The organism is Pseudorhodoferax sp. Leaf265 (assembly GCF_001422365.1).
Classification (GTDB): Bacteria; Pseudomonadota; Gammaproteobacteria; order Burkholderiales; family Burkholderiaceae_C; genus Pseudorhodoferax.
In genome coordinates this window covers 337384-391585 of sequence record NZ_LMMT01000023.1, presented here as the reverse complement: position 1 = coordinate 391585, position 54202 = coordinate 337384, and the positions used below count along the sequence as shown (strand labels likewise).

At 70.7% G+C, this 54202-nt stretch carries 58 protein-coding genes (2 of these 58 running past the window's edge); 37 read left to right on the top strand and 21 right to left on the bottom strand.

Annotated features, from left to right (window positions below; genetic code table 11):
• Positions 1-227: the 3' portion of an ATP-dependent RNA helicase HrpA gene (gene hrpA, locus ASF45_RS20375; protein ID WP_056666866.1), read on the top strand. It extends 3631 nt beyond the left edge of the window; the window shows 227 of its 3858 coding nt (coding positions 3632-3858); the start codon falls outside the window, past its left edge; its stop codon occupies positions 225-227.
• Between the two features lie 18 nt (positions 228-245).
• Positions 246-1358: an SLC13 family permease gene (locus tag ASF45_RS20370; RefSeq protein WP_056666863.1), complete on the top strand. Its 1113-nt coding sequence runs from the start codon at positions 246-248 to the stop codon at positions 1356-1358.
• Positions 1359-1660: 302 nt separating this feature from the next.
• On the opposite strand, the gene msrB is transcribed toward ASF45_RS20370, so the two are convergent.
• From msrB to ASF45_RS20345, 5 genes are all read right to left on the bottom strand, one after another.
• Positions 1661-2164 carry a peptide-methionine (R)-S-oxide reductase MsrB gene (msrB, locus tag ASF45_RS20365; protein ID WP_056666859.1) on the bottom strand — a complete coding sequence of 168 codons (504 nt, stop codon included), beginning with the start codon at positions 2162-2164 and terminating at the stop codon, positions 1661-1663.
• A gap of 14 nt (positions 2165-2178) precedes the next feature.
• Positions 2179-2916: a peptide-methionine (S)-S-oxide reductase MsrA gene (msrA, locus tag ASF45_RS20360; RefSeq protein ID WP_056667063.1), complete on the bottom strand. Its 738-nt coding sequence runs from the start codon at positions 2914-2916 to the stop codon at positions 2179-2181.
• A gap of 76 nt (positions 2917-2992) precedes the next feature.
• Complete coding sequence (locus tag ASF45_RS20355; protein ID WP_056666856.1) at positions 2993-3229, bottom strand: pentapeptide MXKDX repeat protein; 237 nt, start codon at positions 3227-3229, stop codon at positions 2993-2995.
• A gap of 87 nt (positions 3230-3316) precedes the next feature.
• Positions 3317-4108 carry a molybdopterin-dependent oxidoreductase gene (locus tag ASF45_RS20350; RefSeq protein ID WP_056666853.1) on the bottom strand — a complete coding sequence of 264 codons (792 nt, stop codon included), beginning with the start codon at positions 4106-4108 and terminating at the stop codon, positions 3317-3319.
• On the bottom strand, positions 4105-4734 hold the full coding sequence (locus tag ASF45_RS20345) for a cytochrome b/b6 domain-containing protein (RefSeq protein WP_056666850.1): 630 nt from the start codon (positions 4732-4734) through the stop codon (positions 4105-4107). Before ASF45_RS20345 ends, ASF45_RS20350 begins: the two co-directional genes overlap by 4 nt.
• Positions 4735-4833: 99 nt before the next feature.
• Here ASF45_RS20345 and ASF45_RS20340 point away from each other — a divergent pair, with 99 nt between their 5' ends.
• Positions 4834-5577 carry a response regulator transcription factor gene (locus ASF45_RS20340; protein ID WP_056666847.1) on the top strand — a complete coding sequence of 248 codons (744 nt, stop codon included), beginning with the start codon at positions 4834-4836 and terminating at the stop codon, positions 5575-5577.
• Positions 5574-7025, top strand: a complete 1452-nt coding sequence (locus tag ASF45_RS20335) for a HAMP domain-containing sensor histidine kinase (RefSeq protein WP_056666845.1) — start codon at positions 5574-5576, stop codon at positions 7023-7025. Before ASF45_RS20340 ends, ASF45_RS20335 begins: the two co-directional genes overlap by 4 nt.
• Before the next feature lie 18 nt (positions 7026-7043).
• Here ASF45_RS20335 and ASF45_RS20330 read toward each other — a convergent pair whose 3' ends face one another.
• Positions 7044-7583 (bottom strand): peroxiredoxin, encoded by a 540-nt coding sequence (locus ASF45_RS20330; RefSeq protein ID WP_056666841.1) that lies wholly within the window; start codon positions 7581-7583, stop codon positions 7044-7046.
• Positions 7584-7744: 161 nt separating this feature from the next.
• On the opposite strand from ASF45_RS20330, the gene ASF45_RS20325 reads away from it, so the two are divergent.
• The 12 genes from ASF45_RS20325 (at position 7745) to ASF45_RS20270 (ending at position 19539) form a co-directional block, all read left to right on the top strand.
• Entirely contained in the window at positions 7745-9331 is a 1587-nt protein-coding gene (locus ASF45_RS20325) for a phospholipase D family protein (RefSeq protein WP_056666838.1), read from the top strand.
• A gap of 25 nt (positions 9332-9356) precedes the next feature.
• Positions 9357-10259: a LysR family transcriptional regulator gene (locus tag ASF45_RS20320; RefSeq protein WP_056666837.1), complete on the top strand. Its 903-nt coding sequence runs from the start codon at positions 9357-9359 to the stop codon at positions 10257-10259.
• A gap of 134 nt (positions 10260-10393) precedes the next feature.
• Complete coding sequence (locus ASF45_RS20315; RefSeq protein ID WP_056666833.1) at positions 10394-11401, top strand: tripartite tricarboxylate transporter substrate binding protein; 1008 nt, start codon at positions 10394-10396, stop codon at positions 11399-11401.
• Positions 11402-11429: 28 nt separating this feature from the next.
• Complete coding sequence (locus ASF45_RS20310) at positions 11430-12335, top strand: amidohydrolase family protein (protein ID WP_056666830.1); 906 nt, start codon at positions 11430-11432, stop codon at positions 12333-12335.
• Positions 12332-13324, top strand: a complete 993-nt coding sequence (locus tag ASF45_RS20305; RefSeq protein WP_056666827.1) for a tripartite tricarboxylate transporter substrate binding protein — start codon at positions 12332-12334, stop codon at positions 13322-13324. The genes ASF45_RS20310 and ASF45_RS20305 overlap by 4 nt, the downstream gene beginning before the upstream one ends.
• A gap of 38 nt (positions 13325-13362) precedes the next feature.
• On the top strand, positions 13363-14046 hold the full coding sequence (locus ASF45_RS20300) for an RraA family protein (RefSeq protein WP_056666824.1): 684 nt from the start codon (positions 13363-13365) through the stop codon (positions 14044-14046).
• Positions 14043-14969: an NAD(P)-dependent oxidoreductase gene (locus tag ASF45_RS20295; RefSeq protein WP_056666821.1), complete on the top strand. Its 927-nt coding sequence runs from the start codon at positions 14043-14045 to the stop codon at positions 14967-14969. Before ASF45_RS20300 ends, ASF45_RS20295 begins: the two co-directional genes overlap by 4 nt.
• On the top strand, positions 14966-15958 hold the full coding sequence (locus ASF45_RS20290) for a tripartite tricarboxylate transporter substrate binding protein (protein ID WP_056666819.1): 993 nt from the start codon (positions 14966-14968) through the stop codon (positions 15956-15958). Before ASF45_RS20295 ends, ASF45_RS20290 begins: the two co-directional genes overlap by 4 nt.
• A gap of 43 nt (positions 15959-16001) precedes the next feature.
• Positions 16002-16961 carry a tripartite tricarboxylate transporter substrate binding protein gene (locus ASF45_RS20285; RefSeq protein ID WP_056666817.1) on the top strand — a complete coding sequence of 320 codons (960 nt, stop codon included), beginning with the start codon at positions 16002-16004 and terminating at the stop codon, positions 16959-16961.
• Complete coding sequence (locus ASF45_RS20280) at positions 16957-17832, top strand: amidohydrolase (protein ID WP_056666815.1); 876 nt, start codon at positions 16957-16959, stop codon at positions 17830-17832. The genes ASF45_RS20285 and ASF45_RS20280 overlap by 5 nt, the downstream gene beginning before the upstream one ends.
• Positions 17832-18755 (top strand): SMP-30/gluconolactonase/LRE family protein, encoded by a 924-nt coding sequence (locus ASF45_RS20275; RefSeq protein WP_056666813.1) that lies wholly within the window; start codon positions 17832-17834, stop codon positions 18753-18755. Before ASF45_RS20280 ends, ASF45_RS20275 begins: the two co-directional genes overlap by 1 nt.
• Before the next feature lie 13 nt (positions 18756-18768).
• On the top strand, positions 18769-19539 hold the full coding sequence (locus ASF45_RS20270) for a hypothetical protein (RefSeq protein WP_056666810.1): 771 nt from the start codon (positions 18769-18771) through the stop codon (positions 19537-19539).
• On the opposite strand, the gene ASF45_RS20265 is transcribed toward ASF45_RS20270, so the two are convergent.
• A complete protein-coding gene (locus ASF45_RS20265) occupies positions 19528-20253 on the bottom strand; it encodes a tRNA-uridine aminocarboxypropyltransferase (RefSeq protein WP_056666807.1) in 726 nt (241 codons plus the stop codon). The two genes, ASF45_RS20270 and ASF45_RS20265, sit on opposite strands and share 12 nt — an antisense overlap.
• A gap of 233 nt (positions 20254-20486) precedes the next feature.
• Between ASF45_RS20265 and ASF45_RS20260 the strand changes: the two genes are divergently transcribed.
• The 11 genes from ASF45_RS20260 to ASF45_RS20210 are packed head-to-tail and all read left to right on the top strand — an operon-like array spanning position 20487 to position 30580.
• Positions 20487-21647 (top strand): SRPBCC family protein, encoded by a 1161-nt coding sequence (locus ASF45_RS20260; RefSeq protein ID WP_056666804.1) that lies wholly within the window; start codon positions 20487-20489, stop codon positions 21645-21647.
• Positions 21648-21656: 9 nt separating this feature from the next.
• Positions 21657-22433, top strand: a complete 777-nt coding sequence (locus ASF45_RS20255; RefSeq protein ID WP_056666802.1) for an ABC transporter permease — start codon at positions 21657-21659, stop codon at positions 22431-22433.
• 9 nt (positions 22434-22442) lie between these two features.
• Positions 22443-23261: an ABC transporter ATP-binding protein gene (locus tag ASF45_RS20250; RefSeq protein WP_063887725.1), complete on the top strand. Its 819-nt coding sequence runs from the start codon at positions 22443-22445 to the stop codon at positions 23259-23261.
• Entirely contained in the window at positions 23261-24103 is an 843-nt protein-coding gene (locus tag ASF45_RS20245; RefSeq protein ID WP_056666795.1) for an ABC transporter permease, read from the top strand. The genes ASF45_RS20250 and ASF45_RS20245 overlap by 1 nt, the downstream gene beginning before the upstream one ends.
• Before the next feature lie 12 nt (positions 24104-24115).
• The gene (locus ASF45_RS20240) at positions 24116-25174 is read left to right on the top strand and encodes an ABC transporter substrate-binding protein (protein ID WP_056666790.1); all 1059 of its coding nucleotides are present in this window, start codon (positions 24116-24118) and stop codon (positions 25172-25174) included.
• Positions 25175-25233: 59 nt separating this feature from the next.
• Positions 25234-26424 (top strand): amino acid ABC transporter substrate-binding protein, encoded by a 1191-nt coding sequence (locus ASF45_RS20235; protein ID WP_056666788.1) that lies wholly within the window; start codon positions 25234-25236, stop codon positions 26422-26424.
• Positions 26425-26434: 10 nt separating this feature from the next.
• Positions 26435-27262, top strand: coding sequence for a phytanoyl-CoA dioxygenase family protein (locus tag ASF45_RS20230; RefSeq protein WP_056666785.1), 828 nt, complete (start codon positions 26435-26437; stop codon positions 27260-27262).
• Between the two features lie 9 nt (positions 27263-27271).
• Complete coding sequence (locus ASF45_RS20225) at positions 27272-28132, top strand: branched-chain amino acid ABC transporter permease (RefSeq protein ID WP_056666782.1); 861 nt, start codon at positions 27272-27274, stop codon at positions 28130-28132.
• Positions 28129-29079: a branched-chain amino acid ABC transporter permease gene (locus ASF45_RS20220; RefSeq protein ID WP_056666779.1), complete on the top strand. Its 951-nt coding sequence runs from the start codon at positions 28129-28131 to the stop codon at positions 29077-29079. Before ASF45_RS20225 ends, ASF45_RS20220 begins: the two co-directional genes overlap by 4 nt.
• Positions 29076-29825 carry an ABC transporter ATP-binding protein gene (locus ASF45_RS20215; protein WP_056666776.1) on the top strand — a complete coding sequence of 250 codons (750 nt, stop codon included), beginning with the start codon at positions 29076-29078 and terminating at the stop codon, positions 29823-29825. Before ASF45_RS20220 ends, ASF45_RS20215 begins: the two co-directional genes overlap by 4 nt.
• The gene (locus ASF45_RS20210) at positions 29822-30580 is read left to right on the top strand and encodes an ABC transporter ATP-binding protein (protein WP_056666773.1); all 759 of its coding nucleotides are present in this window, start codon (positions 29822-29824) and stop codon (positions 30578-30580) included. Before ASF45_RS20215 ends, ASF45_RS20210 begins: the two co-directional genes overlap by 4 nt.
• An 11-nt stretch (positions 30581-30591) precedes the next feature.
• On the opposite strand, the gene ASF45_RS20205 is transcribed toward ASF45_RS20210, so the two are convergent.
• From ASF45_RS20205 to ASF45_RS20190, 4 genes are read right to left on the bottom strand one after another with little or no spacing between them, the layout of a single operon-like run.
• Positions 30592-31515, bottom strand: a complete 924-nt coding sequence (locus ASF45_RS20205) for an ABC transporter permease (RefSeq protein WP_056666771.1) — start codon at positions 31513-31515, stop codon at positions 30592-30594.
• Entirely contained in the window at positions 31512-32570 is a 1059-nt protein-coding gene (locus tag ASF45_RS20200) for an ABC transporter permease (protein WP_056666768.1), read from the bottom strand. Before ASF45_RS20200 ends, ASF45_RS20205 begins: the two co-directional genes overlap by 4 nt.
• Positions 32567-34204 carry an ABC transporter ATP-binding protein gene (locus ASF45_RS20195; protein ID WP_056666765.1) on the bottom strand — a complete coding sequence of 546 codons (1638 nt, stop codon included), beginning with the start codon at positions 34202-34204 and terminating at the stop codon, positions 32567-32569. The genes ASF45_RS20200 and ASF45_RS20195 overlap by 4 nt, the downstream gene beginning before the upstream one ends.
• Positions 34201-35193: a BMP family protein gene (locus tag ASF45_RS20190; protein WP_056666762.1), complete on the bottom strand. Its 993-nt coding sequence runs from the start codon at positions 35191-35193 to the stop codon at positions 34201-34203. Before ASF45_RS20190 ends, ASF45_RS20195 begins: the two co-directional genes overlap by 4 nt.
• Before the next feature lie 259 nt (positions 35194-35452).
• Between ASF45_RS20190 and ASF45_RS20185 the strand changes: the two genes are divergently transcribed.
• Both ASF45_RS20185 and ASF45_RS20180 read left to right on the top strand, forming a co-directional pair.
• Complete coding sequence (locus ASF45_RS20185; protein WP_369802147.1) at positions 35453-36706, top strand: MFS transporter; 1254 nt, start codon at positions 35453-35455, stop codon at positions 36704-36706.
• Positions 36707-36853: 147 nt separating this feature from the next.
• A complete protein-coding gene (locus tag ASF45_RS20180; protein WP_056666757.1) occupies positions 36854-37522 on the top strand; it encodes a DUF4760 domain-containing protein in 669 nt (222 codons plus the stop codon).
• On the opposite strand, the gene mltB is transcribed toward ASF45_RS20180, so the two are convergent.
• Genes mltB through ASF45_RS20160 form a run of 4 tightly spaced genes read right to left on the bottom strand, consistent with a single transcriptional unit; the run spans position 37519 to position 42519 of the window.
• Positions 37519-38595 (bottom strand): lytic murein transglycosylase B, encoded by a 1077-nt coding sequence (mltB, locus tag ASF45_RS20175; protein ID WP_056666754.1) that lies wholly within the window; start codon positions 38593-38595, stop codon positions 37519-37521. The genes ASF45_RS20180 and mltB overlap by 4 nt on opposite strands.
• Positions 38592-40631, bottom strand: a complete 2040-nt coding sequence (locus tag ASF45_RS20170) for a DUF3488 and transglutaminase-like domain-containing protein (protein ID WP_082551165.1) — start codon at positions 40629-40631, stop codon at positions 38592-38594. The genes mltB and ASF45_RS20170 overlap by 4 nt, the downstream gene beginning before the upstream one ends.
• Positions 40628-41554 (bottom strand): DUF58 domain-containing protein, encoded by a 927-nt coding sequence (locus ASF45_RS20165; protein ID WP_082551164.1) that lies wholly within the window; start codon positions 41552-41554, stop codon positions 40628-40630. The genes ASF45_RS20170 and ASF45_RS20165 overlap by 4 nt, the downstream gene beginning before the upstream one ends.
• A 44-nt stretch (positions 41555-41598) precedes the next feature.
• Positions 41599-42519, bottom strand: coding sequence for a MoxR family ATPase (locus tag ASF45_RS20160; RefSeq protein WP_056666745.1), 921 nt, complete (start codon positions 42517-42519; stop codon positions 41599-41601).
• A 43-nt stretch (positions 42520-42562) separates the two neighbouring features.
• Here ASF45_RS20160 and ASF45_RS20155 point away from each other — a divergent pair, with 43 nt between their 5' ends.
• From ASF45_RS20155 to ASF45_RS20145, 3 genes are all read left to right on the top strand, one after another.
• Positions 42563-43516, top strand: coding sequence for a histone deacetylase family protein (locus tag ASF45_RS20155; RefSeq protein WP_056666743.1), 954 nt, complete (start codon positions 42563-42565; stop codon positions 43514-43516).
• Positions 43517-43607: 91 nt separating this feature from the next.
• The gene (locus tag ASF45_RS20150) at positions 43608-44291 is read left to right on the top strand and encodes a hypothetical protein (protein ID WP_056666739.1); all 684 of its coding nucleotides are present in this window, start codon (positions 43608-43610) and stop codon (positions 44289-44291) included.
• A complete protein-coding gene (locus tag ASF45_RS20145) occupies positions 44288-44899 on the top strand; it encodes an ATP-binding cassette domain-containing protein (RefSeq protein ID WP_056666737.1) in 612 nt (203 codons plus the stop codon). The genes ASF45_RS20150 and ASF45_RS20145 overlap by 4 nt, the downstream gene beginning before the upstream one ends.
• A 1-nt stretch (position 44900) precedes the next feature.
• On the opposite strand, the gene ASF45_RS20140 is transcribed toward ASF45_RS20145, so the two are convergent.
• Positions 44901-45890, bottom strand: a complete 990-nt coding sequence (locus ASF45_RS20140; RefSeq protein WP_082551149.1) for an SDR family oxidoreductase — start codon at positions 45888-45890, stop codon at positions 44901-44903.
• Between the two features lie 305 nt (positions 45891-46195).
• On the opposite strand from ASF45_RS20140, the gene ASF45_RS20135 reads away from it, so the two are divergent.
• The 5 genes from ASF45_RS20135 to ASF45_RS20115 all read left to right on the top strand — a co-directional run bounded on the left by ASF45_RS20135 (position 46196) and on the right by ASF45_RS20115 (position 51819).
• Positions 46196-46945 carry an electron transfer flavoprotein subunit beta/FixA family protein gene (locus ASF45_RS20135; RefSeq protein ID WP_056666735.1) on the top strand — a complete coding sequence of 250 codons (750 nt, stop codon included), beginning with the start codon at positions 46196-46198 and terminating at the stop codon, positions 46943-46945.
• Positions 46946-46964: 19 nt separating this feature from the next.
• Positions 46965-47897: an electron transfer flavoprotein subunit alpha/FixB family protein gene (locus ASF45_RS20130; RefSeq protein WP_056666732.1), complete on the top strand. Its 933-nt coding sequence runs from the start codon at positions 46965-46967 to the stop codon at positions 47895-47897.
• Between the two features lie 80 nt (positions 47898-47977).
• Positions 47978-49765, top strand: a complete 1788-nt coding sequence (locus tag ASF45_RS20125) for an acyl-CoA dehydrogenase (protein ID WP_056666729.1) — start codon at positions 47978-47980, stop codon at positions 49763-49765.
• 28 nt (positions 49766-49793) lie between these two features.
• Positions 49794-50753: a nitronate monooxygenase family protein gene (locus ASF45_RS20120; protein WP_056666726.1), complete on the top strand. Its 960-nt coding sequence runs from the start codon at positions 49794-49796 to the stop codon at positions 50751-50753.
• Between the two features lie 13 nt (positions 50754-50766).
• The gene (locus ASF45_RS20115) at positions 50767-51819 is read left to right on the top strand and encodes an acyltransferase (protein ID WP_056666723.1); all 1053 of its coding nucleotides are present in this window, start codon (positions 50767-50769) and stop codon (positions 51817-51819) included.
• 10 nt (positions 51820-51829) lie between these two features.
• Here the strand turns inward: ASF45_RS20115 and ASF45_RS20110 are convergent, their stop codons facing one another.
• The 5 genes in view from ASF45_RS20110 to ASF45_RS20090 are tightly spaced (at most 10 nt apart) and all read right to left on the bottom strand, a layout consistent with a single transcriptional unit that may run on beyond the window.
• Positions 51830-52495: a glutathione S-transferase gene (locus ASF45_RS20110; protein WP_056666720.1), complete on the bottom strand. Its 666-nt coding sequence runs from the start codon at positions 52493-52495 to the stop codon at positions 51830-51832.
• Positions 52492-53421, bottom strand: coding sequence for a rhodanese-related sulfurtransferase (locus ASF45_RS20105; protein ID WP_056666717.1), 930 nt, complete (start codon positions 53419-53421; stop codon positions 52492-52494). Before ASF45_RS20105 ends, ASF45_RS20110 begins: the two co-directional genes overlap by 4 nt.
• A gap of 8 nt (positions 53422-53429) precedes the next feature.
• Positions 53430-53795 carry a monovalent cation/H(+) antiporter subunit G gene (gene mnhG, locus ASF45_RS20100; RefSeq protein WP_056666714.1) on the bottom strand — a complete coding sequence of 122 codons (366 nt, stop codon included), beginning with the start codon at positions 53793-53795 and terminating at the stop codon, positions 53430-53432.
• A 10-nt stretch (positions 53796-53805) separates the two neighbouring features.
• Entirely contained in the window at positions 53806-54084 is a 279-nt protein-coding gene (locus ASF45_RS20095) for a K+/H+ antiporter subunit F (protein WP_056666711.1), read from the bottom strand.
• On the bottom strand, positions 54081-54202 hold the 3' end of the coding sequence (locus ASF45_RS20090) for a Na+/H+ antiporter subunit E (RefSeq protein ID WP_056666708.1). 385 nt of this gene lie beyond the right edge of the window; 122 of the gene's 507 nt are visible here — the last part of the coding sequence; the start codon falls outside the window, past its right edge; the stop codon is at positions 54081-54083. The genes ASF45_RS20095 and ASF45_RS20090 overlap by 4 nt, the downstream gene beginning before the upstream one ends.

Here is a 54202-nt window from a genome sequence, read left to right as displayed (position 1 = left end):
GCGCCGACCCGGCGCGCGACGCCACGCGCCTGGCCGAACTCAAGCCCCAGGAACAGCGCTACTGGCGCCTCGTCGCCGAACGCAAGGGCCAGGTCGACAGCCGCATGCAGGAGCTGCGCTGGCTGCTGGAGGAGTTGCGCGTGAGCTTCTTCGCGCAGGAGCTGCGCACGCCGCAGCCGGTCAGCACCAAGCGCCTGGACAAGACCTGGGCGCAGCTGAACCAGTAGCCGGCGCTGCGCCTTCGCATGACGGAGTCCTCCTATTCCCCGGCGGCCCCGGGCGGCAACGGCTTGCTCTGGGTGCTGCTCGCAGCGGCCGCCGTGCTCGCCGTCTGGCAGCCGCGCGCACCGCTGGCCACGCTGCAGCTCGTGGACTGGCAGACCATCGGTGCACTGGCCGGCCTGTTGGCCATTACCCAGGCGGTGGAGCGCAGCGGCATGCTGCAGGCCACGGCCGAGCGCCTGCTGGCCCGCGTGTCCACGCTGCGTGGCCTGGCGCTGCTGCTGACGGCCGCTGCGGCCTCGCTCTCGGCCCTAGTTACCAACGACGTGAGCCTGTTCCTGCTGGTGCCGCTCACGCGCGTGCTGGCCACGCAGGCCCACCTGCCGCTGGCCCGGTTGGTGGTACTGCAGGCGCTGGCCGTCAACGCGGGTTCCGCTCTCACGCCCATCGGCAATCCGCAGAACCTGTATCTCTGGCACCGGTCCGGAGAGAGCTTTGTCGGCTTCATGGGCATGATGGCGCCCACGGTGGGCGTCATGCTGTTCTGGTTGTTCGCGGCGGTCTGGATCCTGGTACCGCGCACGCCCATCGCGCTCAGGCCCGTCGGCGAGGCCGCTGCCCTGCAGCCGCGCCTGCTGGCGGTGGCAGCGGCGCTGTTCGTGGCCTTCGTGGTCGCGCTCGACCGCCACTGGCTGCTGGCCGGCCTGGGCCTGGTGTTCGGCGTGTTCGCGCTGGCCGCGCCGCGCGTGCTGCGCGGCATCGACTGGGCCCTGCTGCTCACGATCGCGCTGATGTTCGTGGTGCTGCGCCAGGTGGCCGAACTGCCGGCCGTGGCCGCACTGCTGCAGCAGTGGCCGATCGCCGAAGGCTGGCGCGCCTATCTGGCGGCCATCCTGGCCTCGCAGCTCATCAGCAACGTGCCGGCCACCATCCTGCTGGACGGCACCGTGCGCGACCTGCCGGCGCTGGCGGCCGGCGTCAGCGTGGGCGGCTTCGGCTGCGTGCTGGGCTCGCTGGCCAACCTGATCGCGCTGCGGCTAGCGCGGCTGCCGGACGGGCTTGCGGCCTTCCACCGCATCAGCATCCCCTTCCTGCTGGCCTGCGCGGCATCGGCTGCACTGCTGCGCCTGGGCTGAGAAGCTGTGAACGCCCCTCTCTCGCCCAAGCGAGGCGTCCGATGAGCGTACGTGCCCGTGGTGATCGCAGCGCCAGCGGCCTCGCCCCTCGGGCCGGGGCATGGCAAGCCACATCCGGGCGTTGCAGGCTTTGCCCTGGCACCAGCCAGGGCGGCGGCCTGCGCCTGCGCCTACGCCTGCGGCCCGCCGCACCCCGTCGTGGGCGCGATCGGTTCATTCACACCCTCCGAGCCGGCGCCGCACGGGCACCTGCGCGCCGCGACGACGACGCGATCACGTTGACGCGCCGCCCGGCCGACCTTCTAAGCCCCCGGCGCCGCACCCACGGTGAACGCCAAGGCCAGTCCGTTCATGCAGTAGCGCAGTCCGGTCGGCTTGGGCCCGTCGTCGAACACATGGCCCAGGTGGCCGCCACAGCGCGCGCACAACGTTTCGTCGCGCACCATGCCCCAGCTGCGGTCGCTTTTCTTGTCCACCGCATCGGGCAGGGCCTGCCAGAAGCTGGGCCAGCCCGTGCCGCTGTCGAACTTGGTGTTCGATGAGAACAGCGGCTGCTGGCAGCCCGCGCACGCGAAGGTGCCGGCACGCTTCTCGTGGTTGAGCGGGCTGGAGAAGGGCCGCTCGGTACCGGCCTGCCGCAGCACCTGGTACTGCTGCGGCGTGAGCTGGGCCTTCCATTGCGCGTCGGTGCGGTTCACGGCGTAGGCCTTGGCGGCGCGCGCGGTGGGCAGCAGGGCCCAGCCGGGGCCGGCCAGCAGCGCGCCGGCACCCAGCGCGCGGAACAGTTGCCTGCGGACGATGGGCATGGCGGATCTCCGGTTCATGCGCCAGCGCCGACCAGCACCGGCTTGTCGCGGTACAGCGCGGGAAACACGCGCTGCAGGTTGCTGCGCTTGGGCAGGTCGTGCAGGGCGATGTAGGGCTGGTTGGGGTGCAGCGTCATGTAGTCCTGGTGGTAGGCCTCGGCCGTGTAGAAGGGCTTGTCCGTCTCGATGGTGGTGGCGATGGGCGCGCCGAAGCTGCGGGCCGCGTCGAGCTGGGCGATGTAGGCCTTGGCGATGCGGGCCTGCTCGGCGTTCTGCGCGAACACGGTGGAGCGGTACTGCGTGCCGAAGTCCGGGCCCTGGCGGTTCAGCTGGGTCGGGTCGTGCACCACCGAGAAGTAGATCTGCAGGAGCTGGCCGAAGCCGATCTGCCGCGGGTCGTAGGTGATGCGCACGGCCTCGGCGTGGCCGGTGCGGCCCGAGCCGATGGCCCCGTAGTTGGCCGTGCGCGCGTCGCCACCGGCGTAGCCGGAGACCGCGCTGGTGACGCCCTTGACGTGCTGGAACACGCCCTGCACACCCCAGAAGCAGCCGCCGGCCAGCACAGCCGTCTCGGTGCTGGCGGTGGGCGCTGCGCCGGTGTCCGCAGGCGGGGGGATGGTGACCGCGCTCTCGGCGGCCAGTGCGGGCAGGGCCTTGTAGGCCAGCACGCCGCCGCCCAGCAGCAGCGCCATGGCCGTGAGCGCGCCCCGGCGCGGCAGGGAGGGGGCCCGGGGTGGGGCAGATGTCTTCATGCGGTCCTCGTCGATGGGTCGGTCTTGGAAATGGCGGCGCACCATGGTGCGCCAGCCCGGGGCAGCGGCACAAGCCTCAGGGCTTCATCGCATCCTTCTTCATGCCGTCCTTGGCCATGCCGTCTTTCGCCATGCCATCCTTGGCCATGCCGTCCTTCTTCATGCCGTCCTTGGCCATGGAATCCTTCTTCATGCCGTCCTTGGCCATGCTGTCCTTGGCCATGCCGTCCTTCTTCATCTCGTCGGCGGCCATGGCCGAGACGGAACCGATGGCCAGGAAGGCGGCGAGCACGGTGGTGGTGAGCTTGTTCATTGCAGAGTCCTTTGGGGTCGTTGGGTTGGATTGCGCCGGTTCGCCATGAACGCGGCCTGACGTTTCGCAAGCACCGAGGGCGAGCCCTCAGCTGCCTCCGAACCAGTTGTAGCCCTGGTCTTCCCAGTAGCCGCCAGGATTCGCGTTGGTCACGAAGATCGCCTGGATGTGTTTGGGGTTCTTGTAGCCCAGCTTGGTGGGCATGCGCAGCTTCATCGGAAAGCCGTACTTCGGCGGCAGAGGCGCGCCGTCCCAGCTCAGCGCCAGCAGCGTCTGCGGGTGCAGCGCGGTCGGCATGTCGATGCTGGTGAAGTAGTCGTCGGCGCACTGGAAGCCGATGTACTTGGCGCTGGTGTCGGCGCCCACGCGGGCCAGGAAGTCGGAGAAGCGCACGCCGCCCCACTTGCCGATGGCGCTCCAGCCCTCCACGCAGATGTGCCGCGTGACCTGGTCGGTCTGCTGCATGGCACGCAGCTCGGGCAGCGTCCACTGGCGCTTGTCGGCCACCAGGCCCGTGACTTCGAGCCGCCAGGTGGCTTCGTCCACCAGCCGGATCTCGTCTTCGCCGTAGTAGGCGTTGAACGGAAAGGGCCGCGTGATCATCGACTCCGGGTATGTCGGCGCCAACTGGTTCGGGTCGAAGATCCAGCCCTGTAGTTTGTCGTTGAATTGCGAGATGCGGCCGAGCGCAGCCTCCACGCCGGCGTTGTCGCTGATGCTGCAGCCGGTCAGCATCGACAAGCCGCCCAGCGTCAGCGTGCGCTGCAGGAAGGCACGGCGTGCCGGCTGTTCGATGCGCCGGCCGATCAGGCGGCGGGCTTCGGCCAAGGCGGCTTCGGCGTCGATGCCGGGCAGGGCGGGGCGGCGGAAGATCTTCATGCGGACTCCTTGGCGGGGGAACGGCTGCCCAGCATGGCCAGCAGCGTGCGCGGCACCAGCGCCACCATCACGAGGTGCACGGCGACGAAGCCGACCAGGGCCGCCATGGCGACGAAGTGGATGCGGCGGGCGAATTCGTAGCCGCCCAGCAGTTCGCGCAGCAGGCCGAACTGCACCGACTTCCAGAGCACCAGGCCCGACAGCACCAGCAGCACGGTGTCCAGCAGCACGAACAGGTAGGCCGCGCGCTGCACGCTGTTGTAGTGGCGGGGATCGGCATGGGCCAGCGCGCCGCGCAGCGCGGCCTTGAGGTCACGCCAGATGCCGGCCGGCGTGAGCGGCAGGAACTTGCGTGCGAAGCGGCCGGTGGCCAGGTTCAGGCCCAGGTACACCAGGCCGTTGGCGGCCAGCAACCACATGGCCGCGAAGTGCCATTGCAGTGCGCCGCCCAGCCAGCCGCCCAGCGTCAGCGCCTTGGGAAACTCCAACGGGAAGAAGGGCGCGGCGTTGTAGATGCGCCAGCCGCTGGCCACCAGCACCAGCACGGCCAGCGCGTTGAGCCAGTGGCAGGCGCGCAGCCAGCCGGGGTGGACCGGTCCGTCGTTGGGGTGCAGGTGTTTCGGCATGGGGCGCAGTGTGGGCGCCACCCGCTGGCCGTTTCATCACGGATTCTTCAATTAATCGTGACAACTCGCCACGCCGCTTGCGCCCACAATCCAGGCCCCATGGACACCCCCAAGCGCGTACTGATCGTCGAGGACGATGCCCACATCGCCGAGCTGATGCGCATGCACCTGGCCGACGAGGGCTATGCCGTCACGCACGCGGCCGACGGCCACGCCGGCCTGCGCGCGCTGCAGGCCGGGCGCTGGGACGCGCTGGTGCTGGACCTCATGCTGCCCGGCGTGGACGGGCTGGAGATCTGCCGCGCCGCGCGCGCCGAGCACGGCGTGGGCCGCTACACGCCCATCATCATCACCAGCGCGCGCTCCAGCGAGGTGCACCGCATCCTGGGCCTGGAGCTGGGGGCCGACGACTACCTCGCCAAGCCCTTCTCGGTGCTGGAACTGGTGGCGCGCGTGCGTGCGCTGCTGCGGCGCAGCGAGGCCATGGCGCGCAGCGCGCGCGTGGAATCCGGCCGGCTGGAGGTCGGCGCCGTGGGCCTGGACCCGGTCACGCGCGAGGTGCAGGTGGACGGCAAGCCCATCGAGCTGACGCCGCGCGAGTTCGACCTGCTGCACTTCTTCGCGCGCCACCCGGGCCGCGTGTTCTCGCGGCTGGAGCTGCTCAACAAGGTCTGGGGCTACCAGCACGACGGCTACGAGCACACCGTCAACACCCACATCAACCGGCTGCGCACCAAGATCGAGGCCGACCCGGCACAGCCGCGCCGCATCCTCACGGTCTGGGGCCGGGGCTACCGGCTGGTGGCCGGCGATGCCGAGGCCGCCGCGGAGCCAGGCGCATGAGGACGCTGTCGCGCCGCCTGTCGCTGGTGTTCGCCGTGCTGCTGCTGGCCTGCTCGGGCGTGTCGGCCTGGCTGCAGATGGCCAGCACCGAGCGGCAGGAGCGCGAGGTCACGCAGCGCCTGTCGCTGGGCCTGGCCGCGCACATCGCCGGCCATGCCGAGCTGATGCGGCCCGACGGGCTGGACGCCGCGGCCGTGCGCCGGCTGTTCGACATGCTGATGGCCGTGAACCCCAGCGTGGAGGTCTACCTGCTCGACGCCGATGGCCGCATCGTGGGCCAGGCCGCGCCGCCCGGCCACCTGAAGGCCGAGCGCGTCGACCTGGCTCCCGTGCGCCGCCTGCTGGACGGCGCCGCGCTGCCGGTGCTGGGCGAGGACCCGCGCAGCCCGGGTGCCGCCAAGGTCTTCAGCGCCGCGCCGCTGCAGGTGGACGGGCGCGCGGCCGGCTATGTCTACGTGGTGCTGTCGGGCGAGGACCGCGACGCCATCAGCGCCCACCTGGCGGCCGGCTCGGCGCTGCGCACCACGCTGTGGGCCATTGCGCTGGTGGCGCTGCTGGGCCTCGTGGCCGGGCTGGTGGCGTTCCACTTCATCACGCGGCCGCTGCGCCGGCTCACCGCCGCCGTGCAGGAGGCCGAGCATGGCGGGGCCGACGCGCTGGGCCACACCCCGGCGCTGGAGGCGGTGGCCGCCCGCCACGACGAGATCGGCGCGCTGGGCCAGGCCTTCGCGCGCATGGCGCAGCGCGTGCACGCGCAGTGGAAGGCCCTGTCGGCCCAGGACCAGCAGCGCCGCGAGCTGTTCGCCAACATCTCGCACGACCTGCGCACGCCGCTGACCTCGCTGCACGGCTACCTGGAGACGCTGCGCATGAAGGCCGACCTGCTGGACGACGAGGAACGCCGCCGCTACCTGGACATCGCGCTGGGCCAGAGCCGCAAGGTCGGCCGGCTGGCGCAGGAGCTGTTCGAGCTCGCGCGGCTGGAGTACGGTGTGGTGCAGCCCGAGAAGGAGCGCTTCGCGCTGGCCGACCTGGTGCAGGACGTGTTCCAGAAGTTCGAACTGGCGGCCGAGGCGCGCCGCCAGCGGTTGGTCGCCGACATCGCGCCTGGCCTGCCGGTGGTGCACGCCGACCTGGGCATGATCGAACGCGTACTGACCAACCTGCTGGACAACGCCATCCGCCACACGCCCCAGGGCGGCGAGATCGCGGTGCGGCTACTGCACGGCGTTGCCGGCGTGCAGGTGGAGGTGGCCGACACCGGGCCCGGCATCCCGCGCGAGTTGCAAAGCGTGCTGTTCACGCGGCCGGCCTTCGCCAGCAGTGGCGAGCGCGGCGGCGGGCTCGGCCTCATGATCGTGCGGCGCATCCTGCTGCTGCACGGCAGCGACATCCGGCTGGAGCCGCGGGCCGGAGCCGGGGCGGTGTTCCGGTTCGCGCTGGAGTAGGGCGTGGCCGCGCCCGGCTCACCGCGCCGGCGGGCGTTGGGCGGTCCACTGACGCAGGGCGCCCAGCACTTTCTCCACATGCTTGTCCGAATTGAGGCTGGTGTACTGGTAGGCGACCTTGCCATCCGGCGTGATCAGGTAGGAGACGCGGTTGGCGTACTCGGGCCTGAGCGTCAGCACCGCGTCGTAGGACTTCATGATGGACTGGTCCGGGTCGGCCGCGACCGCGAACTTGCCGCGGCAGGCCGAGACCGAGAAGCGCTTCTGGACGTCGATCTCGTCGCGCGAGACGCCGATCACGCTGGCACCCAGGGCCTTGAACTCGGGGATGGCCTCGGCGAAGTTGTGCGCCTCGATGGAGCAGCCCTCGGAGAACGCCATCGGAAAGAAATACAGCACCACCGGCCCCTTGGCCAGCTCCTGGTGCAGCGCGTACTGAAACACCTGGCCGGCCAGGGCGGCCTGTGCGGTGAAGTCGGGCGCCTTCTCGCCCAGGTCGAGCGCGGCGAAGGCCGTGGAGGCGGAGCAGGCCAGGGCCAGGCAGAGGGCGGAGCGCATGGGCGGTTTCCTTCGGCAAGTGCGGCGTGGGCGCGACAGGCGGTGGGCTCGGCGAGCCCGCGGCGCCCAGGCCGCGGCATGATACGGCGCCGGGCCAGGCCCCGCACGCCACGTGGGCGTGCGGCTGCGCCTGGCTTGCCCCGCAACAGGTCCGTGCTCCCATGAATGCAAGCTCTCCGTCCTGGCGCCTCGTCCTGCTCTGGCTGTGCGCCGCCTGGCTCGCCGGCTGCACCGCGCTGCCCGTGAAGCGGCCCGACGACGCGCCGGTCAGCCAGGCCATCGACGCCAGCGCCGACACCGCGCTGGGCCGCATCGCGCTGCGCTCGATTCCCTCGCCCGAGCTGTCGGGTTTCCGGCTGCTGCCGCTGGGCAGCTACTCGCTGGATGCGCGGCTGACGCTGGCCGAGCGCGCGCAGAAGACGCTGGACGTGCAGTACTACCACATCCGCAACGACGAGACCGGCCGCCTGCTCATGCGCGCGCTGCGCGACGCCGCCGCGCGCGGCGTGCGCGTGCGGCTGCTGCTGGACGACTGGTACACCTCGGGCGAGGACGACCTGCTGCTCGCGCTGGCCAGCCATCCCAATGTGGAGCTGCGGCTGTTCAACCCGTTCTGCTGCCTGCGCGGGGCCGGGCAGCTCACGCGCTTCGTGCTTTCGTTCGACTGGAACCGCGTCAACCACCGCATGCACAACAAGCTCATGGTGGCCGACGGCGCGATGGCCGTCATCGGCGGGCGCAACGTGGCCAACGAGTACTACCTGCGCGGCGCGCTGGACAACTTCATCGACCTGGACGCCTTCGTGGTCGGCGCGGTCGTGGCCGACCTGTCCAAGATCTTCGACGGCTACTGGAACAGCGAGCCGGTCTACCCGCTGCAGATGGTGGCCGCCAGCCCGCATTCGCCCGAGGCGCAGCGCAGCATGTTCGAGATCGCCACCAATGCCGCGATGACGCAGCTGCCTGCCGCGCTGCCGCCCAACGACGTGCTGGGCTACGGCCCGATCCGCGAAGACCTGGACGCCGGCCAGGTCGGCCTGATCTGGGGCACGGCCATCGCGCTGGCCGACACGCCCAACAAGGTCATGGAGGCCAAGGGCATGCTGCTCATGAACAGCGTGACCTACAACGTGCTGGACGCCATGCGCATGGCGCAGGACGAGGTGATCGTGTCCTCGCCCTACCTGGTGCCGGGCAAGCCGGGCATGGTCTGGCTGCGCGAGATGGCGGCGCGCAAGCTCAAGCTGCAGATCCTGACGAATTCGCTGGCCTCCACCGACGAGCCCGCGGTGCACATCGGCTACAGCCAGTACCGGCCCGAGATGCTGCGCCTGGGCATCGACCTGTACGAGCTGAGCTCCAGCCGCGTGATGAAGAACAAGCGCCAGTCCATGCTGTTCGGCAGCTCGCAGGCGCGGCTGCATGCCAAGCTCGTGGTGATCGACCGCAAGACCCTGTTCATCGGCTCCATGAACCTGGACCCGCGCTCGGCCCGCATCAACACCGAGATGGGCGTGATCGTGCAGAGCCCGCAGCTGGCGCGCGAGCTGCTGCGCGTGATCGACATCGACAAGCTGCAAAGCGCCTACCGCGTGCGCCTGGCGGCCAATGGCAGCTGCTGCGAGTGGCTGACGGTGGACGACGATCTGGAGGGCGAGATGGTGCTCACGACCGAGCCCGATTCCAGCTTCTCGATGCGCCTGAAGACCTGGTTGCTGGCGCCTTTCGTGCCGGAACAGCTGCTGTAGCCACCCTGCCTGCCCCGGAGCCCCTGTGGACCTGCGCGACCTCCAGTATTTCGAAGTCATGGCCGAGCTCGAGCACATGGGCCGCGCGGCCGAGCGCCTGCACCGCACCCAGCCCGCCTTGAGCAGCTGCGTGCGCCGGCTGGAAGAGGCCTGCGGCGCCGCGCTGTTCGAGAAGACCGGCCGCGGCATCAGGCTCACGGCCGCCGGCCACGCGCTCAGGCGCTGGGCCCAGCGCACGCGGCTGGACGTGGAGAGCGCGCGGCGCGAGATCGGCGACATCGGCCGCGGCCTGGTCGGCCATGTCAAGCTGGGCATCGTGCCCACGGCCGCGCAGTTCCTGCTGCCGCCCGTGGCGCGCGACCTGATCGCCGAGGCACCCGAGGTGACGCTGCGCACCCAGGTGGCGCTGGTCGATGCGCTCACGCCGCTGCTGCGCGCGGGTGACATCGACCTCATGGTGGGCACGGAGGGGGCCAGGGAATCGGGCTTCGCCTCGCAGCTGCTGGCCGAGGACACCATCGTGGTGGCCGCGCACGCTGGCCATCCGGTGTTCGACAAGGCCCGGCCCATGCTCAAGGACCTCGCGCAATGGCGCTGGGTGCTGCAGACGCCAGGCGCTCCCACGCGCGACTGGCTGGACCAGACCTTCGACCGCCACAACCTGCCGCGCCCCGTGGTGCAGGTGGAGTCCACCATGCTGCTGATGCTGCCCACGCTGATCGGCGAGACCGGGCTCCTGAGCTTCATCTCGCGCCTGCACCTGCAGGCGGGCCGCTCGGGCGCCGGGCTGCGCGAGGTCGAACTGCCGGCCTTGACCATGCGCCGACGGCTGGTGGCGACCTGGCGCGACAGCGGCTATGTCTCGCCTGCCACGCAGCGGCTCATCGCCTTGCTCGCGCGCCATGCAGGGGGCGACAGCCTGGCCTGAATACCCAAAGCCGCATTGATCGGTTTCAAGAAAGATTCGATTGGACCGATAGGAGTCGCGGGCCAATACTTGCCGCCATCGAACGCCGACCGCAGCGGTTGCGCCACGGCAGTTCGGCCATTGGAGACAAGCCCATGCCCGCCATCCGCCGCCCCGGTGCCAAGCGCCGCCTCGTCCTGATCGCCTCGGCGGTCACTGCCCTCGGCAGCAGCCTCGCCAGCAACCCAGCCGCGGCCCAGGCCGCCTGGCCCGCGCGCCCGATCCGCCTCATCGTGCCGTTCCCGGCCGGTGGCGGCACCGACCTGATCGCGCGGGAGGTGGCCAACAAGGTGGCGACCAGCAGCGGCTGGTCCATCATCATCGACAACAAGCCCGGCTCGGGCGGCAACCTGGGTGTGGACGCCGCCGCCAAGGCGCCCGCCGACGGCTACACGCTGGTGCTGGGCCAGACCAGCAACCTGGCCATCAACCCCACGCTGTACCCCAAGCTGCCCTACAAGCCCGAGAAGGACCTGGACGCCATCGGCCTCGTGGCCCAGGCCCCGCTGGTCGTGGTGGTGGCCGCCGACTCGCCCTACAAGACGCTGGCCGACGTGGTCGCCGCCGCCAAGGCCAAGCCCGATGCGCTGAACTACGCCAGCTCGGGCAACGGCACCGTGGCCCACCTGGCCGCCGAGCAGCTGCAAAAGGCCGCGGGCGTGAAGTTCACGCACGTGCCCTACAAGGGCGCGGCCCAGGGTTCGACCGACCTGATCGGCGGCCAGATCCAGATGTACGTCTCGTCCGTGCCCACGCTGATCGGCTACATCAAGAACGGCAAGATGCGCGCGCTGGCGGTCACTTCCGCCCAGCGCACCGACGACCTGCCGAACGTGCCCACCGTGGCCGAGTCGGGCTACAAGGGCTTCGAGGCCGTCACCTGGTTCGGCGTGGCCGGCCCCGACGGCCTGCCCAAGGACGTGATCGCCAAGCTCAACACCGCCTTCAACCAGGCGCTGCAGGATCCCGAGGTCAAGGCCAAGCTGGCAGCGCAGGGCGCCGACGTGCGTTCCGGCACGCCGGAGCAGTTCGCCGCCCTGGTCCGCAGCGAGATGGTGCGCTGGGGCAAGGTCGTGCAGGAATCCGGCGCCAAGGTCGACTGAGCCCGGCACCCATCCGCCAGAGCGCGAGATGCCGAACCAACACGAAGAGACGGTGGTCGCACCGTTCTCGGCGGGGCTGGGCCGTGCCCGCGTGCCCGTGCCGCCGCAAGCCTGCGACTGCCATGTGCACGTCTACGACAGCCGCTTTGCGGCCGTGCCCGGCGCGCGGCTGACGCCGCCCGACGCCAGCGTGGCCGACTACCGCGCGCTGCAGCGCCGCACCGGCACCGGGCGCGTGGTGTTCGTCACGCCATCGACCTACGGCACCGACAACCGGCCGCTGCTGCAGGCGCTGGCCGCGTTCGGCGAACAGGCCCGCGGCGTGGCGGTGGTCGATGCGCACGCCGACGCGTCCTCGCTGCAGGCCCTGCACGCGGCCGGCGTGCGCGGCGCGCGGCTGAACCTGTCGCTGGGCGTCACGCACGACGCCGCGCAGACCGAGGCCCTGGCCGCGCGCATCGCGCCGCTGGGCTGGCACCTGCAGCTGCTGGCGCCGCCCGACCTGCTGGCCGCATTGGGCGAACGCCTGCTGCGTCTGCCCGTGCCGCTGGTGCTGGACCACTTCGGCCGCATCGCCCCAAAGCTGGCCGGCCAGCACCCCGCGCATGCGCTGGTGCTGCGCCTGCTGGCGCAGGGCACGACCTGGCTCAAGCTGTCCGGCGGCTACATCGTGAGCCCCACGGGCCGGGCCGAGGACGCCGGTGTCGCCGCACTGGCGCGCGGCTACCTGCGTGCCGCGCCCGAACGCATGGTCTGGGGCAGCGACTGGCCCCACGCCTCGGCCTCGGCCGGCCACCAGCCCATGCCCGACGACGCGCAGCAGATCGAGTTGCTGGCGCAATGGACCGACGACCCCGCGCTGCTGCGCCGCGTGCTGGTCGACAACCCCGCCGAGCTGTATGGCTTCGGCAGCTCTGCACAAGGAACCCCATGAACGAGACAACCCGCATCCGCCGCCGCCTGCTCGGCGCCCTCGCCACGCCGCTGCTGGCCGCCGCCTGGCCGGCCCTGGCCCAGGGCGACTGGCCCGCCGGCAAGACCATCACCTGGGTCGTGCCCTATCCGGCCGGCGGCAGCACCGACATCCTGGGCCGCGCCATCGCCGTGCGGCTGGGGCCGGCGCTGGGCGCCACGGTGATCGTGGACAACAAGGCCGGCGCCACCGGCACCATCGGCTCGGCCTTCGTGGCGCGGGCCCCGGCAGACGGTCTCACGCTGCTGGGCACCTCGATCGGGCCGCAGGCCATCGTGCCGCACCTGATGCCGCGCATGCCCTACGACGCGGCCAAGGCCTTCGCGCCCGTCACCCTGGTCGGCACCATCCCCCACCTGCTGGTGACGGCGGCCAGCCGGCCCTGGAACAGCGTGGCCGAGCTGCTGGCCCAGGCCAAGGCCAGGCCGGGCCAGCTGTCCTTCGCCTCGGGCGGCAACGGCACCATCCTGCAGATGCAGGGCGAGCTGCTGCGCCTGCAGGCCGGCGTGCAGATGACGCACGTGCCCTACAAGGGCGACACGCCGGCCGTGCAGGACGTGCTGGCCGGCCATGCCGACTGCATGTTCGCGCCGGTGGCTGCGGCCTTGCCGCATGTGCAGGGCGGCAAGCTCAAGGCGCTGGCCGTCACCTCGGCCGCGCGGCAGAAGGCCTTGCCCGAGGTGCCCACCATGGGCCAGGCCGGGTTCAAGGACTTCGTCGTCGAGCAGTGGCAGGCGGTCTACGCGCCGGCCGGCACGCCGGCCGCCGTGGTGCAGCGCCTGCACGGCGAGATCGTGCGCATCCTGAAGGACCCCGAAGTCCTGGCCATGGCCGACAAGCTCGGCGTGACGCTGGTGGGCAGCACGCCGCAGCAACTGGCCGACACGCAGAAGGCCGACCTCGCCACCTGGGGCAAGGTCATCCAGCAGGCCGGCATCAAGGCCGAATGATTTCCTCACCGCTCCATCCACCCGACCGAAAGACCACCATGTCCACTCCCGATATCGTCCGCAGCTTCGAACGCGTTCCCGCCGACCTCGTGCGCGAGGCCGCCCAGTACCAGCCCGCCATCTTTGCCGACGTGGCCGGCCGCCGCGGCGCCCTGCATGGCCGCATCAAGCCGCTGCACCCCCGCATGAAGCTGGCCGGCACGGCGCTGACCGTGGAAGTGCGCCCCGGCGACAACCTCATGATCCACGCCGCCATCGCGCTGGCGCAACCCGGCGACGTGCTGGTCGTGGACGGCAAGGGCGACCAGACCTCGGCACTGATGGGCACCATCATGATGAACGCCTGCCGCAAGCTGGGCATCGCCGGCGTGGTGCTGGACGGCGCCGCACGCGACAGCCTGGAGATCGACGAGATGGACTACCCGGTGTTCAGCGTCGGCACCAACCCCAACGGCCCGACCAAGAACGTGGGTGGGCGCATCGGCCACCCGGTGTCGGTCGGTGGCGTCACCGTCTACCCCGGTGACTTCGTGATCGGCGATGCCGACGGCGTGGTCGTGGTCGAACGCGAGAAGCTCGCCGGCCTGCTGCCGCTGGCGGCCAAGAAGGTCAAGGACGAGGCTGCGCGCATCGCGGCGATCCAGGGCGGCGACACCGCTGCCAAGTGGCTCACCGCCGCGCTGCGCACGGCCGGCGTGCTGAAGGAAGGGGAGACGCTGTGAGCGCGGTTCTGGTGACCGGCGCCGACCTGGCGCCTCAGGCGCTAGCCCTGCTCGCCGGACATGACGTGGTCTACGCCGGCAAGACGCCGACCGAGGAGGACCTGATCGCGCTGTGCCGTGCCCACGATCCCGTGGCCATCATCGTGCGCTACGGCAAGGTCGGCGCGGCCGTCATGGACGCGGCGCCTTCGCTGAAGGTCATCTCCAAGCACGGCAGCGGGACCGACACCATCGACAAGGTGGCGGCCAAGGCGCGCGGCATCGAAGTGGTGGCTGCTGTGGGTGCCAACGCGGCGGCGGTGGCCGAGCAGGCGCTGGCGCTGCTGCTGGCCTGCGCCAAGTCCATCGTGCCGCTCGATGCCCGCATGCACGCCGGCCACTGGGACAAGGCAACCCACAAGAGCCTGGAACTCGGCGGCCGCACGGTCGGCCTCGTGGGCCTGGGTGCCATCGGCCTGCGCTTTGCCCGCATGGCCGACGCGCTGGGCATGCGCGTGATCGGCTTCGACCCGTTCGCCAGGAACCTGCCGGCCTACGTGCAGAGCGTGGACCTGGCGACGATCTGGCGCGAGTCCGATGCCGTCTCGCTGCACTGCCCGCTGACGCAAGAGAACCGCAACCTGCTCAACGCCGACACGCTGGCCCAGTGCAAGCGCGGCGTGATCGTGGTCAACACCGCGCGCGGCGGCCTGGTCGACGAAGCCGCGCTGCTGGCGGCTGTGCGCTCGGGCCAGGTGGCCAGCGCGGGGCTGGACAGCTTCGCCGTCGAACCCATGGTCGCCGGCCACCCGTTCCAGGGCGAGAAGAACGTCCTCCTGAGCCCGCACATCGGCGGCGTGACCAGCGACGCCTACGTCAACATGGGTGTGGCCGCCGCGCAGAACCTGCTGGCCGTGCTGGCCCGACAACCGGAGGCCGCATGACGCCGAACGCCCACACCGCGGCGCGCCTGGTCGCAGGCGCTGCCTTGCTGGCCATCGCCGCCACGGCATCGGCCCAGTCCGCGCCCGCGGCCTGGCCGGCCAAGCCCGTGCGCATCGTCGTCGGCTTCTCGGCCGGCGGCCCGACCGACGTGGTGGCGCGCGCATTCGCCGACCACGCGGGGCGCCAGCTCGGCCAGCCCGTCATCGTCGACAACAAGCCCGGTGCCAACACCATCCTGGCAGCCGAGGCCGTGGCCAGCGCACCGGCCGACGGCTACACGCTGCTGCTGGGCGCGACCAACCACACCATGATCCCGGCGCTGTACAGCAGCCGCGTGAAGTTCGACGTGCTGAAGTCCTTCGCGCCGGTTTGCACGCTGGCGCTGAGCCCCACGGTGCTGGCGGTTGGCCCGGCCATGCCGGTCAAGACGCTGGCCGCCTTCCTCCAGCAGGTGAAGGCCGAACCGGGCAAGCGCACCTACGCCACGCCGGGCAGCGGCAGCTCGGGCCATTTCGCGAGCGCGCACTTCACGCAGCTCACGGGCACGCGCATGAACCACATCCCGTACAAGGGTGCGGCGCAGGCGGTGACCGACCTGATGGGGGGTCAGGTCGACAGCTCGTTCGCCACGCTGGGCTCGGTGCTGCCGCAGCTGCAGTCGGGCAAGCTCACGGCGCTGGCCGTGGCTGCGCCGCAGCGCTCGCCGCTGCTGCCGAATGTGCCGACCTTCGAGGAAGCCGGCGTCAAGGGCTACAGCGCCGACGCCTGGTATGGCCTGCTGGCCCCGGCCGGCACGCCGCCTGCGGTGCTGGCGACGCTGGAGCGCGTGGCGCAGGAGTTCGTGCGCGCCCCGGCCACGGTGGACAAGCTGCGCGGCCTCGGCATGGAGGCCCAGGGCAGCTGCGGCGCGCCGTTCACCGCGCAACTGCAGCGCGAAGTGCGGGACAACACCCAGCTGGCCCGCGACCTCGACCTCAAGGCCGAGTGAACGTCCGCGGCCCCAACACCATCGAATCCTCAGGAGACTCCCCATGAAGAAATTCGTCCAAGGCCTCGTCGCCGCCTGCGCCATCGTCGCCAGCGTGGCCGCCCACGCCCAGTTCGCCGACAAGACCGTCACCATCGTCGTGCCCTACGCACCCGGCGGCGCGGCCGACGCGCTGGCCCGCGTGCTGGCCCAGCGCCTCGGAACCAAGCTCGGCACCAGCGTGATCGTGGACAACCGCGCCGGCGCCAGCGGCACCATCGGCGAGAGCTACGTCGCCAAGGCCAAACCCGACGGCACCACGCTGCTGTACGACGCGACGCCGTATTCGATCAACCCGCACCTGTTTCCCAAGATGCCGTATGCGGCCGATGCGCTGCAGCCGCTGGCGCTGGTGGCGCTGGCGCCCAACGTGCTGATCGTCAAGGGCGATTCGCCGATCAAGGACGTCCGGGACCTCGTCGCGCGTGCCAAGGCCCAGCCCGGCAAGCTCAACTACGCCTCGGGCGGCAGCGGCACGGTGCAGCGCCTGGCCTCCGAGCTGCTGCGCCAGAAGCTCGGCCTGGACATGGTGCACGTGGGCTACAAGAGCGGCGGCCCGGCCATCGTCGACGTGACGGGCGGCCAGGTGGACTTCATGTTCGCCACCGTCGCCGCGGCCTCGCCGCTGGTCGAATCCGGCAAGCTGCGCGCGCTCGCGGTGTCCTCGCCCGAACGCAGCAAGCGCCTGCCGGGCGTGCCCACCGTGGCCGAGACCGTGCTGCCCGGCTACGAGGCCTACGAATGGCACGGCCTGCTGCTGCCCGCGGGCGTGCCGGCCGCCACGGTCGACGCGCTGCACAAGGCGCTCGTCGAGGTCATGGCCGAGGCCGAGGTCAAGCAGCGCTTCGTCGACATGGGCACGCAGCCCGTGGGCTCCACGCCGGCCGAGTTCGGCGCCTTCCTCAAGAAGGAAGACGCCAAGTGGGCCGAGGTGGTGCACAAGGGCGGCATCAAGCTGGATTGATCCGGTGGTTCCGCACTCGGCCGGTCGCAACCGGCCAGCCCGCGCCGTGCCGGCTGGCGCCTGCGACAGCCACATGCACATCTTCGACCCGCGCTTCGCGGCGTCGCCGCACTGGCAGCGCACGCCGCCGCGGGCCGAGGTGGCGGCCTACCGGCTGCTGCAGCAGCGCCTGGGCACTGCGCGGTGTGTGGTGGTCACGCCGTCCACCTACGGCACCGACAACGCCTGCACGCTGGATGCGCTGGCGCAGCTGGGGCCTGCCGCACGGGGCGTGGCCGTGGTCGGCGCCGACGTTGGCGACGCCGAACTCGACCGCCTGGCCGCCGGCGGCGTCTGCGGCCTGCGCCTGAACTTCGTCTCGCCGCAGTCCTGGGGCGCCACCACGCCGAACATGCTGGAGCAGCTGGCGCACAAGGCCGCGCGCCTGGGCTGGCACATCCAGCTGCTGGCCTGGCCCGCACAGATCGTCGAGATGCAGGCGCTGCTGGCGCGCCTGCCCGTGCCGCTGGCCATCGACCACCTGGGCCGCATCGACGCCGCCCAGGGCCAGGCCAGCCCCGCCTTCGGCGTGCTGCGCCGGCTGCTGGACGCGGGCAACACCTGGCTCAAGCTCTCGGGCGTCTACATGGCGTCGCGCACCGGCGCGCCGGACTACGGCGACACCCTCACGCTGGGCCAGGCCTTCGTGCGGGCCGCGCCCGAGCGCATGCTTTGGGGCAGCGACTGGCCGCACACCACCGAGCCCAGCGGCAGCGTCAACGACGCCGGCCTGCTGGACGTGCTGCGCGCCTGGTGCGGCTCCGATGCCGTGGCGGATGGCATCCTTGTCGCCAACCCCGCCCGGCTCTACGGTTTTCCTGGAGATTCCTGATGTTCCTGCTGCAAGCACCCCAGGTCCGCGACCTGGATGTCTTCACCACCATGCCCGCCGCGTTCCGCCGCGCCGAGCGCAGCGACTGGGCCGACGCCAACCGCGGCGGCACCATCACCGACTCCTTCCTCGAAGGCCCGGTGTTCGACGGTGCCGGCAACCTGTATGTGAGCGACATCCCCTGGGGCCGCGTGTTCCGCATCGACACGGCCGGCCAGTGGTCGCTGGTGGCCGCGTACGACGGCGAGCCCAACGGCCTCAAGTTCCTGGATGCGCGCACGCTGCTCGTCACCGACTACAAGAACGGCCTGATGCGGGTGGACGTGGCGACGGGCGAGGTCACGCCGCACCTGCAGCGCCGCAACTCCGAGCGCTTCAAGGGCGTCAACGACCTGGTGTTCGACGCGGCCGGCAACCTGTACTTCACGGACCAGGGCCAGACCGGCCTGCACGACCCGACCGGCAGGCTCTACCGGATGCGGCCCGACGGCCAGCTCGACCTGCTGCTGGCCAATGTGCCCAGCCCCAACGGCGTGGCGCTGTCGCCCGACGGCAAGCTGCTGTACCTGGCCGTCACGCGCGGCAACTGCGTCTGGCGCGTGCCGCTGCTGCCGGACGGCAGCGTGGCCAAGGTCAGCCAGTTCTTCACCTCCTACGGCCCCAGCGGGCCGGACGGCCTGGCGGTGGACGCGCAGGGCAGGGTGCTGGTGGCCAACCCGGGCCTGGGCCATGTCTGGGTGCTGAACGGCCGGGCCGAGCCGGTCGAGGTGCTGCGCGGGGTGGCCGGCAGCTCCACCACCAACCTGGCCTTCGGCGGGCCGGACCGGCGCACCCTGTACGTGACCGACTCCACGCACGGCCGGGTGTTGCGCGCCAACATGGAGATCCCGGGATTGCCGCTGGCACCGGGCCGGAGCGCGTAAGCTCCGGACCGCCATGAACACGCTCGCCACCGAACTCCAACGCCTGTACCTGCCCCGCCTGGAGACCGAACCCACGACCCCACCGGACGGCCTGGTGGGCCCGGACGGCACGGTGCGCGCCCTGGTCATGGAACTGCGGCGGGCGCCTGACTGGGAGGTGCTGGCCCAGGTCTGGCGGGGCGTGCAGGCCGAGCTGGAACTGCCGGCGCCGGCCATCGCCGTGTCGGGCGATGACGCCATGCAGCTGTGGTTCGCGCTGGCCGACCCGGTGGACGCAGCGCAGGGCCATGCCTTCCTGGACGGTCTGCGGCGCCGCTTCCTGCCCGATGTCGACGCCCGGCGCCTGCGCCTGCTGCCCACGCCTGCGCTGGAACACGCGGCCCTGGTGCCGGCCGAGCAGGCCGGCAGCGGCAACTGGTCTGCCTTCGTCGCGCCGGACCTCGCGCCGGTGTTCGGCGACACGCCCTGGCTGGACATCCCGCCCAACCAGGAGGGCCAGGCCGGCCTGTTGCGCAGCATTGCCGTGGTGAAACGATCCGCGTTCGACGCTGCCATGGACACGCTGGGCACGTGGGCCCCGCCCGGTGCGCCGGAACAGGCGACCCAGCCCGGGCAGCCGGTGGCTCCCGCCGGGCCGGACCGCCCGGCTCAGTCCGCGGCCGGCTCCGGCGCCGGCGCGGCAGCCGATGCCGTCCGTTTCCTGCGCCGCGTCATGGACGACGAGGGCGCGCCCATGGCCCTGCGCATCGAGGCCGCCAAGGTGTTGCTGCATTCACACGGTTGAGGGCTCCAGCGCCCGCAGGCGCTGGTGCGCCGGGCTGTCCCAGTCGATCTTCTGCTGGTTCTTGGCCTGCAGGTAGTGGTAGCTGAACACGTCGAGCCAGGCGTCCAGCGCCTGGGCGGCGTGCTCCTCGCCGGCCAGCGCCAGGCACATGGCAGCCACCTCGCTGGTGCAGAAGTGGTCGTTGCGGCGCGAGCGGCGCAGCTTGTACGCGGAAGCGCGGTCGGGCTGCAGGCTCAGCACGGGCAGGTGGGCCAGATAAGGGCTTTTGCCGAACATCTTGCGCGCCTCCGACCAGGTGCCGTCCAGCAGGATGAACAGCGGCCGGCGGCCCGGCACGGGTGCCACGGCCGTCACCACCCGCTCGGGCGCCGTGTACTCGCCCGGAAACACGACGAAGGGCTGCCATTGCGGGTCGGCCAGCAGCGCCAGCAGGCCGGGTTCCACGCTGGTGCGCGCCCAGCCGAAGGCGAAGGTGTCGACGACCAGGTCGGCGATCAGCCAGCCGGTGTTGCTGGGCTTGAGCGCCTCGGTGTCGGCCATCAGCAGGCAGACGCCGACCTCGGAAGGGGCCGTCGGGCGCAGCGCGCACAGGCAATGGCTGGTCAGTAGGCGGCAGCCCGCGCAGCGGGGCTGTCTGGAGCCGCCGCGGGCCTGGAACGGCCGGATGGCGCGCGCGAGCCGCGCCGCGCGGAGCTGGGAAACGGCATGGGACATGCAGCGATTGTCGCGCCGCGCGCAGCCGCTTGATGGCCGTCATGCGCTGGCACACATGTTGCGATATGTGGTGTACCGCACTCTTTGGACGCGGCAGATTCACGGTCCAGGTGCAGTTTTGGCAAACAGGTGGCATACCACATGAGCCGTGGCAGCTCCGGCAGCATCGATCTGGTGCAGCCGGGGCGGGCGAGGGCGGTGGCGTGCACCGAACAGACCACGAGAGGATCCACATGCTTTCCGTGTCCGTCCGAGAGCCCGAGAACGTGCTCGACCCCGCCCACTTCGACAGCGTGCGCCGGCCCTGGGACCAGGCCGAGACCATGCCGCCCTGGACCTACACCTCGCAGCGCTTCTTCGAGGCCGAGCGCGACCGCATCTTCTTCCGCCACTGGAACTGCATCGGCCACCACAGCAAGGTGCCGGACGCGGGCAGCTATTACACGTTCGACTTCATCGGCGTGCCGCTGATCGTGGTGCGCGGCGATGACATGCAGGTGCGCGCCTTCGTCAACTCCTGCGCGCACCGCGGTGCCGAAGTGATGACGGGCGCGGGCCAGTGCAAGTTCATGAAGTGCCCTTACCACGCCTGGGCGTTCGACCTGAAGGGCCAGCTGTTCGCCACGCCGCTCGTGGACGAAAGCGCGTGTTTCAAGAAGGCCGAGCATGGCCTGCGCCAGGTCAAGCTCGAGCTGTTCGACGGGCTCATGTGGATCAACCTGGACCCGGCCAGCTGCAGCCTGGCCGAGCACCTGGGCGACCTGCCCGAGCGCACCCGGCCGTGGAAGGCCGACGAGATGGTCTGCGTGAACCGCACCGAGCTGACCGTCAACGCCAACTGGAAGCTGTTCAGCGAGAACTTCAGCGACGGCCTGCACGTGCCCTTCGTGCACCAGACCTCGATCGCGAAGAAGAAGGTCTCCAAACGCGATTTCCACGACCCGGCGGTATTCAAGGGCAACTACCTCATGCACTACACCTACTTCGACGGCACGCGCGGCGTGCCCGAAGGCGAGCGCAAGCTGCCCGAGATCGACTTGCCGCCGGAGATGCGGCTGGGCACCTTCTTCCCGGTGGTGCACGCGAACGCTCTGATGGGCTATGCCATCGACAGCATGTCGGTGCACGAGGTGCACCCGATCAGTCCGACCGAGACGCTGCTGGTCAGCTCGATGATGGTCCCCAGGGCCAGCACGCAGATCGACGATTTCGACAAGATCATCGCCAAATACGCCGAGACTTCGAACACCGTGCGCGCGGAAGACCGCGAAGCCGCGCAATGGCAGCAACGCGGCCTGCGCTCGCTGGTCAACCGGCGCGGCTGCTTCACCGAGCCCGACCGGCTGGTGCACGACTACGACCGCTGGATCGTCGACCAGGTCCTCGGCGCCTGAGGCCCGGCCATGCGAGGGCCCCCCATCGAGACCTGGCTGCCTCCAGCGGGCGCCGTGGTCCTGCTGCTGCTCTGGGAGGGCAGCGTGCGCGCCTTCGGCATCTCGGCCTTCGTGCTGCCGCCGCCCACGGCCGTGGCGCGCTCGCTGTGGACGGGCCTGTCCAACGGCGTGTACCTGCAGCATGCGCTGCTGACGGCCACGGAAGCGCTGGGCGGCTTCGTGCTCGCGCTGGCCGCTGGCGTGGTGCTGGGCGCGCTGATCGCCGAGGTCCGCTGGCTCGAAAAGGCGCTGTACCCGCTGCTGGTGGCGCTGCAGGCCATGCCCAAGGTGGCGCTGGCGCCGCTGGTCATCATCTGGCTGGGCTACGGCATCAACTCCAAGATCGTGCTGGCCGGGCTGCTGGGCTTCTTCCCGATCCTGATCAACACCATCGCGGGGCTGAAGAGCTGCGACGCGGGCAAGGTCGATGTCATGCGCGCACTGGGCGCGGGCCGCTGGCAGACCTTCCGCTGGGTGAAGCTGCCCAATGCGCTGCCCTTCGTGTTCGCGGGCATCAACGTGGCCGCCTCCTTCGTCGTGCTGGGCGCCGTGACAGGCGAGTTCCTGGGCGCCAAGGAGGGACTGGGCACGTTGATCCTGCTGGCCAACAACGAGCTCGACACTGCGCAGATCTTCTCCATCCTGCTGATGCTGGGCCTGCTCGGCTTCGTGCTGTACAGCGCGGTGCGCTTCGCGCAGCGCCGGCTGCTCGCCTGGGCGCCCGCCGAGAACCTTCCATCCACCTGAGGGCCGCACATGAGCACCCCGCATTCCGTTCCCATGATCGCGGTCGAGCGGCTGACCAAGGTCTACCGCAGCGTGGCCGCGGAGCAGGTCACCGCGCTGGCCGACATCTCCATGCAGATCGCCGCCGGCGAATTCATCAGCGTGGTGGGGCCGTCCGGCTGCGGCAAGACCACCTTGCTGCGCATCCTGGCCGGCCTGGCCGGCCAGTACCAGGGCCGGGCCGAAATCCGGGGCCAGGCGCTCCAGGGGCCCAGCCGCAGCGTGGGCGTGGCCTTCCAGGACGCCAACCTGCTGCCCTGGCGCAACATCCTGGACAACGTGCTGCTGCCGGCCCAGGTGCTGCACCTGGACATGGGCAAGAGCCGCACGCGGGCGCGCGAACTGCTCGATCTGGTCGGCCTGCGCGGCTTCGAACGCAAGCTGCCGCACGAACTGTCGGGCGGCATGCGCCAGCGTGTGTCGATCGCGCGCGCGCTGCTGCACGATCCGGAGATCCTGCTCATGGACGAGCCCTTCGGCGCGCTCGATGCGATCACGCGCGACAACATGAACTTCGAGCTGCGCCGGATCTGGAAGCAATCGAAGAAGACCATCTTCCTCATCACGCATTCCATCCCCGAGGCCGTGTACCTGAGCAGCCGCGTGTTCGTGATGTCGCCGCGTCCCGGCCGCATCGTGGGTGAGGTCGGCATCGCGCTGGGCGACGAGCGGCCCCTGTCGGTCATGGCCGATGCCGCGTTCGGCGCCCACGTGGGCGAATTGCGCCAGATGCTTGACCGCTCGGAAGCGGCCAACCACGCCGCGCTGCCACTGCGCAAGGCGGCGTGATGGCCGCGCTCGGAATGGACATTCCCGCCGGCGCGCGGCCGCGCCGTGCGGCCGCCTGGCTGGCGCGCGCGGGCGACCTCGCGCTGCCGGCCGCGGCCATCGTGCTGCTGTTCGCGGCCTGGGAGTGGGGCGTGGCGCTGCTGGGCATCGGTGCCTACCTCCTGCCGCCGCCCAGCCAGGTGTTCGCGGCCATCGCCGCCATGGCGCGCGACGGCTCGCTGTGGACCAACGCGCAGGTCACGCTGGGCGCCACGCTCACGGGCTTTGCCATCGCGCTGGCGGCCGGCATCGCGGTGGGCGGGCTGATCGCGCAGAGCCGGCTTGTCGAACGCACGGTCTACGGCTACCTGGTCGCCATCCAGACCCTGCCCAAGATCGCGCTGGCGCCGCTGTTCGTGGCCTGGTTCGGCTTCGGCCTGTCGTCCAAGGTGGCAGTGGCGGCGCTGATCGCCTTCTTCCCCATCGTGGTCAACGTGATCGTGGGTCTGAAGAGCTGCGACACGGGCCGCATCGATGTGATGCGCGCGCTGTCGGCCAGCCGCTGGCAGGTGTTCCGCCTGGTGCAGTTGCCCTCGGCGGCGCCCTTCATCATGGCCGGGGCCGATGTGGCCATCGTGTTCGCGCTGACCGGCGCCATCGTCGGCGAGTTCGTCGGCGCCACGGCCGGCCTGGGCTACCAGATGGTGCTGTCCAACTCGCAGATGGAAGTGCCCAAGGTCTACGGCGTGCTCATCGTCCTGGGTGCCATCGGCATGGCGCTGCATGGCGCGGTCGCGCTGCTGCGGCGCCGGCTGCTGTCCTGGATGCCTGCATCTTCCGCTTCTCCCACATCCCGTTCCTGAAGGAGTTTGCCCATGCTGCCCCGTCATCGCCTTGCGCTGGCTGTCTGCGCGCTGTTCGCCGCGGGAGCGGCCTTCGCCGCCGGCCCCTACAAGACCAGTTTCGGCCCCACCACGGTGGACATCTCCACGGGCCATGCCGGGCATTCCTCCATTCCCAAAAAGATGGGCTACTGGGCGGCCGACAACGTGGAGGTCGATGTGTTCGGCGCCGCCGGCGCCGTGGCCGGCCTGCAGATGGTGGCCTCGGGCAAGATGGACTTCATCACCGTGACGGCCGAGGCGCTGATGCAGGCCCAGGCCCAGGGCATGCCGGTGCAGGCCTTCTACGTGCATGCGCGCGCGCCGATCTCCAAGCTCGTCGTGCCCAGGGATTCGGCCATCAAGAGCGTCAAGGACCTCAAGGGCAAGACCATCGGCATGCCGGTGCTGGAGCTCAGCAGCGCCTACTTCGGCGGTGTGTTCCGCGAGGCGGGCCTGGCCTTCGACAAGGATGTGAAGGTCATCGCCACCGGCACCGGTGCGCCGCCGGCGCTGGCCATGCAGCGCGGCGACATCGTGGCCTGGGCGGCCTGGGACACGGCCGTGGCCAGCCTGGAGAACCGCGGCGCGCAGTTCACCGAGTTCAAGCCCGGCTTCTACGACGACCTGGTCGGCAACGTGATCGTCACGCGCACCGAGATGCTGGAAAAGCACCCCGAGGTGGTGGTCGCGGTGGGCCGCGGCATCGCCAAGGCCGTGCACTTCGGCCTGGCCAACCCCGAGGGCGCGATCAGGATCCACTGGGACGTCTACCCGCAGACCAGGCCGCAGAACGCCGATCCGGCCGCCGCCATGAAGGACGCCAAGACCGTCTTCGTCTCGCGCTTCGACAGCTACAAGCTGGCGCCGGGCATGCAGTACGGCGCCGCGCGGCCCGAGCAGTGGGACACCATCGCCAAGCTGGCGCGCGAGGCCGGCGCCAACCTGCCGGCCAGCTACAACCCGCGCCAGGCCTACACCGACCGGTTCATCGCCGAGATCAACAGGTTCGACCGCAGCGCGATCGAGGCGCAGGCGAAGAACTACCCGTGATCCACCGTCGCCGGCGCGGCGCGCCGGCATCCACCGCAGCGATTGGAGAAGGAAGCACCATGTCCACGACATCCTGGTTCAAGGGCCTGGCCCTGGCGGGCGCCTTGCTCGCCTGGGGCGCGCAGGCCCAGGAGACCATCAAGATCGGCGCGCCGCTGGCGCTGTCCGGCGCGCTGGCCGATGAAGGCAAGAAGCAGCAAGCCGGCTACGCGCTCTGGCTGGAGCGCATCAATGCCGCCGGCGGCATCGTGGTGGGCGGGCACAAGCGCAAGGTCGAGCTGGTCACCTACGACTACCAGACCGACGAGAAGCGCGCGCAGCAGCTCGCCGAGCGCCTGATCAACGTCGACAAGGTGCAGGTCATGACGGCGCCGTTCGGATCCGGCCATGCCAAGGTGGTCGCGGGCGTGGCCGAGCGCTACGGCATCCCCATCGTGGCCGTGGCATCGGCCGAGCCGGTCCACAACCAGGGCTACAAGAACCTGTTCGGCACGCTGGCGCCCTCGGTGGGCCTGATCGACGCCATGATCGCCATGGCCAGGGAGAAGCAGCCCGGCGTGAAGAAGGTCGCCGTGCTGGGCCGCGCCGACGTGTTTCCCAAGGTGATGGCCACCACCATGGCCGAGCAGGCGAAGAAGGCCGGGCTGGAGCTGGTCTACAACGAGACCTATCCGGTGGGCACGCTGGACCATGCCGCCACGCTGACGCAGCTCAAGACCACGGCGCCGGACTGGATCTTCGTGACCGGCTACACCAAAGACCTGGTGCTGGTGCGCAAGCAGATGGCCGACCTGCGCATGACGGCGCCCATGGTCACCATGATCACCGGCCCGGCCTACAAGGAGTTCGTCGACAGCCTGGGCCCGCTGGCCGAGAACGTGACCTCGGCCACCTGGTGGCACCCGTCGCAGACCTACCAGTCCGACGACGTGTTCGGCAGCACCCAGGCCTTCGCCGATGCCGTGCGCAAGAAGACCGGCCAGGACCCGGACTATGTGCACGCATCGTCTGCGGCCGCGCTGGTCGTGATCCAGAAGGCGATCGAGCGGGCCGGCAGCCTGGCGCCCGACGCCTTGCGCCAGGCCATCGCGGCGACGGACATCGCCACCTTCTACGGGCCGATCAAGTTCCGCGCCGACGGCATGAACGAGAACCGCAAGCTGCCCATCATCCAGATCCAGGGCGGCAAGCCGGTGGTGTTGTTCCCGGCCGAGATGCGCCAGGCCGACCTGCTGGCCGTGGCCAGGTGAGGAGCATGCGATGAAGCTGCTGACCGAGGCGCAAAAGCGCCAGTTCGACGAGCAGGGCTACCTGTTCCCCCTGCGCGCCTTCGACGCGGCGCAGGCCGCCACCTACCGCGAGCGCATCGAGGCCTACGAGCGCAGCGTCGGCCACGACGCCAACCGCACGCTGAAGATCAAGGGCCACCTGGCGTTCCCGTGGCTCATGGAGATCGCCACCAACCCGCGCATCCTCGATGCGGTGGAGGACCTGATCGGCCCGGACATCCTGCTGTTCGGCGCGTCCATCTTCGCCAAGGACGGGCGCGACGCGCGCTATGTGTCCTGGCACCAGGATTCGGCCTACTTCGGCCTCACGCCGCACCGCGAGGTGACGGCCTGGGTCGCGCTGTCCGAGGCGTCGGCGATGCACGGCTGCCTGCGCGTGGCGCCTGGCACGCACCGTGGCCCGGCGCTGCAGCACGTGGAGACCTTCGCACAGGACAACATGCTGGCCAAGGGCCAGGCGCTGCAGGGCATCGACGAGGCCGCGGCCGTGGAGATGCCGCTGGCGGCCGGCGAGTTCTCGCTGCACCACGAGCAGATGGCGCACAGCTCGCTGCCCAACCGCGCGGCGGACCGGCGCATCGGCTTCGCGTTCTTCTTCATTCCCGCCGAGGTGCGCTCGGTCAGCGGCCAGGGCCGCGCGACGCTGGTGCGCGGCACCGACCGCTTCGGCCACTGGCAGCCGGACGACCTGCCGCGCTTCGACCTGGATCCGGTGGCCATGCGCCAGCTGCAGGCGTCCTGGGGCGCCTACAAGGACGGCGAGGTCAAGCAGGCGGCCGACCTGGATCCGGTCGAATAGGCCCGGCCCATGGTCTACCTGCAGGTGCTCGCGAACGGACTGACCCTGGGTGCGCTCTACGCCTGCCTGGCGGTGGGCTTCTCGCTGGTGTGGGGTGTGCTGAACGTGATCAACATGCTGCACGGCTCCATGATCATCCTGGGCGGCTATCTGACCTACTTCGCCTGGCTGCACTGGCAGGTGCACCCGCTGGTGGCGCTGCTGCCGGTCTCCGCGCTGGTCTTCCTGCTGGGCTGGGTGCTGCAGGCCGGCCTGGTCAACCGCCTCGTGCACAGGCCGGTGCTGACCACGCTGACGGTGACCTTCGGCCTGGACCTGGTGCTGTACAACGCGATGAATGTGCTGTTCGATGCCACGCCGCGGCGCATCACGCTCGACCTGGGCACGCTGGCCCTGGGCGACGTGGTCGTGGCCTGGGACCGCATCCTCGCCTTTGCGCTGGCGCTGGCACTGACCGGGCTGCTGTACCTGGTGCTGCGCAGCTCGCGCGCCGGCCGCGCCATCGTCGCGGTGCGCATGGACCGCGACGCCGCGGCGCTGATGGGCATCCGCATCCACCGCGTCTACGCCATGACCTTCGCCATCGGCGCGGGCCTGGCCGGCGCCTGCGGGGCGCTGATGGCCATGGTGTTCCCGGTCACCACCAACCTGTCGGGCCTGCTCTTGGACAAGGCCTTCGTGGTCTGCGTGATCGGCGGGCTGGGCACGGTGCCCGGGGCGCTGGTCGGCGGCCTGGTGCTGGGGCTCGTGGAATCGTTCGCCGGCCATTGGTTCGGTCCGCAGAACGCCGTGCTGGTCGGCTTCCTGCTGATGCTGGGCCTGTTGATGACCAGGCCCACCGGCCTGCTGGGACGCAGGGGTTACGAATGAAGCGCAGCATCGTCCCGTTCGCATTGTTCGCGGCCGTGCTGGCGACCCTGCCGCTGGCCGGTGACAACCACCTGGTGCAGCAGGCCACCTTCGTCTGCATGTACTGCGCGCTGGCACTGTCGTGGAACATCATCGGCGGCTACGCCGGCTACCCCTCGTTCGCCACGGCGGCCTTCGTCGGCCTGGGCTCCTACGCGGGCGCGCTGCTGCAGAACGCCGGCGTGCCCATGGTGCTGGCCTGGGTGCTGGCGACGCTGGTCACCGGGCTGTTCGCGGCGCTGCTGGGCTACGGCCTGCTGCGCATGAAGGGGCACTACTTCGCGGTCGGCTCGATCGCCATCGTCGAGGTGCTGCGGCTGGTGGCCTCGTCGTGGTCTGGCCTGACCGGCGGCGGCGAGGGCCTGAACCTGCCCATCCTGGCCGGCGGCCCGGCCTTCGCGGGGATGGTCTTCCTGTACGCCATGCTGGCCGTGATGGTGCTGGCCTTCGCGATGACGGTGCTGGTCGACCGCGGCCGGCTGGGCTTCGGCCTGCAGTGCATCCAGCAGAACGAGGATGCGGCCGACATGGTGGGCGTGGACGTGGTGCGCACCAAGACGGCCGGCTTCGCGCTGTCGGCGCTGTTCTGCGGCACCGTGGGCGCGATCTCGGCCTCCTGGGTCGCCTACATCGCGCCGACCGATGCGTTCAACATCCTGACGACGCTGAAGGTGCCGGTCATGGTGCTGCTGGGCGGGCCGGGCACGGTGCTCGGGCCCGTGCTCGGCGCGACCAGCTTCGTGGTGATCGAGCAGGTCGTCTGGGCGCGCTTCCTGGACTACAACCAGGCCGCGCTCGGCATCGTGGTGGTCCTGCTGGTGTTCTTCCTGCCGGGTGGGCTGCTCGGGCGCCTGCGGCAACGCCGGCCGGCGCGCGCGCCACAGGGCGGACCGGGGGGCGCAGCATGAGCGCGCCGCTGCTGCGGGTACAGGGCCTGACCAAGCGCTTCGGCGGGGTGGCTGCCGTCAACGGGGTCAGCTTCGACCTGGCGCCCGGCCGCATCGTCGGCCTGATCGGGCCGAACGGCGCGGGCAAGACCACGCTGGTCAACCTCGTCACGGGCGTGCACCGGGCGGACGCCGGCAGCCTGGAGTTCGAAGGCCGCGACGTGAGCGGGCAGCGGCCGTTCCAGTCCGCACGGCGCGGGCTGTCGCGCACCTTCCAGATCGTGCAGCCGTTCGCGCAGATGAGCGTGCTGGAGAACGTGGCGGCAGGTGCACTGTTCGCAGGCGGTGCGCGCGACCGGCGCGAGGCGCGCGAGCAGGCGGCCGAACACCTGCGCTTCGTGGGCCTGCAGGCCCAGGCCGACCGGCCTGCCGCGGCGCTGACGCTGCCGTCGCGCAAGCGGCTGGAGCTGGCCAAGTCGCTGGCCATGCGGCCGCGCCTGCTGCTGCTGGACGAGGTCAACGCGGGCCTGAACAGCGCCGAGATCGTCGATGCCATCGCGCTGGTCCGGGCGATCGCGGCGCGCGGCGTGACCGTGCTGCTGATCGAACACCTCATGAAGGTGGTGTTCTCGCTTTGCGACGACCTGCTGGTGCTGCACCACGGCGAGCTGATCGCACGTGGCGAGCCGCGTGCCGTGGCGCAGGACGCCAGGGTGATCGAGGCCTACCTGGGAACCAAGTACGCCGAAAGGATGCAGACCGCATGAACGACGCCAGCGCATCCGCAAGCAGCCCTGCGCCGCAGCCGGCGGACCTGCTGCGCATCACCGGCCTGCAGGCCGGCTACGGCGACGTGCAGGTCCTGTGGGGCGTGGACATGGCCGTCAAGGCGGGCGAGATCGCCTGCGTGGTCGGCTCCAACGGCGCGGGCAAGACCACGCTGCTGCGCACGGTGTCGGGCCTCGTGAAGGCGCGCGCCGGCAGCGTGCATTTCGCGGGACGCGAGCTGGCCGGCGCCTCGCCCGAGGCCGTGCTGCGCGCGGGCATCGCGCAGGTGCCGGAGGGCCGGCGCCTGTTCCGCGGCCTGTCGGTGCGCGACAACCTGCTGCTCGGTGCTCATCTGCGTAGCGATGCGCGGGCCGACATCCTGCGCGACCTGGACTGGGTCTATGCGCTGTTTCCCATCCTGCACCAGCGCCAGCAGCAGGATGCGACCACGCTGTCGGGCGGCGAGCAGCAGATGTGCGCGATCGGGCGCGGGCTCATGTCGCGGCCGACCTTGCTGATGATCGACGAGCTCTCGCTGGGCCTGGCGCCGCGCGCGGTGGAGAAGCTGTCGGAGTCGCTGCTGGAGATCAACCGCACGGGGCTGACCATCCTGCTGGTCGAACAGGACGTGCTGACGGCCTTCGAACTGGCGCACCGCGGCGTGGTGATCGAGACCGGCCGGGTCGCGTTCGCCGGCCCCAGCAGCGTGCTGGCCGGCGACACGCGGGTGCGCGCTGCCTACATGGGCATTTGAATGCTGCGCACCTAGCGCTCGCCCTTGCGGTAGGGCTTCATGAGCGCCTGCGGATAGGCGGCCTTGCGCGCCACCACGACAAGCGCCACGATGGACAGCACATAGGGCAGCATCAGGTACAGCTGGTAGGGCAGCACGGCGTCGCCCGACTGCTGCAGCCGCAGCTGCAGCGCATCGAAGAACGCGAACAGCAGTGCGCCCAGCAGCGCCTTGCCGGGCCGCCAGGAGGCGAACACCACGAGCGCCACGCAAATCCAGCCGCGGCCGTTGACCATGTTGAAGAAGAAGGCGTTGAAGGCCGACAGCGTCAGGAAGCTGCCCGCCACGCCCATCAGCGCCGAGCCCGCCACGATGGCCGCCGTGCGCGTGCGCGCCACCGACAGGCCCTGGCCTTCGGCGGCCTGCGGGTTCTCGCCGACCATGCGCAGCGCCAGGCCCGCCGGCGTGCGGTACAGCAGGTAGGCGATCAGCGGCACCAGCAGCAGGGCCAGCAGCGTGAGCGGCGTCTGCGCGTTCAGCACCGGCACGGGCAGCCAGTCCATGGGCGCGAACGGCGTGACCGTGGGCGGTGTCGTGACCTTCGGAAAGCTCACGCGGTAGCCGTAGTACGACAGCGCCGTGGCCAGCATGGTGATGCCCAGGCCGGAGACGTGCTGCGACAGCGCCAGGCCCACGGTCAGGAAGGCGTGCAGCAGGCCGAAGGCCATGCCCGTCAGCGCGGCCACGGCCACGCCCATCCACAGCGGCCAGCCCAGGTAGACGGCCAGCCAGCCGGCGAAGGCGCCCGCGACCATGATGCCCTCGATGCCCAGGTTGAGCACGCCAGCGCGCTCGCACAGCAGCACGCCTAGCGTGCCGAGGATCAGCGGCGAGGCGATGCGCAGCACCGCGACCCAAAACGCAGCATTGCCCAGGATGTCCAGGATCTCGCTCATTTGCGGATCCTGTACTGCGTCAGCAGCGTCGCCACCAGCACCGCCAGCAGCGCGGTGGCCACGATCACGTCGGCGATGTAGGTCGGCACGCCCACGGCGCGGCTCATGCTGTCGGCGCCGACCAGCACGCCGGCCACGAACACGGCCGAGGCGACCACGCCCAGCGGGTGCAGCCCGGCGAGCATGGCGATCACGATGCCTGCGTAGCCGTAGTTGGGCGACATGTCCAGCGTCACGTAGCTGGTGCGGCCCGCCACCTCGATGGCACCGGCCAGGCCGGCCAGCGCGCCCGAGAGCAGGGCGGTGAGCACCACGGTGCGCGTGACGGGCACGCCCGCGAAGGCCGCCGCGCGCGGGTTGGCGCCCAGCGCGCGGATGTCGAAGCCCAGCACCGTGTAGCGGAAGATGGCCCAGACCAGAAAGGCCAGCGCCACGCCCCAGAGCAGGCCGGTGTGCACGCGCGTCTGCGCGACGAGCTTGGACAGTTCCAGGTCGCTCTGCAGCGCCACGCTTTGCGGCCAACCCATGGCCAGCGGGTCCTTCATGGGGCCGTCGAGCAGCGCGCCCACGGCCAGCAGCATGATGAAGTTGAACAGCAGCGTGGTGACGACCTCGTCCACGCCGAGCTTGTTCTTCATGAGCGCCGGCCCCAGCAGCAGCAGGGCGCCGGCCAGTGCAGCGGCCAGCATCATGAGCGGGAACAGCAGCCACACAGGCCACTCCAGCCCGGTGCCGCCGTGCATGCCGCCGACTGCCACGGCCGCAATGGCGCCGGCGTAGAGCTGGCCCTCGGCGCCGATGTTGAACAGCTTGGCCTTGAAGGCCACGGTGGCGGCCAGGCCGGTCAAGATCAGCGGGATCGCGCGCGTGAGCGTTTCGCTCCAGGCGAACACCGAGCCGAAACCGCCCGCCAGCAGCAAGCCGTAGGTGCGCGCGACCGGCGCGCCGGCCCACAGCACCAGCAGCGCGGCGACCAGCAGCGTGAACGCGACCGCGCCCACGGGCGCCAGCAGCAGCGCGCCGCGCGAGACTTCGTGGCGACGTTCCAGCCTCATGCGGCCTCCGTGCTGCCGGCCATCGCCAGGCCGATGGCCTCGCGCGTCCATTCCTCGGCCGGCCGCGCTGCGCCCAGGTGGCCGGCGTGCATCACGGCCACGCGGTCGCCCAGCGTGAGCACCTCGTCCAGGTCGTCGGAGATCAGGAGCAGGGCGGCGCCCGCGTCGCGCGCGGCGATCAGCTGCTGCTGCACGAAGGCGACGGCGCCGATGTCCAGGCCCCAGGTCGGCTGGTGCACGACGATGAGGGCAGGGACGGAGACCGTGGCCCCCACGCTCCCCGCTGCGCGTGGTTCGCTGTCCCCCGAGGGGGCTGCCCCGCCTTGGGGCGGCCCGGCGGCGGGGCATGTGGCGTCGGCCGTCGGCAGCAGCGCCCGGCCCAGGATGAGTTTTTGCATGTTGCCGCCCGACAGCGACCGTGCCGAAGTGTGCAGGCCGCCGCCACGCACGTCGAAGGTTTGCACGATGCGCTCGGCATGCGCAGTGGCGGCACGCTGGCGGATCCAGCGCAGGCCGGCCAGCGCACGCGAGAAGGTGGGCGTGCGCAGGCGTTCGGAGACCGCGTTTTCCCATTGCGGCAGGTCGCCGACCACGCCGGTGCCGTGCCGGTCTTCCGGGATGCGCGCCACGCCCTGTTGCACCAGTGCGCCCGGCGTCTGCGGCAGGGGCTTGCCCTGCAGCGTGGCGGTGCCGGCGGTGGCTGAGCGCATGCCGGTCAACAGCTCGGCCAGCGCGGCCTGGCCATTGCCGGACACGCCCGCGATCGCCGTGATCTCGCCGGCGCGCAGCGTCAGCGAGAGCCCGCGCAGGCGGTCGTTGCCATGGCCGGCGGTGCTGATGTCGTTCAGTTCGCAGACCACGGCGCCGACACGCTGGGCGGGCTGGCGCTCGCGCTGCTGCACGGCATGGCCGACCATCCAGCGCGCCAGCTGGGCCTGGTCGCAATCGGCCGTGCGGCCCTCGGCCACGAGCTTGCCGTGGCGCAGCACGGCCACGCGGTGCGACACGCGCAGCACCTCGCCGAGCTTGTGGCTGATGAAGATGATGGCCAGGCCCTGGGCCACCATCCCGGCCAGGGTGTCGAACAGCTGCTCGCTCTCCTGCGGTGTCAGCACGGCCGTGGGCTCGTCCAGGATCAGGATGCGCGCGCCGCGGTACAGGGCCTTCAGGATCTCCACGCGCTGGCGCTCGCCGACCGACAGGTCGCCCACGCGCGTGTCCGGGTCCACCGGCAGGCCGAAGCGCCGGGCCACATCGACCAGGTGCGCGCGCGCGGCGGTGCGCCGCGACAACGGGCGCCACAGCGGCTCGGTGCCCAGGACGATGTTGTCGAGCACGCTCAGGTTGTCGGCCAGCGCGAAGTGCTGGTGCACCATGCCCACGCCGGCCGCCAGCGCCGCGCGCGGGTTGCCAGGCGCAAGCGGCCGGCCGAACACCTCGATGCGGCCGGCGTCGGCGGTGTAGTGGCCGAACAGGATGGACATCAGCGTGGACTTGCCGGCGCCGTTCTCGCCGAGCAGGGCCAGCACCTCGCCTTCGCGCAGGTCCAGCGTGATGTCGTCGTTGGCGACCAGGCTGCCGAAGCGCTTGGTGATGCCCTCCAGGCGCAGCACCGTGGCCGCGGCCCCCCTCATTTGGCGGTGGACTTGGGCTGGGCGTCGTCGATCTTGACCGTGAACTTGCCGGCCAGGATCTCGGCCTCGCGTGCGCGCACCTTGGCCACCAGATCGGCCGGGATCTTCTTCTCGAAGGTGCCGAGCGGCGACAGCGCCGAGCCCTTGTGCGCCATGTGCGAGTACTGGCCGTACTCCTCGGGCTTGAACTGGCCGTCCTTGACGAGCTTGAGCGCGCGGTCGATCGAGGGCTCCATGTTCCACAGCGCGGAGACGACCACGGTGTCGGGGTACTGGGCCTGGGTGTCGATCACGTTGCCGATGGCCAGCACCTTGCGCTCCTTGGCCGCGTCGCTGACGCCGAAACGCTCCGCGTAGAGGATGTCCGCGCCCTTGTCGACCATGGCGAAGGCGGCTTCCTTGGCCTTGGGCGGGTCGAACCAGCTGTTGATGAAGCTCACGCTGAACTCCACCTTGGGGTTGATCTCCTTGGCGCCGGCCATGAAGGCGTTCATGAGGCGGTTGACCTCGGGGATCGGGAAGCCGCCGACCAGGCCGATCTTGTTCGACTTCGTCATGCCGCCGGCGACCATGCCGGTCAGGTAGGCCGGCTCCTGGATGTAGTTGTCGAAGACGCTGAAGTTGGGCGCCTGCGGCTTGCCCGAGCTGCCCATCAGGAACATGGTCTTGGGGAAGTCCTTGGCCACCTTGCGGGCAGCCGCCTCGACCGCGAAGGCCTCGCCCACGATGAGCTGGTTGCCGGCCGTGGCGTACTCGCGCAGCACGCGTTCGTAGTCGGCGTTGGCCACGTTCTCGGTGGCCTTGTATTCGATCTCGCCGCGTGCCTCGGCGGCCTTGAGCGCCTTGTGGATGCGGCCCACCCATTGCTGCTCGAAGGGCACGGTGTAGACCGCGGCGACCTTGAGCTTGGCCTGCTGGGCCAGGGCGAAGGAGGGCAGGGCCAGCGTGGCGACGGCGGCGGCAAGGATCAGGGGACGGCGTTGGAACATGTGGGTGGACTCCTCTGGGGGCAAACGACGGCAGGTTCAGCAATATCGGTGCCATGCGCATTGTGGCGCGGTCCGTCCTGTGTGCCGCGCGCGGGCCGATCAAAAAGTCGAGCCGGGCTGCATGGACGCCTGCGGCGATGCACGCGCGCCGTGCAGCCGTGCACCATGGCGTGCACCATGTCCCCGGCGTCGCCCGCCCCCGGCCTAGAATGCCGGCGCTGTTCAAGGCGCCCGCGGGGCGCTTTCCTTTGCCCGTCTCGTGAGTTCTCCCCCTCCTTCTGCCTCCGCCGCAACGCATGTGTTGCGCCACCCCGGCATGCGTGCCTTCATGGCTGCGCGCGTGGCCGCCGTGCTGGCCACCCAGGTGCAGGCCGTGGTCGTGGCCTGGCAGGTCTACGACCTCACGCGCGAGCCCCTGGCCCTGGCCTATGTGGGCCTGGCCCAGTTCATCCCCATGCTGTGCCTGTTGCTGCCGGCTGGCGACCTCATGGACCGCTTTGCGCGCCGCCCCATCCTGGCCACGGCCTGGATGGTCTCGGCACTGTGCAGCGCGCTGCTGTGGTGGCTGTCGGGCCATGGGGTGGCCGGCGTCTCGTCCATCTATGCGGTGCTGGTGCTGTACGGCTGCGCGCGCGCCTTTGCCGGGCCGGCGCTGCAGAGCCTGCTGCCGCAGATCGTGCCGCGCGAGCAGCTGGCCCAGGCGATCGCCGTCAACAGCATGCTGATGCGCAGCGCCACCATCACCGGGCCGTTCCTGGGCGGGCTGCTTTATGCACTGGGCGGGGGCGAGCTGACCTACCTGGTGTGCCTGGGCTGCTTCGTGCTCGGGGCGGTGCTGCTGCGCTACGTGACGGTGGCGCACGCCGCCCCGGGCGTCGTGGGCGGCACGATCTGGACCCGTTTTGCCGAAGGCATCGCCTTCATCCGCTCGCGGCCCGTGATTCTGGGCTGCATCTCGCTGGACCTGTTCGCCGTGCTGCTGGGCGGCGTGGTGGCGCTGTTGCCGATCTACGCGCACGAGGTGCTGCACGTGGGGCCGCAGGGCCTGGGCGCGCTGCGCAGCGCCATGGCCGTGGGCGAGGTCGGCATGGGCCTGTACCTGAGCGCGCGGCCGCTGAACCGGCGTGTCGGCGCGACCATGTTCGGCGCCGTGGCGGTGTTCGGCGTGGCCAACCTGGTGTTCGCGCTGTCGCACTGGTTCTGGCTGTCCTTCGTGGCGCTGCTGGTGGCCGGGATGGCCGACATGGTCAGCGTCTACATCCGCGGCGCGCTGGTGCAGTTCTCCACGCCGGACGCCATGCGCGGGCGCGTGCAGGCCGTCAACATGCTGTTCATCGGCTCGTCCAACGAACTCGGCGAGTTCCGCGCCGGCACCAGCGCGGCCTGGCTGGGCCCGGTCGGCGCGGCCGTGGCGGGCGGGCTGTGCACGCTGGGCGTGGTCGGCAGCTGGGCCGCGGCCTTCGGCGGCCTGCGTCGGCTGGACCGCTTCGAGGAGGCCGGCGCCCGCCCTTGAAGGCCGCGGGGCTGCCACCAGCTATGGCATACTGTTTCGGCGCAGAACGGTGGCTCCACCGGCCCTGCGAAGCCGGATGGCCCCGCCTTGGAGCCATGGCAGTGCAACCGCAAGGAGGTCACATGACAACACGCTTCACGGAAGGCGATGGCTTCGCATAAGGGCGATCCGTCGTTCTGGAGGCCCAGCTTCGTGCTGGGCCTTTTGTTTTTTGCGGCCCTGATTTCTCTGGCCGTGTTCTTCTGGTGGCATGCCTGGCTGCGCCGCACGGCCCCGGCCGAGGCACTGGAGAAGCAGCAGATCGTGGTGCTGCTGGCGGCCTGGCTGGCCGTGATCGGCTGGATCACGACGTCCTGGACCTCGATCCGCAACTCGGTCAAGCAGCACACGGTCAACACGCTGCTGCAATCGCGCCTGTCGGCCACCTACATGGAGCGCGCCGACCGGGTCAACAAGTTCTTCGGCGGTTATGAGGCACGGCATCCGCTCAAGACGCGTGACCCCGACGCCGACCCCACGCAGGGCATCTCCGGCGACGACGAGGAGGCGCTGCGCTACATCCTCAACTACTTCGAGTACATCGCCATCGGCGTGCGCCATGGCGACCTGCACGAGGCCATGCTGCGCGCCAGCCTGCGTTCCATCCTGACCAAGACCACCTTCTACTCGCGCGACTGGATCGAGCGGCGCGTGGGCGGCGGCCCCACGCTGGCGCCCAATCCGCTGCTGTACCGCAACCTGCGCTGGCTCTACCTGCGCTGGCGCGACGCGGCACCGGGCAATGACCTGCGCGCGTTCTCCATGGTGCGCGGTTAACGGTCCAGCGCCTCGCGCACCGCCTGCCCGAGTTCCAGCACCGCCATCGCGTAGTAGCTGGACCAGTTGTAGCGCGTGATCACGTAGAAGTTCTCGGTGCCGGCCACGTACTGTGGCGCCTCGGCACCGTTCTGCAGCTCGACCAGCGCGAGCGGGCCGGTGTGCGCCAGCGCCTCGCTCTGCAGCAGCGCGCCCTTGGCCGTGAAGCTCTCCACGCTGAAGCTGGGCAGGATGTCGGGCGCGAGCAGGGCGTCCATGTCGGGCTGGGCCGTGAAGCCGACCGGGTAAGTGGCCGGCATGCCGGTCTTCCAGCCGAAGGCCTTGAAGTAGTTGGCGACCGAGCCGATCACGTCGTCCACGCTGTTGAACAGGTCGACGCGGCCGTCGCCGTCGAAATCGACCGCGTAGCGCACCCAGCTGGATGGCATGAACTGCGGCATGCCCATGGCGCCGGCATAGCTGCCGCGCCAGGCGTGCGGGTCCACGTTGGAGCGCTGCGACAGGCTCAGCAGCTGCTCGAGCTCGCCCAGGAAGAAGGCGCTGCGCTCGGCCGCACGCGGATGCGCCTTCGGAAAGTCGAAGGCCAGCGTGGTCACGGCGTCGATGACGTTGAAGCCGCCCATCTGCTGGCCGTAGATCGATTCCACGCCGACGATGCCCACGATGATCTCGGCCGGCACGCCGTATTCGCGCTCGGCGCGCTCCAGCGCCGCGCGGTGCTCCTGCCAGAAGCGCAGGCCGGCACGGATGCGGATGGGCTCGACGAAGCGGCTGCGGTACACGCGCCAGTTCTTGGGCGTGCCGCTGGGCGCCGGCGTCATGAGGCGCTGCACCTGGGGCAGCAGCCGGGCCTGGCCGATCGCCTGGCGCACCCATTCGCGGTCCAGATCGTGGCGCGCGGCGATGTCGTCGGCCGCGCGCAGCACCTCGGGCCGGGTGGCGTAGAGCGGGCCGGGGGCCGGCGCGGCCTTGGCCGGCGGCCGCTTCTTGGTCGGTGTGGACTGCGCGTGGATGGCGGGCGCGAGCACCGCGGCGGCCAGCAGCGCTAGCGGGAATCGAAGCAGACGGTTCATGCGGACGGGACAGGGGTGGGCCAGGGCAGGCGGCGGTACTCGCGCTGCAGCGTCGCCAACTCCAGGGCCGGCGCGCGTGCGTAGCGCTGCGCTTCCAGACGCAGCAGCCAGTCGCGCAGCAGCGCCAGCGGCTGCGGCTCGGCCGCGGCAGCCGGCAACTGTACAAGCAGCTGGGCCAGTTGCCGCGGTGCGGCCTGCGGCGGCACGGCCAGGCCGGCGGCGCGCAGGCGCTCGCGCGCCTTGTGCAAGAGGCGCAGCCAGGGATCGTGCTGGCGCCGGTCCCACAGCGTCCAGCCGGCGCCGCCCAGGCTGGCCAACACCACGAGTGCGGCGAGCAGCCGGCCCAGGTCCTGCCAGTCGGGCGCTTCGATGCCCAGCGCGCGCAGCAGGTCGAGCTGGCGGCTCTGCGTGTAATTCAGCACCCACTGGTTCCAGCGGTTGTTGACGGCCTCCCAGGCTGCGCGCAGCTGGGCCGAGATGTTGGGACTGACGTTGCCGATGGCGGTGGCGAACGCGCCCTGCGGTGCGCGCAGCCGCTCCAGGCTGCCGATGCGGCCCGGCATCACGGCGCCCGTGGGGTCCACGCGCACCCAGCCCTGGCCTTCGTGCCAGACCTCGGTCCAGGCATGGGCGTCGCTCTGGCGCACGGTCCAGTAGCCGTCCACGGCGTTCATCTCGCCGCCCTGGTAGCCCGTGACGATGCGCGCAGGCACGTCCAGCGCGCGCATCAGCACCACGAAGGCCGAGGCGATGTGCTCGCAAAAGCCCGCCTTGCGGTCGAACCAGAATTCGTCGGCCGTGTGCTCGCCGTAGACGCCGGGCTCCAGCGTGTAGCTGTAGCCGCCCGTGCGCAGGCGCTCCAGCGCCGCGGCCACCAGCGCGGCGCTGCCGGCCTGGGCGTAGCGCGGGTCGCGGCGCAGCTCCGCGGCCAGGGCCAGCGTGCGCGGGTTGCTGCCGGCGGGCAGCTGCAGGTCGCCCTGCAACTCGGCCGTGCGGCGCAGTGGACCGTAGCGGAAGTCCGTGTGGCTCTGGGCGCGGTAGCGCACGAGGTCGGTGATCGGCCGGTTGGCCAGCCACTGCAGGTCCTGCGTCTGCAGGGCCTGCAGGCCGGCCAGCTCGGGCCGGCGCGAGGCCACGTCCAGCAGCAGCAGCCAGGGCCGGTTGTTCGGCTCCAGCGTGACCTCGTAGCCGGTCGGCTGGCCGCTCAGCTGCAGGTTGCGCTGCGGCGCGGTGTTGAAGCTGACCTCGCCGCGGCCCTGGCGCCACTGGCGACCGTCGAACTCCGACAGCACCGGCCCGCGGAAGTACAGGTCGTTCTGCGGCGGTGGCGGGCCGTCGAAACGGATGCGCATGGCGATGCTGTCGTCCAGCGCCAGGCTGGCCAGGTTGCCGACCTCGATGGTGGACGACAGCCCGCTGCGCCCGCTCATCGCGTCGCTCGGGATGCCCCACAGCGGTGCCAGCCGCGGGAACAGCAGGAAGAGCACCAGCATGATGGGCGCGCCGACGGCGGCCATGCGCAGCGCATGGCGTGCCGACTCGGCCAGCGGCGGCCGGCCCACCGGCATGTGGGCGTTGACCAGCGCCGTCAAGAGGCCCAGCAGGCCGACCAGCATGGCGGCCGCTGTGGCCAGCGACTGCGAGAAGAAGAAGTTCGTGAGCATCGTGAAGAAGCCCAGGAAGAACACCACGAAGGCGTCGCGCCGCGCGCGCAGCTCCAGCGTCTTGAGCGCCAGCAATGAGACCAGCAGCGTGACGCCCGCGTCGCGGCCCAGCAGCGTGCGGTGGCTCATGAGCGTGAGGCCCAGCGTCAGCGCCAGCAGGGCCGCCAGCCACCAGCGCGAGGGCAGAGGGCGTGCGCCGAGTGCGATCCAGCCGCGCCAGAGCAGCACGCCACCGGCCAGCAGGCTGCACCACAGCGGCAGCCGCGGCACCTGGGGCAGCAGGATCCAGGCGATCACGGCCAGCAGGAACAGCGTGTCGCGGCCATCGCGCGGCAGCTCGCCAGCCAGGCGACGGGGCAGCAGACGGCTCAGCACAGCGCCAGTGCCTCCAGGCAGCGCCGCTTGTGGGCCTCGCCGCTGGCGGGCGGCAGCTCCGCGCCGGGCACGCGCAGACCGTACTCCAGGTCCAGCCGGTCGGCCTGCAGCACCCAGGCGCACAGGCGCGCCAGGCGCTGCTCGCCGTCGGGCAGCTGGGCCAGCGCCGGGTCCAGCCAGAGTTCGTGGCGCTGGGCCTGCTGGCTGTCGCGGCTGACGAGCTCGCCGGCCTTGGCGGCCTTCTTCCAGACCACCAGCTTGAGCGGGTCGCCGCGGCGGTAGGCGCGCACGCCGTCGAACTCACCGGTGCTGGCGGCCTGGCGCGCCATGGCGCCGCCGGCGCGCGGCTCGCCCGCGGGCAGCGGCGGTGGATGCGCCTCGGGTTGGGGATAGACCAGCACCTGGGCGGCCGGGCGCCACAGCGTCCAGACGCGGAACGCGCCCATCGGGAAGCGCGTTTCCAGCGTCAGCGTGGGGATGGCGTGCAGGCCACGCCGCGCGGGTGCGAAGGCCACGTGCACCTGGCTGCGGCCGCCAGCGGGCACGTCCACGAAGGCCTGCTGCCTGGCGGTGTCCAGCAGGCTGGCGGCGATGGCGTGGCGCGGCGTCTTGCGCGTGCTGGCCAGCTCCAGCGTGAGCGTGCTGCCGCTGCCCAGGAACTGCGGCTCGGGCGGCAACAGGTGCAGTTGCAGGCCGCGCAGCGTGGCATGGCCCACGTGCATGCCGACCAGCGCGCAGCCGGCCAGCAGAAAGGTCAGCAGGTAGCCCAGGTTCAGCTGGTAGTTGATGGACGCCAGCAACAGCAGCAGCACGGTGGCGCCCAGCATGAGGCCGGCGCGCGTGGGCAGGATGTAGATGTTGCGCTGGGTCAGCAGCAGCTGGTCGCTGCGCGGCAGACGCGCCTCCCACCAGCGCCGCATGGCGGCCCGCCAGCGCGACCAGGGGTTCAGGCGGGCGAGGGTCGTCACGGCAGCGGGACAGCCTCGACCATGGCGCGGACCTGCTCCACGGCGCCGCGGCCGGCGTCGCCCACGGGCACCAGCCGGTGCGCCACGGTCTGCGGCAGGATGGCTTGCACGTCGTCGGGCGCCACGTAGTCGCGCCCGGCCAGCAGGGCCTGGGCCTTGGCCGCGCGCACCACGGCGATGCCGGCGCGCGGCGACAGGCCTTGCAGGAACCAGCGGCCCGAGCGCGTGGCGGCGATCAGGTCCTGCACGTACTCGATGAGGGGCGGCGCTGCATGCACCTGCAGCACCTGTTGCTGCAGCTGCTGCAGCTGCGCGCCGTTCAGCAGCGCCGGCAGCGCGTCGACGAGTTCGCGCCGGTCTTCGCCGGCCAGCAGCAACCGCTCTGCCGCGCGGTCGGGGTAGCCGATGGAGATGCGCATCAGGAAGCGGTCCAGCTGCGACTCGGGCAGCGCGAAGGTGCCGAGCTGGTCCTGCGGGTTCTGCGTGGCGATCACGAAGAAGGGACGCGGCAGCGGCCGCGTGGCGCCTTCGACCGTGACCTGCTTTTCCTCCATGGCCTCGAGCAATGCGCTCTGCGTCTTGGGGCTGGCGCGGTTGATCTCGTCGGCCAGCAGGATCTGCGCGAACAGCGGGCCGGGATGGAAGACGAAGGCCTCCTTGCCGCGCTCGTAGACCGAGACGCCCGACAGGTCCGAGGGCATCAGGTCGGAGGTGAACTGCACGCGCGAGAACTGCAGGCCGAAGGTGCGCGCCAGCGCATGGGCCAGCGTGGTCTTGCCCACGCCCGGCACATCCTCGATGAGCAGGTGGCCGCCGGCCAGCAGGCAGGCCACGCAATCCTGGACCTGGGCCTGCTTGCCCACGATGACGCCATTGAGCTGGCGCAAGAGGTCCCTGACTTTCTCTTGTACGATCATCGCGAGACATTACCCGAAAACGATAGCAAGCGAGACGACAGCCGTGAACCAGACGGGATACTTCAGCCACCGCGATTGTTGGAAGCACGAGATGGGCCCCGGCCACCCGGAATGCCCGGAGCGGCTGGACGCCATCGAGGACCGGCTGCTGGTCTCCGGCGTGGGCGATGCGCTGGACCGGCGCGAGGCACCGCTGGCCACGGTCTCCGACCTGGAGCTCGCACACGGCCGCATGCATGTGGCCGCCATCCGCGGCATGACCGACAACCTGCAGGAGCAGATCGTCGCGGGCGGCCCCACGCACGCGCAGATCGATCCCGATACCAGCCTCAACGTGCACACCTGGAACGCCGCGCTGCGCGCCGCGGGCGCCGCGCTGGCGGCCACCGATGCGGTGATCGGCGGGGAACTGGAGAACGCGTTCTGCTCGGTGCGCCCGCCTGGCCACCATGCCTGCCGCGACCAGGCCATGGGTTTCTGCTTCTTCAACAATGTGGCGCTGGCGGCACGCTATGCGCTGGAACGCCACGGCCTGTCGCGCGTGGCCATCATCGATTTCGACGTGCACCACGGCAACGGCACCGAGGATATCGTGGCCGGCGACCCGCGCATCCTGATGGCCAGCTTCTACCAGCACCCGTTCTACCCGGTGGACTGGCCGCACCGGCAGGCCGACAACCTCGTCAACCTGCCTGTGCCGGCCTACACGCGCGGCATGGACGTGCGCGAGATGATCGACATGGTCTGGTTGCCGCGGCTGGAGGCGCACAAGCCCGAGATGATCTTCATCAGCGCCGGCTTCGATGCGCACCGCGAGGACGACATGGGCCAGCTGGGCCTGGTCGAGCAGGATTACGCCTGGATCACCACCTGCATCAAGGACATCGCGCGCCGCCATGCCAAGGGCCGCATCGTGAGCTGCCTGGAAGGCGGCTACCACCTGGGCGCACTGGCGCGCAGCGTGGAGGCGCACATCCGCGTGCTGGCCGACCTGTAACGGCCCCGGCGGCGCTGCCTGCTGCAGCTACCATGGGCCGGTGCACCCTGCGCCGGGTGCGCGACAACACAACACCCCAGGGAGTGCACGCATGGCAAATATCCATTTCATCGGTGGCGAGAAGGGCGGCGTCGGCAAATCGCTGACGGCACGGCTGCTCGCGCAGTACTGCATCGACCGGCAATTGCCGTTCACGGCCTTCGACACCGACCGCTCGCACGGCGCGCTGCTGCGCTTCTATTCGGATTTCGCCACGCCGGTGGCCATGGACCGCGCCGAGGCACTGGACGCCATCGTCGAAGCCGCGGCAGAGCAGCCCGAGCGCCGCGTGCTCGTGGACCTGGCCGCGCAGACGCACGACACGCTGGCCCAATGGATGGAAGAGGCCAGCCTGCTGGCCGTGGCCGCCGACGAAGGCATCCAGCTGACCTACTGGCACGTGATGGACGCCGGCAAGGACTCGGCCGACCTGCTGGCCAAGCTGCTCGACCGCTTCGGCGAGGGCCTGCGCTACGTGCTGGTGCGCAACCAGGTGCGCGGCAGCGACTTCACGGCGCTCGAGCAATCCGGCCAGCAGCAGCGGGCCGAGGCGCTGGGCGCCAAGGTGGTGCAGCTCAAGAAGCTCAGCGAGGGCGCGCTCCTCAAGATCGACGGCGCCAGCAGCAGCTTCTGGAAGGCCACCACGCCGGGCGGCGGCCTGGGCCTGCTGGACCGCCAGCGCGTGAAGACCTGGCTGGCCGACAGCTACCGCGAGTTCGACACGGTGGGTGTGTGATCGGCATCCAGGGCCTGCGCTTCGCCTTCGCTGGCGAGCCGCCGCTGATCGCCGACTGGTCGGCCCGCATCGGCCCCGGCGTCACGCTGCTCTACGGTGACACCGGCGCCGGCAAGAGCCTGCTGCTGCGCTTGCTGGCCGGCGTGCAGCCGGCCGACGCGGGTCGCTTGCAGATCGGCGATGCGGTGTTGGCCGACGCGCCGGCGCGCTACCGCGCGCAGCTCTTCTTCGTCGACCCGGCGACGCAGGCCTTCGACCAGATGACGGCCCGGGACTGCCTGGCGCAACTCGCTGGCGCCGATGCCGACCTCGCGGTGCGCGATGCGCTGGCCGAAGGCTTCGGCCTGGCGCCGCACCTGGACAAGTCGCTCTACATGCTGTCCACCGGCTCCAAGCGCAAGGTCTGGCTGACGGCGGCGCTGGCCGGGCGCCGGCCCGTGCTGCTGCTGGACGAGCCCACGGCCGCGCTGGACCAGGGTTCGGTGCGCTGCCTGTGGGAGGCGCTGACCGTGATCGGCACCGTGCGCGAGCGCACCGTGCTCCTGGCCAGCAGCGAGGCCATCACCGCACTGCCGCTGGCGGCGCGGATCGACCTGCCGCTGAACTGATTCAGCCGCGCTCGTCGCGCCCTTGCGTGGCCAGCAGCACGCCGAGCGCCACGGCGCCGACCAGCGCCAGGCCCAGGCCGAGCGCGAGCTTGTTCCTGGGTCGCGGTTCGGGGCGGAAGCCGCCGTGCACGGCCGGGTGGCGCGAGGCGTCGAACAGGTTGCCCTGGGAGATCGGCGTGCGCTCGGCGCGGGCCAGCGCGCGGTCGGCCACCCACTTGCCGATGCGGCCCGTGGTCTGCGGGGCCGCCACCTGGGCCAGCCGGCCGGCCAGCGCGGCCGAGCCCAGCCACAGCGTGGGCCGCGGCCGGCGCGCCAGCCGCACGATGGCGCTGGCCACGGCATCCGGGTCGACCAGCGGGGGCGGCGGGCTGAGCTTGCGGCCCGTGTAGTTGGCCCCGTGGCGCAGGCCCGGCGTGTCGACGAAGGTCGGGCAGACGTCGCAGACGTGCACGCCAGGCAGGTCCGATAGTTCTGCGCGCAGCGAGGCCGACCAGCCACGCAGGCCGAACTTGCTGGCCGTGTAGGCGCCCGCATACGGCGTGGGGACCCAGCCGCCCAGCGAGATCATGTTGATGAGCACGCCACTGCGCTGCGCGCGAAAGTGCGGCAGCACCGCGTGGGCGCCATGCATGTGGCCCAGCAGATTGGCCTCGACCACGCGGCGGTGCGCCTCCATGGGCGTGGCCTCGAAGCGGCCCACGGCGCCCACGCCCACGTTGTTGATCCAGACATCGATGCCGCCGAAGCGCCGCAGCGCCGCCCCCGCCAGCGCCCGCACGGCCTTGGCGTCGGTGACGTCGGTCGGCACGGCGATGGCCTGGGCGCCCAGCCGCGCACACTGCGCGGCCACGCGTTCCAGCGCCTCGGCGCCGCGCGCGGCCAGCACCAGGCGCGCGCGCTGCTGCGCGAAGGCCAGTGCTGTGGCGCGACCGATGCCGCTGGAGGCACCCGTGATGACGATGACAGGGGAGGAGGACAGGGTGGAGCGCATTCTTGTTCGGTGCACGGTGCTCGGAATGACGGAGTGCACAGCATAGATGCAATGGGCCGGCTGCGCGGTGAAGTGCCTGAGACCAAGGGCATCTTCGGCGGCGCGCCGACACCGGTCTGGCGCGCCGCCCTACAAGCCAGGGCACGGCTGCTGCGTGTGCCGTGGATGCGCCAGCAGCGCGACTGGTGTTTCCACTGTCCCGCCGGTGTCTTTGGCGGGGTGGGGCGGACGGGGCCGCCCCTTAGAATCCGTGAGTTTTGTTCCTGCAGCCTGCGCAAGCAGCACATCCAAGAGGAGTCGCATCAATGAAGGTCCTGGTCCCCGTCAAGCGCGTGGTCGACTACAACGTCAAGGTTCGCGTGAAGTCCGATGGCAGCGGCGTCGACATCGCCAACGTCAAGATGAGCATGAACCCGTTTGACGAGATCGCCGTCGAAGAAGCCGTGCGTCTGAAGGAAAAGGGCGTGGTCACCGAGGTGATCGCCGTCTCCTGTGGCGTGCAGCAGTGCCAGGAAACCCTGCGCACCGCCATGGCCATCGGCGCCGACCGCGCTATCCTCGTGCAGACCGATGCCGAGCTGCAGCCCCTGGCCGTGGCCAAGCTGCTCAAGGCCCTGGTCGACAAGGAACAGCCCGGCCTGGTGATCCTCGGCAAGCAGGCCATCGACGACGATGCCAACCAGACCGGCCAGATGCTGGCGGCCCTGGCCGACCTGCCGCAGGCCACCTTCGCTAGCAAGGTCGAAGTCGCGGGCGACAAGGTCAACGTGACGCGCGAAGTGGACGGCGGCCTGGAGACCCTGAGCCTGTCGATCCCGGCCGTGATCACCACCGACCTGCGCCTGAACGAGCCGCGCTACGTCACGCTGCCCAACATCATGAAGGCCAAGAAGAAGCAGCTGGACACCTTCAAGCCCGAGGACCTGGGCGTGGACGTTGCCAGCAAGCTCAAGACGCTCAAGGTCAGCGAGCCGCCCAAGCGCAGCGCGGGCGTCAAGGTGCCCGACGTGGCCACGCTGGTCGCCAAGCTGAAGACCGAAGCCAAGGTCATCTGATCCAGGGAGAGAAAAGAACATGACCACCCTCGTCATCGCAGAACACGACAACGCCTCCATCAAGAGCGCGACCCTGAACACCGTCACCGCTGCCGCCGCCATCGGTGGCGACGTGCACGTGCTGGTGGCCGGCCACAACGCCGCCGAGGCCGCCAAGGCCGCCGCGCAGATCGCCGGCGTCGCCAAGGTGCTGCACGCCGACGCAGCAGGCCTGGCCCATGGCCTGGCCGAGAACGTCGCCGCCCAGGTGCTGGCCATCGCGTCGAACTACAGCCACATCCTGTTCCCGGCCACCGCCAGCGGCAAGAACGTGGCCCCGCGCGTGGCCGCCAAGCTGGACGTGAGCCAGATCAGCGACATCACCAAGGTCGACAGCGCGGACACCTTCGAGCGCCCGATCTACGCCGGCAACGCGATCGCCACCGTGCAGAGCGGCGACAGCGTCAAGGTCATCACCGTGCGCGGCACCGGCTTCGACGCCGCCGCGGCCACGGGTGGCTCGGCTGCCGTGGAAAGCCTGTCGGCTGTCGCCGCCAGCGGCAAGAGCAGCTTCGTCGGCTCGGAGATCGCCAAGAGCGAGCGCCCGGAACTGACGGCCGCCAAGATCATCGTCTCCGGCGGCCGTGCCCTGGGCAGCGCCGAGAAGTTCACCGAAGTCATGACCCCGCTGGCCGACAAGCTGGGCGCGGCCATCGGCGCCAGCCGCGCGGCCGTGGACGCGGGCTACGCGCCGAACGACCTGCAGGTGGGCCAGACCGGCAAGATCGTGGCGCCGCAGCTGTACATCGCAGCCGGCATCTCGGGCGCGATCCAGCATCTGGCCGGCATGAAGGACAGCAAGGTCATCGTGGCCATCAACAAGGACCCCGAGGCACCGATCTTCTCGGTGGCCGACTACGGCCTGGAGGCGGACCTGTTCGTCGCCGTGCCGGAACTGGTCAAGGCACTGTGAGGCGCTGAACCGCCGCGGTTCAGTGCACAAGGGCATCGCAGCGCGATGCCCTTTTTTTGTGACGAGAAGAGGAGATGGTGATGGCCTACGTCGCGCCGCTGAAAGACATGCTGTTCAACATCCGCCACCTGGCGCGGATCGAGCAGATCGCGCAGTTGCCGGGTTTCGAGGATGCCGGGCTGGAGACGGCGCAGGCTGTGCTGGAGGAGTCCGCCCGCTTCAACCAGGATGTGGTGGCGCCGCTCAACGAGGCCGGCGACCGCAATCCCTCGTCCTGGAAAGACGGCGTGGTCACGACCACGCCGGGCTTCAAGCAGGCTTTCCGGCAGTTCGCCGCGGGTGGCTGGCAGGGCCTGCAGCACCCTGTCGATTTCGGCGGCCAGGGCCTGCCCAAGACCATCGGCGCGGCCTGCGGCGAGATGCTGAACTCGGCCAACCTCAGCTTCGCGCTGTGCCCGCTGCTGACGGACGGTGCGATCGAAGCGCTGCTGACGGCCGGCAGCGATGCGCTCAAGGCCACCTACCTGGACAAGCTCGTGAGCGGTGAGTGGACCGGCACCATGAACCTGACCGAGCCGCAGGCGGGCAGCGACCTGGCCCTGGTGCGCACGCGCGCCGAGCCGCTGCCCGACGGCCGGTACAAGCTGTTCGGCACCAAGATCTTCATCACCTACGGCGAGCACGACATGGCGGACAACATCGTCCACCTGGTGCTGGCGCGCGTGCAGGGCGCGCCCGAGGGCGTCAAGGGCATCAGCCTGTTCGTCGCGCCCAAGTTCCTGGTGAACGCAGATGGTTCGCTCGGCCCGCGCAACGACGTGCGCTGCGTCAGCATCGAGCACAAACTGGGCATCAAGGCCAGCCCCACGGCCGTGCTGCAGTTCGGCGATGCGGGCGAGGGCGCCATCGGCGAACTGGTCGGCGAGGAGAACCGCGGCCTGGAGTACATGTTCATCATGATGAACGCGGCCCGCTATGCGGTCGGCGTGCAGGGCATCGCGGTGGCCGAGACGGCCTACCAGAAGGCAGCCGCCTTCGCCAAGGAGCGTGTGCAGAGCCGCCCCGTGGATGGCAGCGTGGCGGCCAGCGCGCCCATCATCCACCACCCCGACGTGCGCCGCATGCTCATGAGCATGCGCGCGCTGACCGAGGGCTGCCGCGCCATGGCCAGCGTGGCCGCGGCCGCCTACGACGCGGCCCACCACCATCCCGACGCCCAGGTGCGCAAGGACAACCAGGCCTTCTACGAGTTCATGGTGCCGCTGGTCAAGGGCTACAGCACCGAGATGAGCCTGGAGGTGACCTCGCTGGGCGTGCAGGTGCACGGCGGCATGGGCTTCATCGAGGAGACCGGTGCGGCGCAGTTCTACCGCGACGCGCGCATCCTGCCGATCTACGAGGGCACGACCGCGATCCAGGCCAACGACCTCGTGGGCCGCAAGACCGCACGCGACGGCGGCAAGGGCGCCAAGGCCATCGCCGCCCAGGTCGAGGCCACCGAGGCCGAGCTGGCGAAGAGCGGCAGCGCCGACGCCCAGGCCGTGGCGCGCCGCCTGGCCGCCGCGCGCCAGGCCTACGTGCAGGTGGTGGACTTCATCGCGGGCGCCAGCCGCAGCGACCCGAACGCCGTCTACGCCGGTTCCGTGCCCTACCTGCTGCTGGCCGGCAACCTCGTGGCGGGCTGGCAGCTGGCGCGCGGCCTGCTGGCGGCCGAGCAGCACCGGGCCGAAGACCCGGCTTTCATGAACGCCAAGATCGCCACGGCGCGCTTTTACGCCGAGCACATCCTGACCCGCGCGCCAGGCCAGCGCGACGCCATCGTCGATGGTGCCGCCAGCGTGACAGCGCTGCCGCTGGAAGCGTTCTAAAAACAGTTCGATACCAACAAGGAGACCCATGTCCAGACTGCCCGGCGCCCTGGCGCACCTGCCGCTGCCCATCATCGGCTCGCCGCTGTTCATCATCAGCAACCCCAAGCTCGTCATCGCCCAGTGCACGGCGGGCGTGGTCGGCTCCATGCCGGCGCTCAACGCCCGCCCTGCCGAGCAGCTGGAGGAATGGCTGATCGAGATCACCGAGGGCCTGGCGGCCTGGAACCGCGACCATCCGGAGCGGCCAGCCGCGCCGTTCGCGATCAACCAGATCGTGCACAAGTCCAACGAGCGGCTCGAGCACGACATGGCCATGTGCGTGAAGTACAAGGTGCCCATCATCATCACCTCGTTGGGCGCGCGCGAGGACATCAACGCCGCGGCCCACAGCTACGGCGGCGTGGTGCTGCACGACATCATCAACAACAAGTTCGCGCGCAAGGCGATCGAAAAGGGCGCCGATGGCCTGATCGCCGTGGCGGCCGGCGCCGGCGGCCATGCCGGCATCAAGAGCCCCTTCGCGCTGGTGCAGGAGATCCGCCAGTGGTTCGACGGCCCCATCGCGCTGTCGGGCAGCATCGCCACGGGCGGCGCGGTGCTGGCGGCCCAGGCCATGGGCGCGGACTTCGCCTACATCGGCTCGGCCTTCATCGCCACCGAGGAGGCGCGCGCGGCGGAAGGCTACAAGCACGCCATCGTGGCCGGCAGCTCCGACGACATCGTCTACAGCAACCTGTTCACGGGCGTGCACGGCAACTACCTGGCGGCCAGCATCCGCGCGGCGGGGCTGGACCCGGAGAACCTGCCCGTCAGCGATCCCAGCGCCATGAACTTCTCCAGCGGCAGCAGCAAGCCCAAGGCCTGGAAGGAGATCTGGGGCAGCGGCCAGGGCATCGGCGTCATCGACAAGGTGCGGCCGGCGGCCGAGTTCATCGCGCAGCTGCGCCGCGAATACGACGAAGCGCGCCGGCGCCTGCTCGCCTGACACGCCTGTTTCCATGAACGATCGGCTCGGTCCGGTCGACGCACTCAAGGCCCTGGCCTGCGTGCTGATCGTCTGGCACCACCTGGCCTTCTACGGGCCCATGTCCGACCTTGCCCGGCCGCTGGCGCCGGCCGTGGTCGATTGGCTGTTCGCCTATGGCCGCATGGCGGTGCAGGTGTTCCTCGTGGTCTCGGGTTTCCTGCTGGCACGCAGCATGGGGCCGGGCCGTGCGCCATCCACGCCCTGGGCCGAACAGGTGGGCCGGCGCTACCTGCGCCTGCTGGTGCCCTACGCGGGGGCGCTGGTGCTGGCCATCCTGGTGTCCGACGCGGTGCGCAGCAGCCTGGGCCATCCCGATGCGCCGGCCACCCCGACCTGGATGCAGCTGCTGGCCCATCTGCTGCTGGTGCAGGACCTGCTGGGCGAGGAGTCGCTGTCGGCCGGCGTCTGGTATGTGGCGATCGACCTGCAGCTGTTCGCGCTGGCGACGCTGCTGTGCCGGCTGCCCGGCAGCTGGGCCGTGGCGGCCGTCGCGGCACTGACGGCCTTGTCGCTGCTGTGGTGCAACCTCGAACCGCAGCTCGACGCGACCGCGCTGTACTTCTTCGGTGCCTATGGCATGGGCCTGCTGGCCGGCTGGGCGGCCCGCGCCTCGCGGCCCTGGGCCGGCCTCGCGGCCGTGGCGTTGCTGGGCGCCGTGGCGCTGGCCGGGGGGTGGCGCGACCGCATCGCCGTGGCCTGGGCCTGTGCGCTGCTGCTGGGCCTGCTGCAGGCCAAGGGGGCCATGGGCTGGCAGCCGCCGCGCTGGATGGCCTGGCTGGCCGCCGTCTCCTACCCGGTGTTCCTTGTGCATTTCGCCGTGCTGCTGGCGGTCGGTGCGCTGTGGGGATGGCTGTGGCCCGATGGCGGCACGGTGCACCTGCTGGGCATGGCGCTGGTGTTCGCGCTGTCGCTGCTGGCCGGTGCCGGCCTGCACCGGCTCGAGCAGCGCGTCGTGCGGCCGCGCACCGCGCTCGGATGGCAGGTGGCGGTGCTGGCCGCCGGCATGCTGGCAATGACGGTCTGAGCCGCCCTGTTCAGGCCTGCGGGCCGGCGGGGAACAGCAGCGGTGCATCGCCCGGCTGCCAGGGCGCGAACTTCTCCATCGCGCGCGCGAACAGCGCCGTGGCCTGCCAGTCCTGCAGCCAGCGCTGCAGCCGAGGCCAGGGCTGGGCGGCGAACCAGTCCGGAGCCACGCCCGCGAACTGGCGCACGAAGGGAAACAGCGCGGCGTCGGCCAGCGTGGCATGTCCACCGCACAGGAACGGCGCCTGCCCCAGCCGCTGCTCCAGGTCCGCCAGGAAGGGCGCGCAGGCCAGGCGCGGTTCCAGCGCGTCCGCCAGGCCGAAGCGCTGCGGGTATTTGGCACGGTCCAGCAGCGGCTTGAAGCCGGTGTCGTTTTCCTCGACGAGCGCAAGCATCTGCGCCGGGTCGCCGCGCGTGGGGCGGCACCAACCCAGCGGATCGTGGCGTGCCAGCGCCCATTGCATGATGGCCAGGCTCTCGTCGATGACCTGGCCGTCGGCGAGCACCAGCACGGGCACGGTGGCCTTGGACGAGGCCTCGCGCAGGGCCTGCGGCTTGTCGCGCAGCACCACCTCGCGCAGCGTGCAGACCTGGCCGGCGGCCAACAGCGCGAGCCGCGCGCGCATCGCGTAGGGGCAGCGCCGGAACGAATACAGCACCGGCGGCATGGCCGTCATGCCCGGTTGTCGGGCAGGCCCAGGTGGGTCTGGCCGCGCGCGGCCGCCAGGTCCATCTGGCGCTGGCGTTCGCGGTAGCCGGCGCGCTGGCCGTCGTCACGCTGCGCGGCGCAGTGCGCGCACTGCACGCCTTCGACGAACAGCGGCGAGGCCCGGTCCGCGGTCGACAACGGCTGGCGGCAGGAACGGCACAGGCTGTGGCTGCCGGCGGCCAGGCCGTGGCCCACGGCCACGCGCTCGTCGAACACGAAACACTCGCCCTGCCAGCGGCTGTGCTCCGGCGCCACCTGCTCCAGGTAGTTCAGGATGCCGCCTTCGAGCTGGTAGACCTCGCCGAAGCCCTGGGCGCGCAGCAGGGCGGACGCCTTCTCGCAACGGATGCCACCGGTGCAGAACATGGCCACGGCCGGCTGGCCGTCCAGCAGGCCGCCGGGCCGCGACTGGTCTGCGATCCAGGCCGGCCAGTCGGTGAAGGCAGCGGTCTGCGGATCGACGGCACCGGCGAAGCTGCCGATGGCGACTTCGTAGCCGTTGCGCACGTCCAGCAGCACGAGGCCGGGACGCTGTAGCAGCGCGTTCCACTGCGCGGGCGGCACGTGTTCGCCGGTCTGGCCGACCGGGTCCAGGCCTGGCACGCCCAGCGTCACGATCTCGCGCTTGCAGCGCACCTTGAGGCGGTGCAGCGGCACGCTGGCGCAGTCGGCGCTGCGTACGGCCAGGCGGGCCAGCCGCGGATCGGCGCGCAGGTGCGCCAGCACCATCTGCACGGCCTCGGCCTGGCCGGCGATGCTGCCGTTGATGCCCTCTGGCGCCAGCAGGATGTTGCCGCGCACATCCTGCGCCGCGCACAGCGCGCGCAAGGGTTCCACCAGCGCGGCGCAGTCCGCCAGGGCGGCGAAGCAGTAGAACGAGGCGGTGCGCGGCACGGTGCGTTTCAATCGCCGGCGTCGGGCGCCAGGGGCTGGGAGTGGCTGGCGTGCGGCAGGTCCACGCCCTTCTGGCGGTCGCGGAACAGGGCCGCGCGCATCAGGAAGATGGTGGTGACCGGGGCCGTCAGCGCCACGAACAGTGCGATCAGGATGGCGTGCAGGAACAGGTTGGTGCCCTGCACCGAAAAGTAGACGACGGTGGCCAGCATCACGCACCAGGCGCCGGCGGTCGCGCCCAGCGTGGGCGCGTGGATGCGGTTGTAGAAGCTGGGCAGACGCACCAGGCCGAACGAACCGATGGCGGCAAAGGCCGCGCCGGCCACCGCGAAGAGCGCGGTCAGGATTTCGGCCCAGATCGGCAGCGGAGTCATGGCAGCGCCCTCATTCGATCACCTCTCCGCGCAACAGGAACTTGGCCAGCACCGTGGAGCCGACGAAACCGAACAGCGCGATCAGCATGGCGGCCTCGAAGTAGACATTGCTGGTGTAGGTGATGCCCAGCACCAGCATGGTCAGCATGCCGTTGATGTACAGGCAGTCCAGCGCCATCACACGGTCCTGCGCGGCCGGGCCGACCAGCAGCCGGAACAGCGCGCAGAGCATGGCCACGGCCAGCAGGAACAGGGCGATCTTGAGGCCCCAGAACAGGATGGGGCTCATGGCGTATTCCCTTCCGGTTGAAAGATTTCCAGCAGCGGGCGCTCGTAGCGCAGCTTCAGGCGGGCGATGAAATCGGCCTCGTCCACGAGATCGAACACATGGATCAGGAGCTTGCTGC

Coding starts and splice junctions, on each gene's coding strand:
- ASF45_RS20210 (WP_056666773.1), top strand. CDS start 29,822: ATGAACGACGCCAGCGCATCCGCAAGCAGCCCTGCGCCGCAGCCGGCG.
- ASF45_RS20235 (WP_056666788.1), top strand. CDS start 25,234: ATGTCCACGACATCCTGGTTCAAGGGCCTGGCCCTGGCGGGCGCCTTG.
- msrB (WP_056666859.1), bottom strand. CDS start 2,164: ATGCCCATCGTCCGCAGGCAACTGTTCCGCGCGCTGGGTGCCGGCGCG.
- ASF45_RS20255 (WP_056666802.1), top strand. CDS start 21,657: ATGCGAGGGCCCCCCATCGAGACCTGGCTGCCTCCAGCGGGCGCCGTG.
- ASF45_RS20270 (WP_056666810.1), top strand. CDS start 18,769: ATGAACACGCTCGCCACCGAACTCCAACGCCTGTACCTGCCCCGCCTG.
- ASF45_RS20135 (WP_056666735.1), top strand. CDS start 46,196: ATGAAGGTCCTGGTCCCCGTCAAGCGCGTGGTCGACTACAACGTCAAG.
- ASF45_RS20150 (WP_056666739.1), top strand. CDS start 43,608: ATGGCAAATATCCATTTCATCGGTGGCGAGAAGGGCGGCGTCGGCAAA.
- ASF45_RS20305 (WP_056666827.1), top strand. CDS start 12,332: ATGAACGAGACAACCCGCATCCGCCGCCGCCTGCTCGGCGCCCTCGCC.
- ASF45_RS20125 (WP_056666729.1), top strand. CDS start 47,978: ATGGCCTACGTCGCGCCGCTGAAAGACATGCTGTTCAACATCCGCCAC.
- ASF45_RS20285 (WP_056666817.1), top strand. CDS start 16,002: ATGAAGAAATTCGTCCAAGGCCTCGTCGCCGCCTGCGCCATCGTCGCC.
- ASF45_RS20325 (WP_056666838.1), top strand. CDS start 7,745: ATGAATGCAAGCTCTCCGTCCTGGCGCCTCGTCCTGCTCTGGCTGTGC.
- ASF45_RS20095 (WP_056666711.1), bottom strand. CDS start 54,084: ATGAGCCCCATCCTGTTCTGGGGCCTCAAGATCGCCCTGTTCCTGCTG.
- ASF45_RS20350 (WP_056666853.1), bottom strand. CDS start 4,108: ATGAAGATCTTCCGCCGCCCCGCCCTGCCCGGCATCGACGCCGAAGCC.
- ASF45_RS20240 (WP_056666790.1), top strand. CDS start 24,116: ATGCTGCCCCGTCATCGCCTTGCGCTGGCTGTCTGCGCGCTGTTCGCC.
- ASF45_RS20225 (WP_056666782.1), top strand. CDS start 27,272: ATGGTCTACCTGCAGGTGCTCGCGAACGGACTGACCCTGGGTGCGCTC.
- ASF45_RS20160 (WP_056666745.1), bottom strand. CDS start 42,519: ATGATCGTACAAGAGAAAGTCAGGGACCTCTTGCGCCAGCTCAATGGC.
- ASF45_RS20140 (WP_082551149.1), bottom strand. CDS start 45,890: ATGCGCTCCACCCTGTCCTCCTCCCCTGTCATCGTCATCACGGGTGCC.
- ASF45_RS20230 (WP_056666785.1), top strand. CDS start 26,435: ATGAAGCTGCTGACCGAGGCGCAAAAGCGCCAGTTCGACGAGCAGGGC.
- ASF45_RS20370 (WP_056666863.1), top strand. CDS start 246: ATGACGGAGTCCTCCTATTCCCCGGCGGCCCCGGGCGGCAACGGCTTG.
- ASF45_RS20315 (WP_056666833.1), top strand. CDS start 10,394: ATGCCCGCCATCCGCCGCCCCGGTGCCAAGCGCCGCCTCGTCCTGATC.
- ASF45_RS20205 (WP_056666771.1), bottom strand. CDS start 31,515: ATGAGCGAGATCCTGGACATCCTGGGCAATGCTGCGTTTTGGGTCGCG.
- ASF45_RS20265 (WP_056666807.1), bottom strand. CDS start 20,253: ATGTCCCATGCCGTTTCCCAGCTCCGCGCGGCGCGGCTCGCGCGCGCC.
- ASF45_RS20120 (WP_056666726.1), top strand. CDS start 49,794: ATGTCCAGACTGCCCGGCGCCCTGGCGCACCTGCCGCTGCCCATCATC.
- ASF45_RS20250 (WP_063887725.1), top strand. CDS start 22,443: ATGAGCACCCCGCATTCCGTTCCCATGATCGCGGTCGAGCGGCTGACC.
- ASF45_RS20260 (WP_056666804.1), top strand. CDS start 20,487: ATGCTTTCCGTGTCCGTCCGAGAGCCCGAGAACGTGCTCGACCCCGCC.
- ASF45_RS20300 (WP_056666824.1), top strand. CDS start 13,363: ATGTCCACTCCCGATATCGTCCGCAGCTTCGAACGCGTTCCCGCCGAC.
- ASF45_RS20310 (WP_056666830.1), top strand. CDS start 11,430: ATGCCGAACCAACACGAAGAGACGGTGGTCGCACCGTTCTCGGCGGGG.
- ASF45_RS20275 (WP_056666813.1), top strand. CDS start 17,832: ATGTTCCTGCTGCAAGCACCCCAGGTCCGCGACCTGGATGTCTTCACC.
- mnhG (WP_056666714.1), bottom strand. CDS start 53,795: ATGACTCCGCTGCCGATCTGGGCCGAAATCCTGACCGCGCTCTTCGCG.
- ASF45_RS20215 (WP_056666776.1), top strand. CDS start 29,076: ATGAGCGCGCCGCTGCTGCGGGTACAGGGCCTGACCAAGCGCTTCGGC.
- ASF45_RS20340 (WP_056666847.1), top strand. CDS start 4,834: ATGGACACCCCCAAGCGCGTACTGATCGTCGAGGACGATGCCCACATC.
- ASF45_RS20180 (WP_056666757.1), top strand. CDS start 36,854: ATGGCTTCGCATAAGGGCGATCCGTCGTTCTGGAGGCCCAGCTTCGTG.
- ASF45_RS20220 (WP_056666779.1), top strand. CDS start 28,129: ATGAAGCGCAGCATCGTCCCGTTCGCATTGTTCGCGGCCGTGCTGGCG.
- ASF45_RS20200 (WP_056666768.1), bottom strand. CDS start 32,570: ATGAGGCTGGAACGTCGCCACGAAGTCTCGCGCGGCGCGCTGCTGCTG.
- ASF45_RS20335 (WP_056666845.1), top strand. CDS start 5,574: ATGAGGACGCTGTCGCGCCGCCTGTCGCTGGTGTTCGCCGTGCTGCTG.
- ASF45_RS20110 (WP_056666720.1), bottom strand. CDS start 52,495: ATGACGGCCATGCCGCCGGTGCTGTATTCGTTCCGGCGCTGCCCCTAC.
- msrA (WP_056667063.1), bottom strand. CDS start 2,916: ATGAAGACATCTGCCCCACCCCGGGCCCCCTCCCTGCCGCGCCGGGGC.
- ASF45_RS20115 (WP_056666723.1), top strand. CDS start 50,767: ATGAACGATCGGCTCGGTCCGGTCGACGCACTCAAGGCCCTGGCCTGC.
- ASF45_RS20190 (WP_056666762.1), bottom strand. CDS start 35,193: ATGTTCCAACGCCGTCCCCTGATCCTTGCCGCCGCCGTCGCCACGCTG.
- ASF45_RS20330 (WP_056666841.1), bottom strand. CDS start 7,583: ATGCGCTCCGCCCTCTGCCTGGCCCTGGCCTGCTCCGCCTCCACGGCC.
- ASF45_RS20165 (WP_082551164.1), bottom strand. CDS start 41,554: ATGCGGCGCTGGTGGGAGGCGCGTCTGCCGCGCAGCGACCAGCTGCTG.
- ASF45_RS20195 (WP_056666765.1), bottom strand. CDS start 34,204: ATGAGGGGGGCCGCGGCCACGGTGCTGCGCCTGGAGGGCATCACCAAG.
- ASF45_RS20245 (WP_056666795.1), top strand. CDS start 23,261: ATGGCCGCGCTCGGAATGGACATTCCCGCCGGCGCGCGGCCGCGCCGT.
- ASF45_RS20345 (WP_056666850.1), bottom strand. CDS start 4,734: ATGCCGAAACACCTGCACCCCAACGACGGACCGGTCCACCCCGGCTGG.
- ASF45_RS20130 (WP_056666732.1), top strand. CDS start 46,965: ATGACCACCCTCGTCATCGCAGAACACGACAACGCCTCCATCAAGAGC.
- ASF45_RS20290 (WP_056666819.1), top strand. CDS start 14,966: ATGACGCCGAACGCCCACACCGCGGCGCGCCTGGTCGCAGGCGCTGCC.
- mltB (WP_056666754.1), bottom strand. CDS start 38,595: ATGAACCGTCTGCTTCGATTCCCGCTAGCGCTGCTGGCCGCCGCGGTG.
- ASF45_RS20355 (WP_056666856.1), bottom strand. CDS start 3,229: ATGAACAAGCTCACCACCACCGTGCTCGCCGCCTTCCTGGCCATCGGT.